Here is a 56,481-nt window from a genome sequence, read left to right as displayed (position 1 = left end):
TTGCAGCTCCTCGGCTGCGCGCTTGTTGGCGCCGGGATTGCCGGCGAGCTCGAGCGGGACGGCGACGTTCTCCAGCGCCGTCATGGTCGGGATCAGATGGAAGGACTGGAAGACGATGCCAATCTGGCGGCCGCGGAAGCGTGCCAGCGCATCCTCATCGAGGGCATTGAAAGGCGTGCCTGACACCACCACCTCTCCGCTATCAGGACGCTCCAGCCCCGCCATCACCATCAGCAGCGTGGATTTGCCCGAGCCTGACGGGCCGATCAGGCCGATCGTCTCCCCCGAGCCGATGCGCAAGCTGATATCCTTGAGAATGTGAACGCGTGCCGCTCCCGACCCCAATGAGAGATTGACGTTGGAGATGGCGATGGTGTCCGGCGCAGTACCGGCGAGCGAAGAGGGAGAGATGCGAGTGTCCATGGTCCGGTCATATGGCAACTCCGCACGCGCGGTCGAGAGGCGTTACGGGTTCTTCATGCACATAGCCGTGTTGATGCTCGCTTTGATGACACTTGCGACGACGTCGCCGGCACAAGCACAGCCGGCGGCCAAACCGATCAAGCTTGTCGTTCTCGGCGATTCCCTGAGCGCTGGTCTTGGCCTCCCGGCCCAGGATGCGTTTCCCGCAAAGCTTCAAAAAGCCTTGCAGGCCAAAGGCATAGCCGCTGACATGATCAACGCGGGGGTGTCGGGCGACACGTCGTCCGGCGGCCGCGACCGGCTCGACTGGTCGGTGCCCGATGGAACCGAGGGCGTCATCATCGAGCTCGGCGCCAACGACGCGATGCGCGGCATCGATCCCGACTTGACGCGGGCGGCACTGACCGACATCGTTCGGCGTCTCAAGGCGCGCAAGATCGCCGTGATGCTGTGTGGCATGCTGGCGCCGCCGAATTTCGGCGCCGACTATGGCGCGCGCTTCAATTCGATTTATCCGGATCTGGCAAAGCAGTTCGACGTGCCGCTCTATCCGTTCTTCCTCGACGGTGTCGCGGCGGATGCCAAGCTCAACCAGGCCGACGGCATTCACCCGACTGCTGAAGGCGTTGATATCATCGTCAACAACATGCTGCCCACGGTAGAGGCATTCCTGCGCACGATCGGCGAGCAACGCCGTTGAAATGCGGGCAATGCTAACCCTGACAACCAGGGTTTTCCCGGTGTCGCCTTGGACACTCTTCGCAGAGTCACACAACTGCGATAGGAATGAGAGTACAGATGATTCGTCGCCGGCTCTAAAATTTGGATATGATCCTTCCCAGGGATCATGCCCAAGCATCGGGAGTGCGAAACGATGCCGCGTTTGTTTACTGGTCTGGAAATCCCGGCCGAGGTCTGCCAAACGCTTTCCAATTTGCGGGGTGGCCTACCCGGCGCCCGGTGGATCGATCCCGAAAATTATCACGTCACTCTGCGTTTCATCGGCGATATCGACGGCATGTCCGCCAACGAGATCGCAGCGATGCTGTTTCGCGTCGATCGCAAACCGTTCGAGGTGAAAGTGCAGGGCTTGCAGAGCTTCGGCGGCCGCAAGCCGCGCGCGGTGGTCGCCACCATCGCACCGAGCAAGCCGCTGATGGACTTGCAGTCCGAGCTCGAACGCATGATGCAGCGGATCGGCCTCAATCCGGAAGGCCGCAAATTCATCCCACATGTCACGCTGGCCCGGCTGCATGACGCCACCGACCGTGACGTTGCCGACTATCTCTCGATCCGCGGCTACTTCCCGAGCAAGGCCTTCACGGCGGAGCGTTTTGTCCTGTTTTCGTCGCGCGCGTCCACGGGTGGTGGCCCGTATGTGGTCGAGGACGCCTACGAGCTTTGTGAGTGAGTTCTTTCTTTGCCTCGCCCCGCTTGCGGGGATAGGTCGGATCGCCTCGGCGATGCGAAGCATCGTCCGGTGCGATCCGGGTGAGGGGGTACAGGTCCCACGACAATCTCTCGTGTGGAGAGAAGCCCCTCACCCCACCCTCTCCCCGTAAGAACGGGGCGAGGGAGAAGAAAGCGCATACCCCGTCCACCAATTGACGGCTTGCAATTTCCGCCGGTCTCTGGCGGTAAAGAGAGATGCTCTCCACCCCAAATTCCTCCTTCAGCGAAGCGTATCAGACCCAGATCGCCTCCGGCGCGATCGAGCCTGACGCTGCGCAAGCCGACGTCGCCGAGGCCTATGCGGCGCTCGACCTGCGGCTTGCGAACTACAAGCCGCAGCGCAAGCAGGGGCTGCTCAGCCGGCTGTTCAACGGCGGCGACAAGGACGAGGCGCCGCGCGGGCTCTATGTCCACGGCGAGGTCGGCCGCGGCAAGACCATGCTGATGGATCTGTTTTTTCAGCACTCCACCGTCGAGCACAAGCGGCGCGCGCATTTCCACGAATTCATGGCGGACGTGCATGAGCGCATCTACGAGTATCGCCAGAGCATCGCGCGCGGCGAGACCGTCGATGGCGATGTCATCGCGCTGACCGCGCATGCGATCTTCGAGGAGAGCTGGCTGCTCTGCTTCGACGAATTCCACGTCACTGACATCGCCGATGCGATGATCCTCGGCCGCCTTTTCGCAAAGCTGTTCGAGCTCGGCACCGTCGTGGTCGCGACCTCCAACGTCGCGCCCGACGATCTCTACAAGGGCGGCTTGAACCGCGCGCTGTTCCTGCCCTTCATCAAGCAGATCACCGACCACATGGACGTGCGGCGGCTCGACGCGCGCACCGATTTCCGGCTGGAAAAACTTCAGGGCGTGCCGATGTGGCTGACGCCGGCGGACGGCGATGCCGACGCCGCGCTCGACCGCGCCTGGTCGAAGATGACCGGTAACGCCAAATGCAAGTCGCGCGACATTTCGATCAAGGGCCGCATCCTGCACGTGCCGTGCTCGGCCGATGGCGTGGCGCGCTTTGCGTTCGCCGATCTCTGCGAGAAACCGCTCGGTGCATCCGACTACCTCAGGCTGGCGCACGACTATCACACCATCCTGGTCGACCACATTCCAGTGATGGACCTCTCCCAGCGCAACGCCGCCAAGCGCTTCATCACGCTGATCGATACGCTCTATGACAATGCCGTGAAGCTGATGGCCTCGGCCGATGCCAATCCGATCTCGCTCTATCTCGCCCACGAAGGCAACGAGGCCATGGAGTTCAAGCGGACCTCGTCGCGCCTGATCGAGATGAGCTCGGAATCCTATCTGGCGCTGCCCCACGGCCACAAGGATTCCACCGCCAGCGGCTCCACCAAGGGCCTGGTCGAGACTTAAGTCCTATTTGCGAGCGCTGTCATTTCGGGCGCCCGCCGTCACGGGCGAGCTCGGAATCCGGTGCGTGACTTTCGGGTTAACGCCTGCGCGCGGGCGGGAATGACAGGGTTGCGCTTGTATACGCGGCAAGCCCGACAATTGGGCATCCACCGACTTGAACGGGGGAAGCGAAAGGGATAACCACCCACTCAGTTTTCCCCTCCTCATGTGTCTAAAGGACAGGTTCACATGGCGCGCGACAAGATTGCTTTGATTGGCTCCGGCCAGATCGGCGGAACGCTGGCTCACCTCATCGGCCTGAAAGAACTGGGCGACGTCGTGATGTTCGACATCGCCGAGGGCGTGCCGCAGGGCAAGGCGCTCGACATCGCACAGTCCTCGCCGGTCGACGGTTTTGACGCGCACTACACCGGCGCGAACTCCTACGAAGCGCTCGACAACGCCAAGGTCTGCATCGTCACCGCCGGCGTGCCGCGCAAGCCCGGCATGAGCCGCGACGACCTGCTCTCCATCAACCTCAAGGTCATGGAGCAGGTCGGAGCCGGCATCAAGAAGTACGCTCCCGACGCGTTCGTCATCTGCATCACCAACCCGCTCGACGCGATGGTCTGGGCGCTGCAGAAGGCCTCGGGCCTGCCGCACAAGAAGGTCGTCGGCATGGCCGGCGTGCTGGATTCCTCGCGCTTCCGCTACTTCCTGGCCGACGAGTTCAACGTCTCCGTCGAAGACGTCACCGCCTTCGTGCTCGGCGGCCACGGCGACACCATGGTTCCGCTGGTGAAGTACTCCACCGTCGCCGGCATTCCGCTGCCCGACCTCGTCAAGATGGGTTGGACCTCGCAGGCGCGCCTCGACGAGATCGTCGACCGCACCCGCAACGGCGGCGCCGAGATCGTCAACCTGCTCAAGACCGGTTCGGCTTTCTACGCCCCGGCGGCGTCGGCCATCGCGATGGCCGAGAGCTATCTGCGTGACAAGAAGCGCGTGCTGGCCTCAGCCGCGTACCTGAACGGCGAATACGGCGTGAAGGACATGTATGTCGGCGTGCCCGTCGTGATCGGCTCCAAGGGCGTCGAGCGCGTCGTCGAGATCGAGCTCGCCGGCAAGGATCGCGAAGCCTTCGACAAGTCGGTCGGCGCGGTGCAGGGCCTCGTCGATGCCTGCAAGAAGATCGCACCAGATCTTCTCGGCCGCTAAGGTCGAAACAATCCCCGCCGAAGATCGCAACCCGGTCTTCGGCGGTTTCACTTCCGGACCCGGCTGAACCACTTGTTGAAGGCTCGGCGGGATCCGGATCGGAAGTCCGGAGATCGATGTCAAAGAATCCGTGTTGCAGTTCCTGTGGTATATGGTATGCCAGCCACAAGACTGAGGTGGGCCCATGTGGTCACCGCCCGCGGGTTCAGGGAGCGACCATATGAATATCCATGAATATCAGGCCAAAGCGCTGCTGAACGATTTCGGCGTAGCGATCTCGAAGGGCGTTCCGGTGCTCAAGGCCGCCGACGCGGAAGCAGCCGCCAAAGCCCTTCCGGGCCCGGTCTGGGTCGTGAAGAGCCAGATCCATGCTGGCGGCCGCGGCAAGGGCAAGTTCAAGGAAGCCTCGGCCGGTGACAAGGGCGGCGTTCGCATTGCGAAGTCGGCCGCGGAAGTCACCGAATTCGCCAAGCAGATGCTGGGCGCCACGCTCGTGACCATCCAGACCGGCCCCGCCGGCAAGCAGGTCAACCGCCTCTACATCGAGGACGGCTCCGACATCGACAAGGAATTCTACCTCTCGATCCTGGTCGACCGCGAAACCTCGCGCGTCTCGTTCGTCGTGTCGACCGAGGGTGGCGTCAACATCGAGGACGTCGCGCACAATAATCCTGAGAAGATCGTGACCTTCTCGGTCGATCCCGCGACCGGCATCATGGGCCATCACGGCCGCACCGTCGCCAATGCGCTGAAGCTTTCCGGCGATCTCGCCAAGCAGGCCGAGAAGCTCACCACGCAGCTCTACACGGCCTTCGTCGCCAAGGACATGTCGATGCTGGAGATCAACCCGCTGGTCGTGACCAAGCAGGGCCAGCTCCGCGTGCTCGACGCCAAGGTGTCGTTCGACGACAACTCCCTGTTCCGCCACCCCGACATGCTCGCGCTGCGCGACGAGACCGAGGAAGACGCCAAGGAAATCGAGGCGTCGAAATATGATCTCAACTACGTCACTCTCGACGGCAATATCGGCTGCATGGTCAACGGCGCCGGTCTCGCCATGGCGACGATGGACATCATCAAGCTCTACGGCATGGCGCCGGCGAACTTCCTCGACGTCGGCGGCAGCGCCAGCAAGGAGAAGGTCGCGGCCGCGTTCAAGATCATCACCGCGGATCCCAACGTGAAGGGCATCCTGGTCAACATTTTCGGTGGTATCATGAAGTGCGACGTGATCGCCGAAGGCGTCACGGCCGCTGTCCGCGAAGTCGGCCTCAGCGTGCCGCTGGTGGTTCGCCTCGAGGGCACCAATGTCGAGCTCGGAAAGAAGATCATCCGTGAATCCGGCCTGAACGTGGTGCCCGCCGACAATCTCGACGACGCCGCGCAGAAGATCGTGAAGGCCGTCAAGGGAGGCTAAGGCCATGACCCAGGACCATCTCGCCGCATCATCCCCGTTGACCGAGCACACGCGCCTGTCGGCGTTCGCCGGCGAATGGAATGGCGAAGAGGTGGTCTTTCCGTCGCGCTGGACGGAGGGCGGGCCGGCGACCTCGCGCACCGTGGCGCGCATGGATCTCAATGGCTTCTATCTGATCCAGGACGCGGTCCAGATCCGCGACGGCAAGCAGAGCTTCGCCACTCACGGCATCTTCACCTGGGACCGCGACGACCGGACCTACAAATTGTTCTGGTACGATTCACTCGGCTACACGCCGCCCTCGCCCGCCTCCGGCGGGTGGGTCGGCAAGACCCTGACGCTGGTGCGCGGCTCGCTCCGCGGCAATGCGCGCCACGTCTACGAGATCATCGACGACAATTCCTATTCGTTGAAGATCCAGTTCTCGCCGGACGCGGAAGGCTGGGCTGACGTGCTCAACGGCGTCTACCGCCGCATCCACTGACCTCTCACTCGTTAGTTTCGCGAAAGCAGACCTCATGTCCATCCTGATCGACAAGAACACCAAGGTCATCTGCCAGGGCTTTACCGGCAAGAACGGCACCTTCCACTCCGAAGCCGCGATTGCCTATGGCACCAAGATGGTCGGCGGCACCTCGCCCGGCAAAGGCGGCGCGACCCATCTGAACCTGCCGGTGTTCGACACCGTCCGCGAGGCGCGTGAGAAGACTGGCGCGGATGCGTCGGTGATCTACGTTCCGCCGCCGGGTGCGGCCGATGCGATCTGCGAAGCCATCGACGCCGAGATCCCGCTGATCGTCTGCATCACCGAGGGCATTCCGGTCATCGACATGGTGCGCGTGAAGCGCTCGCTGGCCGCTTCCAAGTCGCGCCTGATCGGGCCGAACTGCCCGGGCGTCATGACCGCGGGCGAGTGCAAGATCGGCATCATGCCCGCCAACATCTTCAAAACCGGCTCCGTCGGCATCGTCTCCCGCTCGGGCACGCTGACCTATGAAGCCGTGTTCCAGACCTCCCAGGAAGGCCTCGGCCAGACCACGGCAGTCGGCATCGGCGGCGACCCGGTCAAGGGAACCGAGTTCATCGACGTGCTGGAAATGCTCCTCGCCGACCCCAAGACCGAGTCGATCATCATGATCGGCGAGATCGGCGGTTCCGCCGAGGAAGACGCCGCCCAGTTCCTCAAGGACGAAGCCAAGCGCGGCCGCAAGAAGCCGATGGTTGGCTTCATCGCCGGTGTCACCGCACCTCCCGGCCGCCGCATGGGCCACGCGGGCGCGATCATTTCGGGCGGCAAGGGCGACGCCGGTTCCAAGACCGACGCGATGAAATCCGCAGGGATTACAGTGTCGCCGTCTCCCGCTCGCCTCGGCCACACGCTTGCCGAAAAATTGAAGGGCTAATTCACTCCTTCGTACTTTTCCGGGCGAAGTTTCGCAGCAAATAGGGTAAATGGTGCCTGTCGCGTTGAGCCTCTGCCGGGGAGCTCGACGCCAGCGCCGTTTGTTATGCGCGAACCGAAATCGCCAGGAACTCAAGCATGTCTCGCCAGGACGCGAACGCAGCCTTTGCCCTCTCATCCTTTTTGCAGGGCACCAACGCCACCTATATCGACGAAATCTACGCCCGCTACGAGAATGACCCGTCCTCGGTCGACGCCGAGTGGCAGGAGTTCTTCAAGAGCCTGAAGGACCAGCCGGACGACGTCCGCCGCAACGCCCAGGGCCCGTCCTGGGAGCGCGCCAACTGGCCGCTGACACCCCAGGACGACCTGACATCCGCCCTCGACGGCAACTGGGCCGAAGTCGAGAAGGCCGTCGGCAGCAAGATCGCCGCCAAGGCGCAGGCCAAGGCTGGCGACAAAGGCGTCAGCATTTCCTCCGCCGAAGTGCTCCAGGCCACGCGCGACTCGGTCCGTGCGCTGATGCTGATCCGCTCCTACCGCATGCGCGGCCACTTCCACGCCAAGCTCGACCCGCTCGGGATCGAAGCCCCGCGCAATCGCGAAGAGCTCGACCCGCGCACCTACGGCTTCAGCGAAGCCGATTTCGACCGCAAGATCTTCCTCGATCACGTGCTCGGCCTCGAATACGCCAGCTTGCGCGAGATCACCGTGATCTGCGAGCGGACTTACTGCCAGACGCTCGGCGTCGAGTTCATGCACATCACCAATGCCGCGCAGAAGGCGTGGATCCAGGAGCGCATCGAGGGCCCGGACAAGGAGATCTCTTTCACCCGCGAAGGCCGTCGCGCCATCCTGATGAAGCTGGTCGAAGCTGAAGGCTTCGAAAAATTCTGCGACACCAAGTTCACGGGGACCAAGCGCTTCGGTCTCGACGGCGCCGAATCGTTGATCCCGGCGCTCGAACAGATCATCAAGCGCGGCGGCAATCTCGGCGTGAAGGAAGTCGTGGTCGGCATGCCGCATCGCGGCCGCCTCAACGTGCTGACGCAGGTGATGGGCAAGCCGCACCGCGCGCTGTTTCACGAATTCAAGGGCGGCTCGGCCAATCCAGACGCTGTCGAAGGCTCCGGCGACGTCAAGTACCACCTCGGTGCATCCTCGGACCGCGAGTTCGATGGCAACCGCATCCATCTGTCGCTGACCGCGAACCCGTCGCATCTCGAGATCGTCGATCCCGTGGTGCTCGGCAAGGTCCGCGCCAAGCAAGACCAGCATGGCGATCCGCCGGACCAGCGGATCTCGGTGATGCCGCTGCTGATGCACGGCGACGCGGCGTTCGCGGGCCAGGGCGTGGTCGCGGAATGCTTCGGTCTGTCCGACCTGAAGGGCTACCGCACCGGCGGCTCCGTGCACTTCATCGTCAACAACCAGATCGGTTTCACCACCTATCCGCGTTACTCGCGCTCCTCGCCCTATCCGTCGGATGTGGCGAAGATGATCGACGCGCCGATCTTCCACGTGAACGGCGACGATCCGGAGGCCGTGGTGTTCGCGGCCAAGGTTGCGACCGAGTTCCGGCAGAAATTCCACAAGCCCGTTGTCATCGACATGTTCTGCTACCGCAGGCATGGCCACAACGAGGGTGACGAGCCGGCTTTCACCCAGCCGGTGATGTACAAGAAGATCGCGGCTCATCCGACGACGCTGGAGCTCTATGCCCGCCGTCTGATCAGCGAAGGCGTGCTGACCGAGGGCGAGGTCGACAAGGCCAAGGCGGACTGGCGCGCGCGGCTCGATGCCGAGCTCGAAGCCGGCTCGGGTTACAAGCCCAACAAGGCCGATTGGCTCGACGGCAAATGGGCCGGCTTCAAGATCGCCGACCAGGAAGAAGATGCGCGCCGCGGCGTCACCGGCGTGGACATCGCCGAGCTGAAGGATATCGGCCGCAAGATCACCAAGGTTCCGGACGGCTTCCGTGCCCACCGCACCATCCAGCGTTTCCTCGAAAACCGCTCCAAGGCGATCGACGGCGGCACGGGTATCGACTGGGCGACCGGCGAGGCGCTGGCGTTCTGCACGCTGCTCAACGAGAACCATCACGTCCGTCTGTCCGGACAGGATTCGGAGCGCGGCACATTCTCGCAGCGCCATTCGGTCCTGATCGACCAGGAGGACGAGAGCCGCTACACGCCGTTCAACCATCTCGGCAACGACCAGGGCCATTACGAGGTCATCAACTCGCTGCTGTCGGAAGAGGCCGTGCTCGGCTTCGAATACGGCTACTCGCTTGCCGAGCCGAACACGCTGACGCTGTGGGAAGCCCAGTTCGGCGACTTCGCCAACGGTGCGCAGGTCGTGTTCGACCAGTTCATCTCCTCGGGCGAGCGCAAATGGCTGCGCATGTCCGGCCTCGTCTGCCTCCTGCCGCACGGCTATGAGGGTCAGGGACCGGAGCATTCCTCGGCGCGTCTGGAGCGTTATCTCCAGATGTGCGCGGAAGACAACATGCAGGTGGTCTATCCGACCACGCCGGCGAACTACTTCCACTCGCTGCGCCGCCAGCTTCATCGCGAGATTCGCAAGCCGCTGATCCTGATGACGCCGAAGTCGCTGCTGCGTCACAAGCGGGCGGTGTCGCGTCTCGAAGAGCTCGCGAAGGGCACGACCTTCCACCGCATCCTGTATGATGACGCCCAGATGCTGCCGAATGAGGCGATCAAGCTCGTTCCGGACGACAAGATCCGCCGCATCGTGCTCTGCACCGGCAAGGTCTATTACGACCTCTACGAGGAGCGCGAGAAGCGCGGCATCGACGACATCTACCTGATGCGCGTCGAGCAGCTCTATCCGGTGCCGCTGAAGGCGCTGGTGGCCGAGCTGTCCCGCTTCAAGAAGGCGGAAGTGATCTGGTGCCAGGAAGAGCCGCGCAACATGGGCGCGTGGCACTTCATCGAGCCTTATCTGGAATGGGTGCTGAACCAGGCGAACGGTGTGAGCCGGCGTCCGCGTTATGTCGGCCGCGCCGCTTCCGCCGCGACCGCCACTGGTCTGATGTCCAAGCATCAGGCGCAGTTGAAGGCGTTCCTGGACGAAGCACTGAGCTGAACTTTTTCGAACTGCGTCATGCCCCGCCCCCAGCGCGCTCTTGCGCACAAGGGCGGGGCATCCAGCAAGACATGACGTCCTCGTGCATGCGATGCGTCCCGGCTTGCTGGATGGCCTGCTTTTCCCCGGCCGTGGCTTCCGAATTCATGACCGCATTGGCGATCTCCTTAAGGAAAAGACCATGACTGAAATTCGTGTGCCGACGCTCGGCGAATCCGTCACCGAGGCCACCATCGGCCGCTGGTTCAAGAAGGCCGGCGACGCCGTCGCCGTCGACGAGCCCTTGGTGGAGCTCGAGACCGACAAAGTCACCATCGAGGTCCCGGCGCCGTCCGCCGGCACGTTGAGCGAGATCATCGCCGCCGACGGGACGACCGTTGCGGTCGGTGCGCTGCTCGGCCAGATCACCGAAGGCGCCGCCGGTGCCAAGCCGGCTGCTGCTCCCGCCAAGCCCGCCGCTGCTGCTGCCCCGGCTGCCGCTGCTGCCGCGCCGGCCCCGGCTGCGAAGGCGCCGCCGGCCGATGCGCCGCTCGCGCCGTCCGTGCGAAAACTCTCCGCCGAGACCGGCGTCGATGCCTCGACCGTTCCGGGCTCCGGCAAGGACGGCCGCGTCACCAAGGGCGACATGCTCGCGGCGATCGAGCGCGCGGCCTCCGCGCCGACCCCGGTCAACCAGCCCGCCGCTGCCGTGCAGGTGCGCAGCGCCTCGCCGGCCGATGACGCCGCCCGCGAAGAGCGCGTCAAGATGACCCGGCTGCGCCAGACCATCGCGCGCCGCCTCAAGGACGTGCAGAACACCGCCGCGATGCTGACGACCTTCAACGAGGTCGACATGACCAACGTCATGGCGCTGCGCGCGCACTACAAGGATGCGTTCGAGAAGAAGCACGGCTCGAAGCTCGGCTTCATGGGCTTCTTCACCAAGGCCGTCGTGCAGGGGCTGAAGGACATCCCGGCGGTCAACGCCGAGATCGATGGCACCGATTTGATCTACAAGAACTACTATCACATCGGCGTCGCCGTCGGCACCGACAAGGGTCTCGTCGTGCCCGTGGTGCGCGATTGCGACAACAAGTCGATCGCCGACATCGAGAAGGGCATCGCCGATTTCGGTCGCCGCGCCCGTGACGGCCAGCTCAAGATCGACGAGATGCAGGGCGGCACCTTCACCATCACCAATGGCGGCATCTACGGCTCGCTGATGTCGACCCCGATCCTGAACGCGCCGCAGTCCGGCATCCTCGGCATGCACAAGATCCAGGACCGTCCGATGGTCGTCGGCGGCAAGGTCGAGGTCCGCCCGATGATGTATCTGGCGCTGTCCTACGATCACCGCGTGATCGATGGCAAGGAAGCCGTCACTTTCCTGGTTCGCGTCAAGGAGAGCCTGGAAGATCCGGCGCGCCTGGTGCTCGATCTCTGATCTCTGATGTCTTGAAAGCGCCGTCGCCTCCATGGGCGGCGGCGTTTGTCGAAGGATGGAGAGGAACGTGACGGATAAAGTCGTTGTCATCACCGGCGGCAGCCGCGGCATCGGGCGGGCGACCGCGCTGGCCGCAGCCGCGCGCGGGTTCCGCGTCGTGGTCGGCTACGCCACCAACAAGACGGCCGCCGACGAGGTCGTCGCCGAGATCGCGGCCAGCAACGGCAAGGCCATCGCGGTGAAGTGCGATGTCGCCGAGGAAAGCGATATCGTCGCGCTGTTCAAGGAAGCCGACAAGTTCGGCGCGCTTGGCGCGCTCGTCAACAATGGCGGCATTGTCGGCAAGAGCGGCGTACGCGTCGACGAGATGTCGGCCGAGCGCATCCAGCGCGTGATGGCGGTCAACGTTACCGGCTCCATTCTTTGCGCGCGCGAAGCCGTCAAGCGGATGTCGACCAAGCACGGCGGCCAGGGCGGCGTCATCGTCAATCTGTCATCGGTTGCTGCCAAGCTCGGCGCGCCCAACACCTATGTCGACTATGCCGCGTCCAAGGGCGCGATCGATTCCTTCACCATCGGCCTCGGTTACGAGGTCGCAAGCGAAGGCATTCGCGTCGCGGGTATTCGCCCCGGCCTGATCGATACGGAGATTCACGCCTCCGGCGGTGAACCCGACCGGCACCATCGTCTGGCCCACATGGTACCGATGAAGCGCGTCGGCACCGCGGATGAAATTGCCAATGCCATCGTCTGGCTGATGTCGGACGAGGCCTCCTACGTTACCGCAGCAACTCTCGATGTGTCCGGCGGACGCTGACGCGCCGCGCGGACGCTGACACATCTTTCCACGCTAAACTTACGGGACCTCTCTCATGGCTACCTACGATCTCGTCGTCATCGGCACCGGACCCGGCGGTTATGTCTGCGCGGTGCGCGCAAGCCAGCTCGGCATGAAAGTCGCCGTGGTCGAAAAGAACGCCACGCTCGGCGGCACCTGCCTCAATGTCGGCTGCATGCCGTCGAAGGCGCTGCTGCACGCCTCCGAAATGTTCGAGGAAGCCGGGCATTCCTTTGCCAAGATGGGCGTCAGCATTTCAGCGCCGAAGCTCGAATTGCCGGCGATGATGAACTTCAAGCAGCAGGGCATCGACGGCAACGTCAAGGGCGTCGAGTTCCTGATGAAGAAGAACAAGGTCGACGTGCTCAAGGGCACCGGCAAGATTTTGGGCACCGGGAAGGTGCAAGTCTCCGCCGACGGCAAGTCGCAGGTGATCGAGACCAGGAACATCGTGATCGCCACCGGCTCGGACATCGCGCGTCTCAAGGGCATCGAGATTGACGAGAAACGCATCGTGTCATCGACCGGCGCGCTGTCGCTGGACAAAGTCCCCGGCAAGCTGCTGATCGTCGGCGCCGGCGTGATCGGCCTCGAACTCGGCTCGGTCTGGCATCGTCTCGGCGCCGAAGTCGTCGTCGTCGAATTTTTGGATCGCATCCTGCCCGGCATGGACGGCGAGATCGCCAAGCAGTTCCAGCGCATCCTCGAGAAGCAGGGCTTTGCGTTCAAGCTCGGCGCCAAGGTCACCGCGGTCGACACCTCCGGCAAGACGCTGAAGGCGACAATAGAGCCCGCTGCCGGCGGCGCTGCCGAGACGTTAGAGGCCGACGTCGTGCTCGTCTGCATCGGCCGCGTGCCCTACACCGACGGGCTCGGCCTGAAGGAAGCCGGCGTTGCGCTCGACCCCCGCGGTCGCGTGCAAATCGATCCGCATTTCGCCACCAGCCTGAAGGGCGTCTATGCCATCGGCGACGTCGTCGCCGGTCCCATGCTCGCGCACAAGGCCGAGGATGAAGGCGTTGCCGTTGCGGAAATCATTGCAGGGCAAGCCGGTCACGTGAACTACGACGTTATCCCAGGCGTTGTGTATACCACTCCGGAAGTGTCCTCCGTCGGCAAGACCGAGGAAGAGCTGAAGCATGCCGGCGTGGCTTATACGGTCGGGAAGTTTCCCTTTACCGCCAACGGCCGCTCCAAGGTCAATCAGACCACCGACGGCTTCGTAAAGATTCTCGCAGATGCGAAGACCGATCGCGTGCTCGGCGTGCACATTATCGGCATTGAGGCCGGCGAAATGATCCATGAGGCCTGCGTTCTCATGGAGTTTGGTGGCAGTGCGGAAGATCTCGCCCGCACCTGCCATGCGCATCCGACCCGCTCGGAGGCCATCAAGGAGGCCGCGCTTGCAGTCGGCAAGCGGGCCATCCATATGTAGCGACGCGCCCAGGGCTGAATCGGGCGGGAAACACATGCTGCGCCGCTTTCTTCAACCTGTCTGGGTCCTGCTGGCGATCATCTTCCTGATCGAAGCCTGGCTGTGGGACCATTGCGAACCGATCGTCGCGCGGGTTGTCGCACTCATTCCGCTTGCGCGGTTCAAGCAATGGCTGTCGGAGCGCGTCGACGCACTATCCCCGGCGATGACGTTGATCGTCTTTGCCGTCCCGATCATCCCGCTGTTTCCGCTCAAGCTGGTCGGCCTGTGGCTGCTCGCGCATGAATACTGGACCAGCGCGGTCTTCACGATCCTGTTCGCAAAGATGGTCGGCGTCGGCGTCACCGCCTTCGTGTTCGACGTTACGCGCGACAAGCTCCTGGAGATGCACTGGTTCGAGCAGCTCTATGAGCTGGTACTGAGGCTGCGCGCCAAGGCCACCGAATTGGTCGAACCGATCAAGGGGCGCATCCGCGAGCTGGTCAAGGGCAACGGCGAAGGCTGGTCCGCGCGCACGCTTCGCCTGATCCAGCGTTTTCGCAAGAGCGTGCACGAGGCGCGGTGAGCCTCGCCACGTGACGGTCGCGTAGCCCGGATGGAGCGTAGCGCATCCGGGACTGTCGACCCCGCATTCCGCTGCGCTCCATGCGGGCTACAAGTGCCGCATTACCTCACCCGTGCAGATGCAACAGGTGCGGCGCCCATGCGCCGAGCACGGTCATGGCAAGTCCGGCGAGCGTCAGCAGGCCGGCGACCCCGGCGAGGGGAAGCATGCCGGTGATGATCGTGGCGGATGCCAGCACGATGCCGATCTGGAAGGCGGCGGACGCCAGCTCGAAGTGATGATATTTCGCGGTCGCCTCGTCGCGCAGGTGCTCGGCTTCCTTGGCCTTCTCGGCGAGCTGCTCGGTGCCTTCGCCGGTTTCGGGCTCCGAGCGGTAGCGCGCCGCGGTCTTCTGCCAGTCGTCGATCTGCTTCTGCACCGCGGCCTTCATGGCGTCGTCGGTGGCGGTGCCCAGTGTCAGCTTGCCCTGGTCGGCGGCAGTCTGCACGACGGTGCGGCGGATGCTCTTGGCCTGGAAGAACGCCCAGAGATTTGAGGCCTCGACGTTCTTGCTGATCGACTCGGTCTGGGCGCCCTTGCCGAGCGTTTCGGAGATCGCCAGGAACAGCGCCAGCACTGCGATCAGAAGGGCGATCTTCTTGTTCTCGCCGGATGCGTGCTCGGCATGCTCGGCGTGCTCCATGCTCTCGTGTGCACTCATATTCCCCTCCTGCCTCGGTTCCGCAACGATTGACCGAACCGCGGGCGCTGCGCAAGAGGCATGCTTGCGATGACAGCTTGATGTCAGGAAACAGTCGTTTCTTCAGCGTCGCGGATGCGCGCTCGCATAGACCTCCAGCAGCCGCTCGGAATCGATGCCGGTATAGATCTGCGTGGTCGAGAGCGAGGAATGGCCGAGCAATTCCTGAATCGCGCGCAGATCGCCGCCGCGCGAGAGCAGATGCGTGGCGAAGGAGTGCCGCAGCGCGTGCGGCGTGGCGCTGTCGGGCAGGCCGAGCGCGCCGCGCAGCCGCTCCATCGCGAGCTGGATGATGCGTGGGCTCAACGGACCGCCGCGCGCGCCGACGAAAATTGGCCCCTCCGGCGGCAGCGTATGCGGGCACATCCCGACATATTCGTCGATCAGCGCAAGCACGTTTTGCAGCACCGGCACCATACGCGTCTTGTTGCCTTTGCCGGTGACGATCAGCACATCGCCTTCGCCGGGCCGCGGCACCTCGCGGCGTTTCAGGCCGAGCGCCTCAGAGATGCGCAGGCCTGATCCATAGAGCAGCGCCATCACGGCGGCGTCGCGTACCAGAATCCAGGTCTCGCGGTCCTCGCCGGCGCGCTCGTCGGCGTCGACGAGACGCTTCGCCGATGCCATCGGCAGCGGCTTTGGCAAGGTTTTTGCGACTTTCGGTGCGCGGATGGCGGAGAGTGCGCCGACCTTGCCCTTGCCCTCGCGCTCCAGGAAACGGCCAAACGAGCGCAGGCCGGCGAGCGCGCGCATCAGCGAGCGGCCGGCAATATCGTCGGCGCGGCGCATCGCCATGAAGGCGCGGATGTCGGTGGCTTCGAGCGACGCAAAGCGGGCGAGCGTCACGCGTTCGCCCCAATGGCTGCACAGGAAATCCAGGCACTGTCTGAGGTCGCGGGCGTAGGCCTCCAGCGTCTTCGGCGACAGCCGCCGCTCGGCGCCGAGATGCGCCAGCCAGCGCGTCATCTCCTGCGCGATCGAGGGATCGGCGCTGGCGAGCTCGATGGGTGGGGCGGCCGCTTTGCTCATGCGCTCTGGACGTAATGATTCCGCACAGTATATCGCATCACACCCGTTTACTGTTCGCTAAGGCGGCGCCACGGCGCTAGCCTCAAGGCCCCCAGGTTCCGATTCTCCCTCCATGGATCATTCGTCGCGCAGCAACACCGCCCCCGCCAACGCGACCCGCATGGTCGACGTGCTGGTGCCGGTCGCGCTCGACCAGACCTATTCCTACAAGGTGCCGCGCGGCATGGAGCTGAAGGCGGGCGATCTCGTCGGCGTGCCGCTCGGCGCGCGCGAGGTGCTCGGCGTGGTCTGGGCCGAAAACGCCAATCCCGATCCGCGCCTGCACAACCGCCTCAAGGAGGTCAACGCGAAGCTCGATATCCCGCCGCTCAAGCCCGAGCTGCGCGCGGTCGTCGACTGGGTCGCCAATTACACGCTGAGCCCGCGCGGCATGGTGCTGCGCATGTGCCTTCGCATGGGCGAGAACCTCGGGCCCGAGCGGGTTCGCGCGGGCGTACGCCTGGTCGGCGATCTCCCGAAACGGCTGACACCGGCGCGCCAGCGCGTCATCGAGGTGTTGTCAGACCGGCTGCTGCACGCCAAATCCGAGGCCGCCAAGGAAGCCGGCGTCTCGGCCGGCGTCATCGATGGCCTGGTCGACGAAGGCACGCTCACGGTCGAGCCGATGCCGCCCCCGCCACCGCCGCCGGCCCCCGATCCGGATTTCGGCCGGCCGGATTTTTCGCCGCTGCAGCGTGCCGGCGTGGATGCGATGCGCGCGCTCGCGGCCAACGGAACCTTCCACGTGGCGCTGCTCGACGGCGTCACCGGCTCCGGCAAGACCGAGGTCTATTTCGAGGCGATCGCGGAAACGATACGACGCGGAAAGCAGACGCTGATCCTGATGCCGGAGATCGCGCTCACCGGCCAGTTCCTCGACCGTTTCGCGCAACGTTTTGGCGTGCGGCCGCTGGAATGGCATTCGGAGTTGACGCCGCGCACCCGCGCGCGCAATTGGGCGGCGATTTCGGAAGGCACAGCGCCGGTCGTGGTCGGCGCGCGCTCAGCGCTGTTTCTGCCTTACGCCAATCTCGGCCTGATCGTGGTCGATGAAGAGCACGACCAGGCCTACAAGCAGGACGAGGGCGTGCATTATCACGCCCGCGACATGGCGGTGGTGCGCGCGCATATCGCAAAGATTCCGATCGTGCTGGCCTCCGCCACGCCGTCGGTCGAGTCCGAGGTCAATGCGCGCAAGAGCCGCTATCAGCGCATCGCGCTGCCGTCGCGCTTCGGCGGTCAGCACATGCCGCATATCGAGGCAATCGACATGCGCCGCGAGCCGCCGGCGCGCGGCCGCTTCATCTCGCCGCGGTTGGCAGGCGAGATCACAAAAGCGATCGAAAAGCGCGAGCAGGCGCTGCTATTCCTCAATCGCCGCGGCTATGCGCCGCTGACGCTGTGCAGGGCGTGCGGCCATCGCTTCGCCTGCACCATCTGCGATGCCTGGCTGGTCGATCATCGCTTCCGCCAGCGCCTCGTCTGTCATCATTGCGGCTTCTCGATGCCGCGCCCGCAAACCTGCCCGCACTGCGCGGCGGAGGAATCGCTGGTCGCGGTCGGCCCCGGAGTCGAGCGCTTGCAGGAAGAGGCGGCCGCGCTGTTTCCGGACGCGCGCACGATGGTGCTGTCGAGCGATCTCATCACCTCGATCGAGACGATGCGCATCGAGCTTGCCGAAATCGCGGAGGGCCGCGTCGATATCATCATCGGGACGCAGCTCGTCGCCAAGGGCCACAATTTCCCGCGGCTCAATCTGGTCGGCGTGGTCGATGCGGATCTCGGCCTTAGCAATGGCGATCCGCGTGCCTCGGAACGCACCTGGCAATTGCTCAACCAGGTGATCGGCCGCGCCGGCCGCGAGCAGGGCCGCGGCGTCGGTTATCTCCAGACCCACCAGCCGGATCATCCCGTCATGAAGGCGCTGATCGCCTGCGATCGCGAAGCCTTCTACGACAGCGAGATTGATCTGCGCGAGCGCACGCTCTATCCGCCGTTCGGCCGGCTCGCGAGCCTGATCATTTCGGCGGGCGATCGTCCCAGCGCGGAAGGTCTGGGCCGCAAGCTCGTCGCGCTTGCGCCGCGCGACGAGCGCGTGGTCGTGCTTGGACCGGCCGAGGCCCCGCTCGCCGTGATCAAGGGGCGCTACCGCTTCCGCATCCTGGTGAAGTCGGCGCGCGGTTTTGATCTGTCGGATTATCTGCGGAACTGGCTGGCGGTCTGTCCGAAGCCGAAGGGCAATCAGAAGCTCGAGGTGGACGTCGACCCGCAGAGTTTTTTGTAGGGGCCAGGCACACTCTCTCCCCGTCATTGCGAGCGAAGCGAAGCAATCCAGAGTCCCTCCGCGGAGGCAGTCTGGATTGGTTCGTCGCTGCGCTCCTCGCAATGACGGGGCAAACAAAAAAGCCCGCCGTCCCCCAAGACAGCGGGCCTTATTTCACTCACGCAGCATGTCGCTCACGTGGCATTGCTGCGCTTGAAGCGCCAAGCGCCGTTACGAAACCACTTCCGCGGTGACGCGGCCGACGCCGGCACCGGTGAGGCCGATGGCGCGGGCAGCGCCGGTGGAGAGGTCGAGCACGCGGCCGCGCACGAACGGGCCACGGTCATTGATGGTGACGATGACGCTCGAGCCGCCATGGGTGACGCGCAGCTTGGTGCCGAACGGCAGCGAACGGTGCGCCGCGGTCATGGCGTTCTGGTTGAAGCGCTGGCCCGACGCCGTGCGGCTGCCGGACTCGTTGCCGTAATAGGAGGCCATGCCGGAGAAGCTGCGGCCCGTGCCCGACGACGGCATCATCGATGCATTGGCGTTGCGCCAAGCGGAGGTCGCGCTGGAATCGTCCTGGGCGTGGTGGCGGTGATGGTGAGAATAGCGGTGGTGATGCCTGGATTTGGCGGAAGCTTCGGTGGCAGTTCCCCCAACGAGGAGAGTTGCAGCGACGAAAGCGATCGCCGTACGCGGCCGGGTCGCAGTGCCCAGCGTCTTCAAAGAGAGCATTTAGTGGTCCCTACGCTAGTATTGCCACACGTGTGGCTAATGGAGCCCCCATCATTTTGTGAGCGGGTTGGCGTTTCGATTCCTAATGAGGCGTGAATTGGGCAGTAAATCCGTTCTGTGTCGTCATGAAACATCTTGTGACCGGAATCGATATTCAGCCGATGTCGCTCAATATTTCGATTTAACGATTTGTTAGCGCATTTATTACTTACAAATACTGTAGATCGAAGTCATCGCTATCAGCGTTTAGAATTGGGTAAGTATTCGGAGGGCGCGGTTAGGGTGGATCGAGTCACGCCTCAGCGAGCCGTGTTCATGGCGGCTATGCGCTGGGGGCAGGAACGAATCGGCGACTTGCCGCCGTAACGGTCGCGGCAATTCCGTGGCGTGGCAGGTCCTCATCTCGATCGCCGTGACCGCATCGCGAGCTGCGACGAACTGGCGAAAGAACCTCGTGCCTTTAATTTGGCGTCATGTTGCACGTGCGCGCCTGCTATGTTAGCAAAGCCGCGATTTTAACGGACCCGGCACGTCCCGTGTCGGCCGAGAATCAAAGTCCCGCTTGAATTCCAAGGGCTTGGATCGCTAGGCGCCGCTTTGTGGCGATGGTTTTTCCCTTGCGAATTTGACAGCTAAAAGAGCACGTCTGTGGCTGCAGAAGATACGTCCGTTTCAGGTGTGTCGGGCCGTTATGCAACGGCCTTGTTTGAACTGGCCCGCGACCAGAAAGTGGTCGACGAGGTCAAAGCCGATCTCGGCAAGTTCGAGGGTCTGCTGAACGAAAGCGCCGATCTGAAGCGCCTCGTCCTCAGTCCGGTGTTTGCGGCCGATACCCAGTCCAAGGCCCTCTCGGCCGTTCTGGACAAGGTCGGCATTGCCGGCATCTCCGCCAATTTCCTCAAAGTGCTGACCGCCAACCGCCGCCTGTTCGCGGTGGCCGACGTCATCCGCGCCTATCGCGCTCTCGTCGCCCGGTTCAAGGGCGAGGCGACCGCGGACGTCACGGTGGCGGAAGCGCTCTCGGACAAGAATCTCGACGCCCTCAAGGTTGCCCTGAAGTCGGTGACCGGCAAGGACGTCGCGCTCAACGTGAATGTCGATCCCTCGATTATCGGTGGCCTCGTCGTGAAGCTTGGCAGCCGCATGATCGATAGTTCGCTTCGCACCAAACTCAATTCGATCAAGCACGCGATGAAAGAGGCAGGCTGATGGACATCCGCGCCGCGGAAATTTCCGCGATCCTCAAGGACCAGATCAAGAATTTCGGCCAGGAAGCTGAAGTCTCCGAAGTCGGACAGGTGCTGTCCGTCGGCGACGGTATCGCTCGCGTCTACGGTCTGGACAACGTCCAGGCCGGCGAAATGGTCGAGTTCGAGAACGGCACCCGCGGCATGGCGCTGAACCTCGAAACCGACAACGTCGGTGTCGTTATTTTCGGCGGCGACCGTGAGATCAAGGAAGGCCAGACCGTCAAGCGCACCCGCGCCATCGTGGACGCGCCGGTCGGCAAGGGCCTGCTCGGCCGCGTCGTCGACGGACTCGGTAACCCGATCGACGGCAAGGGTCCGATCCAGGCCGACAAGCGCATGCGTGTCGACGTCAAGGCGCCCGGCATCATTCCGCGCAAATCGGTGAACGAGCCGATGGCGACCGGCCTCAAGGCGATCGACGCCCTGATCCCGATCGGCCGCGGCCAGCGCGAGCTGATCATCGGCGACCGTCAGACCGGCAAGACCGCGATCGCGCTCGATACCATCCTGAACCAGAAGCCGCTCAACGCGCAGCCCGACGAGAACATCAAGCTGTACTGCGTCTACGTCGCAGTCGGCCAGAAGCGTTCGACGGTTGCCCAGTTCGTGAAGGTGCTGGAAGAGCAGGGCGCGCTCGAGTACTCGATCATCGTCGCCGCCACCGCTTCGGATCCGGCGCCGATGCAGTACATCGCGCCGTTCACCGGCTGCACCATGGGCGAATATTTCCGCGACAACGGCATGCACGCGGTCATCATCTATGACGATCTGTCCAAGCAGGCCGTCGCCTACCGCCAGATGTCGCTGCTGCTGCGCCGTCCGCCGGGTCGCGAAGCTTATCCCGGCGACGTGTTCTATCTGCACTCCCGCCTGCTCGAGCGCGCGGCGAAGCTGAACAAGGACCAGGGCTCGGGTTCGCTGACGGCGCTGCCGGTCATTGAAACCCAGGCCAACGACGTGTCGGCCTACATTCCGACCAACGTCATCTCGATCACGGACGGTCAGATCTTCCTCGAAACCGACCTGTTCTTCCAGGGCATTCGTCCCGCGGTGAACGTCGGTCTGTCGGTGTCGCGCGTCGGCTCCTCGGCACAGACCAAGGCCACCAAGAAGGTCGCCGGCAAGATCAAGGGCGAGCTCGCGCAGTACCGCGAAATGGCGGCGTTTGCGCAGTTCGGCTCCGATCTCGACGCCTCGACCCAGCGCTTGCTGAATCGCGGCTCGCGCCTGACCGAGCTCCTGAAGCAGCCGCAGTTCGCGCCGCTGAAGATGGAAGAGCAGGTCTGCGTGATCTGGGCCGGCACCAACGGCTATCTCGATCCGCTCCCGGTCAACAAGGTGCGCGCGTTCGAGGACGGTCTGTTGTCGCTGCTGCGCGGCAAGAACGTCGAGATCCTCAATTCGATCCGCGACACCCGCGACCTCACGGACGACACCGCCGCGAAGCTGAAGTCGGTGGTCGAGGCTTTCGCGAAGAGCTTCGCGTAAGAAGCCGTCATGGCCGGGCGAAAGTGCGAAGCACGTCTTCGCATTTGATGTCCCGGTCATCCACGCGGTACTGCGTGGAGACGAAGACGTGGATGCCCGGGACGAGCCCGGGCACGACGACAAGACAGGGTCGCGGTCCAGCCACAGGCTGATCGCCGGGGTGAACGAAGAATGGCGTCACTTAAAGACATGCGCGTCCGCATCGCCTCCACCAAGGCGACGCAAAAGATCACCAAGGCCATGCAGATGGTCGCGGCGTCCAGATTGCGCCGCGCCCAGCAGGCGGCGGAAGCTGCACGCCCCTATGCCGACAAGATGAGCGCGGTGATCTCCAATATCGCCAGCGCTGCCGCAGGTTCGCCCGGTGCGCCGGCGCTGCTCGCCGGCACCGGCAAGGATCAGGTTCACCTGCTGCTCGTCTGCACCGGCGAGCGCGGTCTGTCCGGCGCTTTCAACTCCTCGATCGTGCGCCTCGCGCGCGAGCGCGCCCAGGCGCTGATGGCCCAGGGCAAGGACGTGAAATTCTTCTGCGTCGGTCGCAAGGGCTATGAGCAGCTCCGTCGCCTGTTCGACAAGCAGATCGTCGAGCATCTCGACCTGCGCGGCGTTCGTCAGCTCGGCTTCGTCAACGCCGAGGACATCGCCAAGAAGGTGCTGGCCCGTTTCGACAACGGCGAGTTCGACGTCTGCACGCTGTTCTACGCGCAGTTCAAGTCGGTGATTGCCCAGATCCCGACCGCGCAGCAGATCATTCCGCTGGTCGTGGAAGAAAAGGCGGCGAACGCGCCGTCGACGTCCTACGAATATGAGCCGGAGGAGGACGAACTCCTCTCGGGCCTGTTACCGCGCAACATCGCTGTCCAGATCTTCCGCGCGCTGCTCGAGAACAACGCCTCGTTCTACGGCGCGCAGATGAGTTCGATGGACAACGCCACCCGTAACGCCGGCGAAATGATCCGCAAGCAAACCCAGATCTACAACCGAACCCGTCAAGCCCAGATCACCAAGGAGCTGATCGAGATCATCTCCGGCGCCGAGGCGGTCTGACGCACGAACCAAACGACGGTCGTTCAAGTACAGAATTTCGAAGGAGAGCTTCATGGCTACAGCAGCTAACCCGGTCGGTCGCGTCACCCAGGTCATGGGCGCCGTCGTCGACGTTCAGTTCGAAGGCCACCTGCCGGCCATTCTCAATTCGCTCGAAACCAAGAACGGCAATATCCGCCTCGTGCTGGAAGTTGCGCAGCATCTCGGTGAGTCCACCGTGCGCACGATCGCGATGGACGTGACCGAGGGTCTGGTGCGCGGCCAGGAAGTAACCGACACCGGTTCGCCGATCCGCGTTCCGGTCGGCGAAGGCACGCTCGGCCGCATCATCAACGTCATCGGCGAGCCGATCGACGAAGCCGGCCCGGTCAAGTCGGAAGGCCTGCGCGCCATCCATCAGGAAGCGCCGAGCTACACCGACCAGTCGACTGAAGCTGAAATTCTCGTCACCGGCATCAAGGTCGTCGATCTTCTTGCTCCGTATGCGAAGGGCGGCAAGATCGGCCTGTTCGGCGGCGCCGGCGTCGGCAAGACCGTGCTGATTCAGGAGCTGATCAACAACGTCGCGAAGGCGCACGGCGGCTACTCCGTGTTCGCCGGCGTCGGCGAGCGTACCCGCGAGGGTAACGATCTCTATCACGAGTTCATCGAATCCAAGGTCAACGCCGATCCCAAGAATCCGGATCCGAGCGTGAAGTCGAAGTGCGCGCTGGTGTTCGGCCAGATGAACGAGCCCCCGGGCGCCCGCGCCCGCGTCGCGCTCACCGGCCTGACCATCGCGGAAGATTTCCGCGACAAGGGCCAGGACGTGCTGTTCTTCGTCGACAATATCTTCCGCTTCACCCAGGCCGGTTCCGAAGTGTCGGCGCTGCTCGGCCGTATTCCTTCGGCCGTGGGTTATCAGCCGACGCTCGCGACCGACATGGGCGCGCTGCAGGAGCGCATCACCACCACGCAGAAGGGTTCGATCACCTCGGTGCAGGCCATCTACGTTCCGGCCGACGATTTGACCGACCCGGCGCCCGCGACCTCGTTCGCGCATCTTGATGCGACCACCACGCTGTCGCGCTCGATCGCCGAAAAGGGCATCTATCCGGCGGTGGATCCGCTCGACTCGACCTCGCGCATGCTCTCCCCGCTGGTCGTCGGCGAGGAGCACTACGCAGTCGCCCGTCAGGTCCAGCAGGTGCTGCAGCGCTACAAGGCGCTGCAGGACATCATCGCCATTCTCGGCATGGACGAGCTTTCGGAAGAGGACAAGCTGACGGTGGCCCGGGCCCGCAAGGTCGAGCGCTTCATGTCGCAGCCGTTCTTCGTCGCCGAAATCTTCACGGGTTCGCCGGGCAAGTTCGTCGATCTCGCCGACACCATCAAGGGCTTCAAGGGCCTGGTGGAAGGCAAGTACGACCACCTGCCGGAAGCCGCCTTCTACATGGTCGGTACCATTGAAGAGGCGGTCGAGAAGGGCAAGAAGCTGGCGGCGGAAGCTGCCTAAGAGGCGAATGGCGAATAGGGAGTAGCGAAGTCCGCTCTCCCGACCGCCACTCGCTATTCGCCACTCGCTATTTGCAAGGGCATCTCAATGGCCACCTTCCACTTCGATCTCGTCTCTCCGGAAAAGCTCGCGTTCTCGGGCGAAGTCGACCAGGTCGATATTCCCGGCGTCGAAGGTGACTTCGGCGTGCTGGCGGGGCATGCGCCGGTCGTGGCTGCGATCCGCCCCGGCATCCTCACCGTCACCACCGGCGGCAAGCACGAGAAGGTCATCGTGCTCGGCGGTCTCGCCGAAGTCTCTGAAAAGGGTCTGACGGTTCTGGCCGATGTCGCGACGTCGCTGGCCGATCTCGATCGCGCCCAGTTCGCCGAGACCATCTCCGGGATGGAAGAAGGGCTGAAGGAGCACGAAGGCAGCGAGCTCGATCAGGCCATCGAGCGACTCGATCACTTCAAGAGCATCCAGCAGCAGCTCAACTCCACGGCTATGCACTAAGCCCCGGCGCACTGCTCCGGGGCTCAAACTCGAATTTCTGAACAGGATCAGCGCTCGTCACGGAAGTGGCGGGCGCTGAAACTTTGTTGCACCGCGACGCCGATAACGGCATTCTGCGCCGCGACAGAGGTTCCAGGGCTGGTGCAGATGAAGCGCAAGATCGCGGCGATTTTCGCGGCCGATATTGCCGGCTATTCGAGGCTCGTTGCGGAAGACGAGGAAGAGACGCTGCGGCGTCTGGCGTCCTATCGCGAAGTCATTGACGATTTCATCGCCAAGGCGAACGGGCGCATCTTCAACACCGCCGGCGATGCCGTGCTCGCGGAATTCCCGAGCGCGGTCGACGCGGTGCGCTGCGCGATCGACATCCAGGAGAGCCTGCGGACGCGCAACATGGCCTATCCGCCGAGCCGGCAGATGTCGTTCCGCATCGGCATCACCATCGGCGACGTGGTCGAGCGCGACGGCGATCTTCTCGGCGACGGCGTCAACATCGCGGCACGGCTCGAAGGCCTCGCCGAGGTCGGCGGCATCTGCGTCTCCCGCGCCGTGCACGAGCAGGTTGCGAACAAGCTGTCGGTGCAATTCGCCGATATTGGCGCCCAGGAAGTGAAGAACATTCCGACGCCGGTGCACGCCTACATGGTGGCGATGCGGCGCGAGGACGGGACTTATACGACGCCGCAGGTGAAGAAGGTCGCCAAGGCAGCGCCCGCGCCGAACTGGATGTGGCCGCTGGTGGTCGGTGTGGTCTCCGTCGTCGCGATCGGCGTCGGCGGCTTCCTCTATTTCACCAAGCTCGAGACCATCCAGATGTCGTCGACCGCGGCCGCGCCCACGCCGAGCCCCGTTGCTGCACCATCATCCAGTGCGACGCCCACGATCGCGACCAAGGCGCCTGAGCCCTCGCCGACGCCGACCCAAAGTGCGGCGGCTGCCACGTCGCCGACGCCGTCGCCACCAGCCGGGTCGGGCGGAAAAATCGTCGTGGACGCGGTGCCTTTCCTTGGCGAGCGCCAGCGCGCCTATCTCGGCAGCGAATATTCCACCGCCGGCGATTACAAGGCCTTCGCCCTGAACATCGGCGGTTTCAACGGGTTCTCGGTCAATCAGCCGAACGAGGAGGCCGCGCGCAATATGGCGCTCGACCAGTGCCAGAAGCGCGCTGACGCCGCGCAATCACCGCGACGCTGCGAGCTCTATGCGGTGGGCAACAAGGTGGTCTACAGCCATGGTAGTCCGCCCATGCCGCCGCAGCCCTGGGTGCGGCACGATCCGAAGACCGAGCGCCCCTTCGTGTCGAAAGACTTTCCGATGCTGCGCAATCAGGCCAGGACTCGCGTCGAGAACATCTACGCGCCGGCGGCAAAATCACGCTCGGTCGCGCTCGGCCCGAATGGACAATATTTCATGGTGCTGGGCGCATCGTCGGTTGATGAGGCGACGCGGCGTTCGCTGGAGTCCTGCGGTGGCATCGCCGGCGTGGCCTGCATGATCGTGGCGGTCGACGATGTCTTCGTGGTGCCGATCCCGACCCTGCTCAAGGCCAGCGGCTTCTTCCACGCGGCGACCAATGCCTCGATCGTGGCCGATGCGCGCGACGACGTGGTGCGCAAGCTCGGCGACGGCATGGGCTGGAATGCGGTTGCCGTCGGCACCGCGGGCCGCCCCGGTCTCGGCTTGAATGCTGCCGACGAACAAACCGCCGTCAACGGCGCGCTCGCCGACTGCGTCAAGCACGACAGCGACTGCCATGTGATCGCGATCGGCCCGTTTACGGTCGGGCCGACGAATTAGACTAGCGCGCGAAGGGCGCAAACCGCTCGGCCACCGCGCGGTAGACGTCGCGGCGGAACGGCACCACGATATCGGCGACACGGTCGAGGCGCTCCCAGCGCCATGCATCGAATTCGGCGGGCTGGTCGTTGCGCGGCGTCAGCGGATCGATCTCGTCGTCCTTGCCGGTGAAGCGCAGCGCGAACCATTTCTGGCGCTGGCCCCGAAACTTCGCGAGCCGATGCGTCTGCGGTCCGTCATAGGGCGGGAACTCGTAACTCAGCCAGTCGGTCTCGCCGAGATAGGCTGCGCTCTTGACGCTGGTCTCCTCCCAGAGCTCGCGCATGGCGGCATCGCGCAAGACCTCGCCCTCGTCGACGCCGCCTTGCGGCATCTGCCAGTCGAGGCCGGGCAAAATGATCTCAGGCCCGTCGCCCTTGAAACGGTGCCCGATCAGCACACGGCCATCGGCATTGAACAGCGCGATACCGACATTGGGACGGTAGGGTTTTTCGTTCGTCACGCGTGGATCTCTCGTTGTCAGTCCGGGCGATGCCTTAGCATCAAAGCCGGGTGACAATTTGATTTAGTCATCCGCCAGTGCGGAAAATTCCTTCACCACGCGCTCGTAGACCGGGCGCTTGAACGGAATGATCAGCTCGGTCAGGTTTTTCATCGGCTCCCAGCGCCAGCTGATGAATTCGGCCTTGTGGCCGCCGCCGCCGGGTTTCTCGACGTTGATCTCGCTGTCCTTGCCGGTGAAGCGTACCGCGAACCATTTCTGACGCTGGCCGCGGTAGCGGCCCTTCCAGGCGCGGCCCGCGACCGTGCGTGGGATGTCGTAGATCAGCCAGTCCGGCACCTCGCCCAGCCGCTCGATCGAGCGCACGCTGGTCTCTTCATAGAGCTCGCGTTTCGCGGCGTCCCAATTGTCCTCGCCGGGATCGACGCCGCCCTGCGGCATCTGCCAGACATGGCCGTCATCGACATGCTCAATACCGCCGGCACGACGACCGATGAACACCAGGCCCTTCGTGTTGATCAGCATCACTCCGACGCAGGTTCGGTAGGGCAGATCCTCATAACGCGCCATTCCGCCAAACCCCTCGCATACGGCCGGCAGGCCCGTTGAGCCATGCCGCACCAATTCTTTGATTTAGCTGGATTTTGATTTCAGCATCGCGGTTGTCAATGGCACCAAAAGGATACCCCGGTCGCTCAAAGTCTTGATCCAGGCGCCGACCCGCTCGATGGAGACGGGCAGCGCGGAGGCGGTGCCGACGGCGACGCCACGCTCGCGGGCCATGGATTCCAGCTTGTTCAGGGCGCGGTCGATCTCGGTCGGGGTCGGCACCGCGTCGATGGCGATATCCCCCTTGCCGAACGGCACGGCGAGGCTTCCTGCGGCTTGCGGCGCGATACTGCGGGGGGAGGAACCGTCGTCGAAGAAGCCGAGCCCGCGCTTGGAGGCCTCGCGGATGATCGGCTGCATCGCCGCCTCGGTCGCCACGAAGCGGGCGCCCATGAAATTGGCGATGCCGGCATAGCCCTGCATCCGGCTGAGGTGCCAGTACAGGCGATCGGTGTTCTGGTCGGCTGTGAGCGATGTCAGCAGCGTCTGCGGCCCCGGATCGTTGTCCGGAAAGTCGTAGGGCTCCATCGGGATCTGGAGGAAGATCTCGTGGCGCTGGGCCCGCGCCCGCTCGGCAAGCTTTCCGGGATCAGACCCATAAGGCGTGAAGGCCAGGGTGACCGCGCCCGGCAGCTTCATGATTGCATCTGTGGTCTTGGCGGCGCCGACGCCGAGGCCGCCGATCACGATCGCCACGACAGGCATTTTCGCGGCCTTGGCGCGGTCGGCCTCGGCGGCGTAGACGTTGAACGGCTTGAGATCGCCTGAGATCGCCGGGATCATGCCGTAGCGGGATTTCTCCAGCAGTTTTGGGTCGATCCCGGCCATGACGGCGGGTGCCGCGGAAGCCGCCTCGCTTTTGTCGGCGGCGTCGCCCGCGCCGATCACCACGTCGTGGCGCGCGCCGGTCGAGCCGTCGATCATGGTGACGGTCTTGTGGTCGCCGGGGGCCGCCTCTTTCGGTGCCTCCTTGGCTGCGTGCTTGCTCTCTTGGGCGTCGCCGTGACCGGCGGCCGGCTTCTCATCTGTGCCCTTGGAATCGCGGATCGCGATCCGCGTCAGCGGCTCGCCGCCGAGCGGGTCCTTGTTGAAGATGGCGAAGCCGGCAAAGGCGACCAGGAACAGGCCGAGCATCACGGCCAGCGCCTGCATGGCCGTGAACGGCAGCCGTAGCCGCCGTTTCCGGCGCGGCTTGTCCTGTCCGAGCGGGGCGCTCAGATCATCGGCCGTTTCAGTCATGTGAGATCCCGAATCACTCCACCGACGATACCACGCCGAGGTCAAGCGGCGGCAGGCCGGGATAGGCCGGGGGACGTCAGAAGCTCCAAGCAAAAAGGGCGGCTCCTGGAGCCGCCCTTTTCGTCAGATTGGATGAAGCGCTTGGCTCGCGAGCCTAGTTCGCCGCCTTGGGCTTGTCCGTGGGCGTGCCCTTGTTGTCGGCGCCCGGCGCCGGCGCCGCGGAGGCGCTGTTCTTGATGCCGTGGAGCAGATCGTCGGCGAGCTTGAGCGCCTTGTCGTCCTTGGCATCCGGCGGAACGTAGGACTGCGAGCCGGTCTTCTCGTCGCCGTCGTTCTTGAGATGGCCGCGCAGCGAAGCCTCGCCCTTGGTGTCGGTGCGGGACTTCAGCTCGTCCGGCACGTCCTGGAGCACTTCGATGTCGGGCACGATGCCCTTGGCCTGGATCGACTTGCCCGACGGCGTGTAGTAGCGCGCGGTGGTGAGGCGCAGCGCACCGTTGCCCGAGCCGAGCGGGATGATGGTCTGCACCGAGCCCTTGCCGAACGAGCGCGTGCCGACGATGGTCGCGCGCTTGTGGTCCTGCAGCGCGCCGGCGACAATTTCCGACGCCGAGGCCGAGCCGCCGTTGACCAGCACGATGACCGGCTTGCCCTTGGTGAGGTCGCCCGCATGCGCGGTGCGCCGCTGGGTCTCCTCGGCATTGCGGCCGCGGGTCGACACGATCTCGCCCTTCTCCAGGAACGAGTCGGAGACAGTGACGGCCTCCTCGAGCAGGCCGCCCGGATTGTTGCGGAGGTCGATGACGTAGCCCTTGAGCTTGTCGCCGATCTGGGTCGAGAGGTTGGCGACCTCCTTCTTCAGGCCTTCGGTGGTCTGCTCGTTGAACGTGGTGATGCGGATATAAGCGATGTCGTCGGCCTCGACGCGTGCGCGCACCGAGCGGACCCGGATGTTGTCGCGTACCAGCGTGACGTCGATCGGATTGTCCTGGCCCTTGCGAACGATCTTGAGCTTGATCTTGGTGTTGACGGGGCCGCGCATCTTCTCGACCGCCTGGTTCAGGGTCAGGCCCTGCACCGCTTCATCGTCGAGATTGGTGATGATGTCGTTGGCCATGACGCCGGCGCGCGAGGCGGGCGTATCGTCGATCGGCGAGACCACCTTGATCAGGCCGTCTTCCATGGTGACCTCGATGCCGAGGCCGCCGAACTCGCCGCGGGTCTGCACCTGCATGTCGCGGAAGCTCTTGGCGTCCATGTAGCTCGAATGCGGATCGAGGCCGGTGAGCATGCCGCTGATGGCGGATTCGATCAGCTTGGTGTCGTCGGGCTTCTCGACATAGTCGGAGCGCACGCGCTCGAAGACGTCGCCGAACAAATTGAGCTGGCGATAGGTGTCCGCGGTCGCGGCTCGCGCGCTGGAGCCCATGAACACCGCGCGCGGCTGCGTCACGAACAGCGTCAGCGCCGCACCGGTGGCCGCGCTGAGGAGGATAACTGAAGTCTTGCGCATCATCCGCGAACCTTCTCGCCTTCATTTGCGGCCCACCATGGGCCTGGATCGATTGGAGTGCCGTCCTTGCGGAACTCGACATACAACACAGGTTGACTCGCGTTGGTGGCGAGAATGGAGGCGACTTGAGATGTCGACCCCATGGTCGCGACCGGCTCCCCCGTGAGCACAAACTGTCCGATGTTTACCGAAATGCGCTCCATCCCGGCGATCAGGACATGATACCCGCCCCCGGCATTGAGGATCAAGAGTTGTCCATAGCTGCGGAACGGGCCGGCATAGACCACCCAGCCGTCGCACGGCGTTGTGACCTGCGAACCGGGCTTGGTGGCCAGCGAAATGCCCTTCTGGACCCCGCTGACCCCATCGGAACCGCCAAAGTCCCTGATCTTGTTACCGTTAACCGGCAACGGCAGGAGCCCCTTGGCCGAGGCAAACAAGATGGCCGGGGTGGTCCGGGAGCGATCCTTGAACGCGGCCGGGTCGGGCTTGGCGTTTGCCGCTGCCTTGGCCTCGGCCTGCTTTGCGGCCTCGGCCGCCTTCTCAGCCGCTTTGGCGGCGCTTTGCAGGTCCTGCTCCATCTTGGCGATCAAACCCTGGAGATCGCCGACCTGCCTTGACAGCGTGATCGCGCGCGAATTCTCGGCGTCGAGGTCCTTTTCGCGCGAGGACTGCTGGCGCTGCCGCTCGTCGACCAGGGCGGCGAGTCGGGTCTGGTCGTTGCGGACCTTGTCGCGGTTGGAGGCGAGCTGGTCGCGCTCGGCGGCGATGCTCTTGCGCAAGGTCACGAGCTCGCCGAGTTCACCCGCGATCTTTTCCGCACGGCTGCGGAGCTCAGGCACAACCGCGCCGAGCAGCATCGCGGTGCGCAGGGATTGTAGCGCATCTTCCGGCCGCACTAGTAGCGCCGGCGGTGTGCGCCGGCCGGCGCGCTGCAGGGCCGCCAGCACTTCGACGATGTCGGCGCGGCGCGAATCGAGCGAGGCGCGCGCCTCCTGCTCGCGGCCGTTCAGATTCTTCAGCCGCGCTTCGGCCTCGTCGATCTTGGTCTCGACGGTGCGGACATTGGCGGCGGTGTCGATCAATTGCTGGTTGAGCTGGGTGCGGTCCTGGCCGAGCGAGGAGATCTCGGCCCTCAGCGTGGCCTGCGCTTCCGCCGCGCTCTTCTGGCTGGCGCGCGCAGCTTCCAGCTCCTGCTCGCGCTGCTTGATGGCCTCGGGCGAGATGGCCGCGGTCTGTGGCGCCGGCGCCGCCGTCTGAGCTTGCGCGAGGCTATCTTCGGCGAAGAGGCTTGCCCCGGCGCAGCTTGCAATCAGCAACAAATTGAGGATCGGCGCTCGCATCTGTTGGGCAAGTTTCTTGGGCAAGGTGCTCGTTGTGGCGCGAATCACGCGCGATGATAGGGGTGGCCGGCCAGAATGGTGGCGGCCCGATAGAGCTGTTCCAGAAGCATGACGCGGACCATTTGATGCGGCCAGGTCGCAGAGCCGAACGCGATCGCGAGCTTGGCCTTACGGCGCAATTCAGGCGAAAGTCCGTCCGCCCCTCCGATGACGAAGATAGTATGACCCGCGCCCTCGTCGCGCCAGCGGCCGAGATGCCGTGCGAATACGGTCGAATCGAGATTCTGGCCGCGCTCGTCCAGCGCCACCAATATCGATTTTTCCGGAATATGCGCGGAGATCGCCGCGGCCTCCTCAGTCATCCGCGTCGCGGTGTCGCGCGCACGGCTCTCGGGGATTTCGTGGATCGTGAGCTCGCGGAATCCGAGCTTCCGACCGGTCTCGTCGAACCGCTCGAAATAGCGGTCCGCAAGCTCCCGTTCCGGCCCTTGCTTCAGCCGGCCCACCGCAATGACAGCAACACGCATGATATCTTCAGAGTCGTGTTTCAGGACCGCGCGCATCCTGCGCGCGCACGACGCTAGCATGCGCGTCAGCCGATTCGAAATCGGCTCAGTGAGCCTAGATCGCTTTCGCCGCCCCTGGGCCCTGCGTGTACAATCTCTCGAGATTGTAGAACTCACGGACCTCGGGTCTGAACACGTGCACGACCACATCGCCGGAATCGATCAGCACCCAGTCGCAATTGGGCAAGCCCTCGACGTGGATGTTCTTGATGCCGTTTTCCTTGAGGCCCTTGGCAACGTTCTCCGCGATCGCGCCAACGTGCCGGTTCACGCGGCCGGTGGTGACGATCATGTAGTCGGAGTATGCCGATTTGCCGCGAAGGTCGATGGTGACCGTCTCTTCCGCCTTCATGTCGTCGAGGCGGGAGAGGATCAGGCTCAGCGTCTTGTCGGCGTCGGGTTGCGCCTTCAAGGCCGCAGCTTTGGTCGATGTTTTACGCGTCGGTTTCGTAGCCTTGGGTAAAACAGACTTCGTCGAAGCTGACTTGGACAATACAGACGTGGCCAGGGACCATTCCTTTCACTGTATCGCGAGGGTCGAATCCGTCCCTCACGGGTTACACTACATCATGTGGGGTTAAGGGTTTCAATATGCCAGAGAGCCCTCAATCCACGCACTCTGTCTCACTTCGTACCTATCCAGCTCCCGTCCGGGTTCCGTAACCGGGTCGAGGAGAGATTGAGCTTCAATCCGGTCAGAAAAACCCAGGCCGGCGCGGGCTGATCCGCAAGCAGGGCTGCCTTATTCTCGGGCAAGCGATAGCGCGCGAGAGCCTGGGCAGCGGGCGAGGCGAGGGCACGAAAGCTCTGCGGCGGCCGATCGATAACCGCCATCGGCACCTGGTCGGCGATGCGCCGCCAGTGCTGCCAACGATGGAATTGAGCGAGGTTGTCGGCGCCCATAATCCAGACAAAGCGCAAGCCACTGAGACGGCGGCGCAAGGTGTTGATCGTGTCGATAGTATAGCGGGTACGAATGACGGATTCGAGACAGCTCACCTCGATCCTGGAATCGTTGGCGACGTCGCGCGCCGCCTGCATGCGCTCGCCGAGCTCATGCAGATTGCCGTTCTCCTTCAGCGGATTGCCCGGCGTGACCAACCACCAGACGCGATCGAGCTGAAGGCGCTTCAGCGCGAACTGGCTGATCGCGCGATGGGCCTCGTGCGGCGGATTGAACGAGCCCCCGAGCAGGCCGATGCGCATGCCTTCGGTGTAGGGCGGTATAGCCTGCGCGAAGAATCGTGGCGCGACGAAATTATTACTCAATGCCCCGCGCCTCGCGCCATGCTTTACGGCCGCGTCTGCCCTGTGCCGTGGACGCGATACTTGAAGCTGGTCAGCTGCTCGGCACCGACCGGACCGCGAGCATGGAAACGGCCGGTGGCGATGCCGATCTCGGCGCCGAAGCCGAACTCGCCGCCGTCGGCGAACTGCGTCGAGGCGTTGTGCAGCACGATCGCGGAATCGACCTCGCTCAGGAATTTCTTCGCAGCCAATTCATTCTCGCTCACGATCGCATCGGTGTGGTGCGAGCCGTGGTCCTGGATGTGCGCAATCGCGCCGTCGACGCCGTCGACCACTTTCGCCGCGATGATGGCGTCGAGATATTCGGTGTCCCAATCGTCTTCGCTGGCAGGCTTTACGCGCGAATCCGTCTTCTGCACGACATCGTCACCGCGCACTTCGCAGCCGGCCTCGATCAGCATCTCGACCAGCGGCTTCAGATTCCTGCCGGCAGCGGCGCGATCGACCAGCAGCGTCTCGGCCGCGCCGCAGACGCCGGTGCGACGCATCTTGGCGTTGAGCACGATCGACTTCGCCATGGCGAGGTCGGCGCTGCCGTCGATATAGACGTGGTTGACGCCTTCGAGATGCGCAAACACCGGCACGCGCGCTTCCTGCTCGACGCGCGCGACGAGACTCTTGCCGCCGCGCGGCACGATAACGTCGACGGCGCCGTTGAGGCCGGACAGCATCATGCCGACCGCCGCACGGTCGCGCGTTGGCACCAGCATGATTGCGGCTTCGGGCAGGCCCGCTTCGCGCAGGCCCTGCACCAGGCATTCATGGATCGCGCGGCACGACCTAAAACTATCCGAGCCGCCGCGCAGGATCACGGCATTTCCGGACTTCAAACAGAGTACGCCGGCGTCCGCTGCAACGTTTGGCCGGCTCTCAAAGATCACGCCGACGACGCCGAGCGGCACGCGCACGCGCTCGATGGTCATGCCGTTCGGCCGCTGCCAGCTCTCGGTGACGATGCCGATGGGATCTGCGATGCCGCGTACGATCGCGATGCCCTCGGCCATGCCTTCGACACGTGCCGGCGTCAGCGTCAGGCGGTCGATGAAGGAAGAGGTGGCATTGCCGGAGGCGCGAGCCTCCGCGACGTCCTCGGCATTGGCGGCGAGGATCGCCGCGGCATTGCCGCGGATCGCCCGCTCCATGGCTTCCAGCGCCCGGTTCTTCTGCTCCGGCGGCGCCAACGCCAGCACGCGCGCGGCAGCGCGGGCACGGGTACCGAGATCGGACATCAGCGCCTGGAGATCGGCATTGCCGTCAACGGCTTTGAGGGGGGCAGCCATGGGAGTTCAACCTTCTGCTAAGGCGGTGTCGTAGCACGGAAATCCCGCTTCTGCGAAGGGCGGGCAGGGTATGGCAGGTACCCCCGGTTGCGCCTCGGCTGGGTCGCTGGCCCAGCAAAAGGGCCGCGGCGGCCCTTACCCGCCCACCACCAGATCGTCGCGGTGGATCATCTCCGACCTTCCGCTGATGCCGAGGATGGTCATCACGTCCGGGGAGGAGCGGCCCTTGATCCGTTCGGCGACCTCGGCGTCATAGGCGATCAGGCCGCGGCCGACCTCGCTGGTGTCGGGGCCGCGGACGATCACGGCGTCGCCGCGGGCGAACTGGCCCTCAACCTTGATCACGCCGGCCGGCAACAGGCTGGCGCCGGCACGCAGCGCCGTCACCGCACCGGCGTCGATGGTTAGTGTGCCCTTCGGCTCCAGCGTGCCCGCGATCCAGCGCTTGCGCGAGGTGATGGGATTGGCCGGGGTCAGGAACCAGGTGCAGCGGCCGCCATTGGCGATCGCCCGCAGCGGATGCTCGATCTTGCCCGACGCAATCAGCATGTGCGTGCCGCCGGTGGTGGCGATCTTCGCCGCCTCGACCTTGGTGCGCATGCCGCCGCGCGACAGTTCGGACTCGGCATCTCCCGCCACCGCCTCGATCTCCGAGGATATGCTCTCGACCACCGGGATCAGTTTGGCGTCGGGATTGTTCTTCGGCGGCGCGTCGTAGAGCCCGTCGATGTCGGAGAGCAGCACCAGCAAATCGGCGCTCGCCATGGTGGCAACGCGCGCAGCGAGACGGTCATTGTCACCATAGCGGATCTCGTTGGTGGCGACCGTGTCGTTCTCGTTGATGACAGGGATCGCACGCCATTCCAGCAGCTTGCCGATGGTGGAGCGCGCATTGAGATAGCGGCGGCGCTCCTCGGTATCCTGGAGCGTCACCAAAATCTGCCCGGCGCCGATGCCGTGAGCGCCAAGCACCTCCGACCAGATCCGCGCCAGCGCGATCTGGCCGACCGCGGCGGCAGCCTGGCTCTCCTCGAGCTTCAGCGGTCCACGCGGCAGCTTGAGCCGGCTGCGGCCGAGCGCGATCGAGCCCGAGGAGACGATGAGGACGTCGCGCCCTTCCTTGTGCAGCCTGGCCATATCGTCCGCGAGCGCGGCGAGCCAGGAGGCGCGCACCTCACCCTTGTCGGAATCCACCAGCAGCGCGGAGCCGACCTTGACGACGATGCGGCGGAATTGACTGAGTTCGGGGCTGGCCATGTGCGTATGTGTTGGCGCGTGTGACGAATGCTCTGGAAACGGCGGAGCGATGGGCGGCGCCGATGTGCCCTGCTTTTGCAGCAGGACGATGGCCGGCGCAAGGCAGCCAGGATGGTAAACGGCGAAGGTCGGCCTTGTCTTGCCGGCCAGCCCGGTTCTAATGCCGCCAATCGATAACGGGCTGAAAGAGGAAACGATGGATCGCCGCAAATTCATGGCCGGATGTCTGGGCCTGCCGCTACTGGCGGAGGCGAGTGAGGCGCAAGCACAGGCTGCGCTGAGCAAGATCATCTTTCCGTTCGCGGCGGGGGCGGGCGGCGACACGCTGTGCCGGCTGATCGCGCAGGAGATGGCACCGGTGCTGCAACGGACCCTCGTGGTCGAGAACCGCACAGGCGGCGACGGCCTGATCGGCATCAAGGCGGTGAAAGGTGCAAGCCCCGACGGCAGCATGGTGCTGGTGACGACCGGGCCGACCATGTACCTGCTGCCGATGGTGGAGACGACGCCGAGCTTCGACACGGCCAGGGATTTCATGCCGGTGTCGCTGCTCGCACGCTTCGAATTCGCGCTCGTGATCGGACCGGTGGTCGATGCCGCTGACTTCAAGGCGTTCGTGGCGTGGCTGAAGGCGCATCCCGACAAGACGTCGTTCGGCGTGCCGAGCAATGGCACCATTCCGCACTTCATGGGTTCAAAGCTCGAGAAGGATCTCGGCATCCCGCTGACCCGCGTGCCCTATCGCGGCAGCGCGCCGATCCTCAACGACATCATCGGCGGCCACATTTCTTTTGGAATCACCACGCTGGCGGATGCGCTGCCGCAGCATCGCGCCAAGGGCGTGAAGATCATTGCGGTCTCGAGCGCCGAACGATCGCCCTTCGCGCCAGATGTCCCGACGTTGAAGGAAAGCGGCATCGATCTCGTCGCAGACGCCTGGTACGGCATGTGGCTCCCCTCCGGCAGCCCGCCGGAGTTTGCGAGCAAGCTCGGTGCGGCCGCAAGCGCCGCGCTCGCCCGGCCCGATGTGAAGGAGAAGCTCACCGCGATCGGTCTGATTCCGGTCGGGAGTGATGCGAAAGGGCTGACGAATGAGCTCGCCGCGAACACGGCGTTCTGGCGGCCGATCGTGAAGGCGACGGGATACAAGATCGAGAATTAGAGCCTCTCGCTCAATTCTATCCCCTCATCCTGAGGAGCGCGCTCTACGCGCGCGTCTCGAAGGATGAAAGGCCGAGCTGCTGCAGCGGGGGCCTGCATGGTTCGAGACGGCGCTGTCGCGCCTCCTCACCATGAGGGTCTACATCTTCGCGCGCTGGGCGATGCCATCCTTGATCGACGCCAACTCCGCTTCGTCCCAGACGCCGATCAGAATCCCGCCCTTCACCTGGAGCTGGTTATCCGCGTAGTTCGCGATCCTCTCCCGGGGCGTGGTGATGTGATCGTTCGGATGCAGTGCCCAGTCGAACAGCTCGGCCTGCAATCGCGCGATGATGCCCGCGCATTCGGGATCGTCGCCGCGATCCAAAAACTCGTCCGGATCGGTCTCGAGATCGTACAGCATCGGGCGGAAACCGGAGGCGTGGATGTATTTCCAGCGGCCGTCGAACACCATGAACAGGCGGCACCGCTCGATCGGCTGGTTCAGCTTCAGCCGCACGTCCTGCATCGCGTAATCGTATTCGGAGAACGCCACCTTGCGCCAATCGCGCGGCGTCGGGCCGCGGAGCAGCGGCAGCAGCGAACGTCCTTCGAGGACATGACCGGGCACCTTGCCGCCGAAATAATCGACGAAGGTCGGCGCGAGATCGATGCCTTCCACCAGCGCGTCGCTGCGCGTGCCGCGCGTGGCGTCGGCTTCCTTCGAGGGATCGATGACGATCAGCGGAATCTTCGCCGACTGTTCGTGGAACAAATCCTTCTCGCCCATCCAGTGATCGCCGAGATAATCGCCGTGATCGGAAGTGAACACGACCATGGTGGTTTCCAGCAAGCCGCGCTCCTCCAGGAATTTCATCAGCACGCCCATCTGGTCGTCGATCTGGGTGATCAGGCCCATATAGGTCGGGATCACCTTCTCGCGGGCATCGTCGCGCGCCATGTTGCGGGAGTAGCGCATGTCCATATAGGCACCGAACACCGGATGCGGATTTTGCCGCTCGCGCTCGGAGCGGATCACCGGGATCATGTCTTCGGTCGAATACATGCTCGCATAGGGTTCTGGCGCGATATAGGGCCAGTGCGGCTTGATGTAGGACAGGTGCAGGCACCACGGCCTGCCGTCGGTCTCGGCTTCGCCGATGAAGTCCATCGCGCGCCGCGTCATGTAGGGCGTCTCGGAATGCTCATCCGGCACGCGCGCGGCCTTGTCGGAGTGCACGAGCAGCCAGCCGTTCTGCAACGAGCCGTCGTCCGCAGCGCCTGAATTGGCCCAATGCTCCCACGGGTTCGTCGCTTCAAACCCTTGCTGGCGCAGATACTCGTCGTATCTCGGCCGCGGTCGTCCCGTCGGATGCAGGCCGTCGTCGCGTTCGTACGGCTCGAATCCGCATTCGGCGACATGCACGCCGATCATCGATTCCGGCGGGATGCCGAGCGCCTTCATGCCTTCGAGATCGGGCGCCATGTGAGTCTTGCCGACCAGCACGTTGCGCACGCCGATTGTCTTGAGATGATCGCCGAGCGTGGGCTCGCCGACGCGCAGCGGCCAGCCGTTCCAGTGCGAACCGTGCGAGCGCATGTAGCGTCCCGTGTAGAACGACATGCGCGACGGGCCGCAGATCGGCGATTGCACGTAAGCCTTCGAGAACAGCACGCCACGCTTCGCCATGGCGTCGATGTTCGGCGTCTTCAGCGTGGGATGGCCGGTGCAGCCGAGATAATCATAGCGAAGCTGGTCGCACATGATCCAGAGAACGTTCTTCGCGCGCGCCATGCGTCATCCCTGCCGTGTCTTGATTGCGGGATGCTGCGCTATCGAGGGCGCGAAGACAAGCGCGACGGGATCAGGCCGACCAGATCACACCGACCAGGGCTCCGCTTCGGCCGCGCTCTTTGCCTTGGCCGAGACCGGGGCCTCACCGATCACATCGACGAGCGCGCGGAGCGCTTCCTTGACGCCATCGCCGGTGATGCCGGAGAGCAGCAGCGGCGTCTTCTTCGCGGCGCGTTTCAGCCGGTCCTTCTGCTTCTTCAACGCGTCCGGCTCGACCGCGTCGATCTTGTTCAGCGCGACGATCTCGATCTTGTCGGTCAAGAGCCCGCCATAGGCGTCGAGCTCGTTGCGCACCGTCTTGTAGGCCTTGCCGGCGTGCTCGCAGGTCGCGTCGATCAGATGCAGCAGCACGCGACAGCGCTCGACATGGGCGAGGAAGCGGTCGCCGAGACCCACGCCTTCATGCGCGCCTTCGATCAGGCCGGGAATGTCGGCGAGGACGAACTCGCGGCCGTCGGCATTCACGACGCCGAGCTGCGGATGCAGCGTGGTGAAGGGATAATCGGCGATCTTGGGCCGTGCCGCGCTGACCTTGGAGAGGAAGGTCGATTTGCCGGCATTGGGCAGGCCGACGAGACCGGCGTCCGCAATCAGCTTCAGCCGCAGCCAGATCCAGCGCTCCTCACCGGTCTGGCCGGGATTGGCGTTGCGCGGCGCGCGGTTGGTCGACGTCTTGAAATGCGCGTTGCCGAAGCCGCCATTGCCGCCTTCGGCCAGCACGAATTTTTCGCCGACATCGGTGAAATCGTGGATCATCGTCTCGCGATCTTCGTCGAAGATCTGCGTGCCCAGGGGGACCTTCAGCACGATGTTCTTGCCGTTGGCGCCATGGCGGTCCGAGCCCGAGCCGTTCTCGCCCTTCTGGGCCTTGAAGTGCTGCTGGTAGCGGTAGTCGATCAGCGTGTTGAGGCCGTCGGCGACCTCGATGATCACGTTGCCACCGCGGCCGCCATTGCCGCCGGAGGGACCGCCGAATTCGATGAACTTCTCGCGGCGGAACGCCACGCAGCCGTTCCCGCCGTCACCGGAGCGGATATAGACCTTTGCTTCGTCGAGGAATTTCATCGGCCATAGGTAGGCCAGCCGGTCCCGCGCGGCAACCCGGACTTACCCGCAAATCGGCCGATTTTCGGCGAATTTGGGCCCTTGCTTAACCAGTCGGCCGGCGGCGGATCAGGAATTTCTGTAGGCCTTCCAGCACCAGCTCCTTGCGCTGGTTGAACACGGTGCTTTTGAGCGTCACAGCGCCGGTGGTTCGTCCCGGCGCGAGCTCGGTCACTTCGAGCGCCGGATAGATCGTGTCGTCGGCGAACACCGGTTTGAGGAACCGGCTCGACTGCTCCAGGAAGCCGACCAGGGATTCCTCGACCATGAAGGGAAACAGGCCCGCGCCGGGCGCGGTGTGGATCAGCGTCTGGAAACCGTGCGCGAGCAGATGCGGCATGCTGCGGCTGCGGCAATACTCCACATCGTAGTGCACGGGATGGGTGTCGCCGCTCGCGGTCTGGAACGCCGCGAACACCGCTGTGGTCTGGGTGCGGCTCGGCAGCACGAAGCGTTCGCCGACGACGAAATCCTCAAACCAGCGTTGCGCCGTGATCATGCGATGCCGGGCCGGGTCGAAGTCGGTCATGTCTTGGCTCTTTCCTGGCTCTCTGTTCGTACGCAGCTTATCGCTACCGCGGCGCGAAGAGTGCGACAATCCGTTCAATTCGGCTTGCCCGGGCTTGTCGCGGGCGCCTGCTTCATTAAAACGGCGCTCGATGCCCCTGTTCAAGAATCTCTCCGCCTATGACGACCGCTCGGCACGGCTGGCCGGCATTGCACTCATGGTGCTGTCGATCTTCATGTTCTCGTTCGGCGACGCCATGGGCAAGTTCCTGGTCGGGACGTATTCGGTGGGGCAGCTGCTGTTCCTGCGCGCCTGCGCGGCGCTGCTGCTGCTGTCGCCGCTGATCTGGCGACAGCGTCATCAGTTCCTGCATCTGGAGCGGCCACGCCTGCAGCTGTTTCGCGTCGTGCTGTCGACGCTCGAGGTGGCTGCCTTCTTTCTTGCAACCGTCTATCTGCCGCTCGCCGACGTCATCACCTATTATCTCGCCGGTCCCATCTTCGTCACCGCGATGTCCGCCGTCTTTCTGGGCGAGAAGGTCGGCTGGCGGCGCTGGACCGCGATTCTGGTCGGCTTCTGCGGCGTGCTGATCGCGCTGCGGCCGTCGGCGCAGACGATCAGCCTGCCGGCGCTGATCGCGCTCGGCGGCAGTCTCTCATTCGCAACGCTGATGCTGATCACCCGCAGCCTGCGCAAGACGCCCGATATCGTGATGGCGTCCTCGCAATTCATCGGGACGTTCTCGCTGGGCGCTGTGTTGTCCGCGTATCACTGGGTGCCGCCGACACCGGGCAGCCTCGTGTTTTTCGCGCTGGCCGGATGCATCTCGGTCACCGCACTGTTCTGCGTCAACCGGTCGCTGAAGCTCGCGCCGGCGAGCGTGGTGGTGCCCTATCAATATTCGATGATCGTCTGGGCCGTGATCTTCGGCTTCGTCGTGTTCGGCGACGTGCCGCAGGTCGCCACCATCGTCGGCGCCGTGATCATCATCGGCGCCGGCTTCTACATTTACGTGCGCGAGCGCGATCTAGGGGCCCGAGCGAAGAGGTGAACCCGCCGGCGTAGCGCCTACCTCACCCGCCGCGCGCTGCTCCAGCTCTTCAGCGACGACCACACCCCGCGCGAGAGGCGGAAGCAGTCGACCGGCGTGGACGAGCCCAGCGCCAGGAAGCGATGCAGTTGCACGCCGCTCCACTGGAAGCCGCACTTCTCCAGCACGTTGCGCGAGGACGGATTGGTGACGCGCGCACCGGCATGGAGATGGTCGTCCTCGAACTCCTCGAAGAAGAAGTCGATCGCGCCGCGCGCGGCCTCGGTGGCAAAGCCCCGGCCCCAATGCTCGACGCCGAGCCAATAGCCGAGCTCGGCATTGTCAGGCGTGGCGCAGTCGATGCCGACCATGCCGACCGGCCCATTGTCGTGCTCGATCAGGAACACGGTTTCGCTGCCGAGCGCGGCAGTGCCGCGGACGAACGCGACGGCGTCGTCCTGCGAATAGGGATGGGGGAGGCGTCGGGTGTTTTCCGCGACGCGGCGATCATTGGCGAGGCGGGCGATGGTTTTGACGTCGGCGAGGGTCGGCCGCCGCAAGGTCAGCCGCTCGGTGGCGACGACGCTTGGTCTCGCCTCCCGCAAGGTCACGCTCGAGAAATCCTGCAACATGTCCGGCTCCGTCAAAGTCACCAAGTGAAAAGTGAACTCGTCAAACGAAAGGGGAGGCCGGTTTCCCTGCCTCCCCTGGAGCCCGATCTTTTGATCTCTGGACTCCGCCGGTTCGGTCAAGGACCCGGCGGACTCCAAATGTGATCCACCGTCTATTCAGCAGCCTCTGCGAGCGGGAGTACCGCTACAAAGGTGCGGCCGTTGGCTTTGGCCTGGAATTCAACGTGACCCTCGATCTTCGCGAACAAAGTGTGGTCCGTGCCCATGCCGACATTAAGGCCGGGATGCCAGGTGGTGCCGCGCTGACGCGCGATGATGTTGCCGGGAATCACGCGCTCCCCGCCGAACACCTTGACGCCAAGGCGCTTACCCTTTGAATCGCGACCGTTGCGCGATGAACCGCCTGCTTTTTTGTGAGCCATGGCTCGTCTCCGAAATCCTGCGTATGTCTAGGTCAATTCCTTGACGGAATCATTTCAAAATGTCTCACGCATCAATTCGTGAATTGGCGTGATCGATTTTATGCGGCGTCGGCTTCCTTGTCGGCTTCCTTCGCCACCTTTTCCCGCTTCGGACGCGGGCCCTTGGTGGGCTTGGCGTTGTCCGTCAGGATCTCGGAGATACGGAGAACCGTGATCTCGTCGCGGTAGCCGCGCTTGCGGCGCGAATTCTTGCGGCGGCGCTTCTTGAACGCGATGACCTTCGGCCCGCGCTTGTGGTCGAGCACCTCGACGGCCACCGACGCACCGGCAACCGTGGGCAGACCCAGGATCGGCGTGTCGCCACCGACCACCAGAACTTCATTCAGCTGCACGATCGTGCCGACTTCGCCTTCGATCTTGCCAACTTCCAGGACATCATCCGGAACGACGCGGTACTGCCGGCCGCCGGTTTTGATGACTGCGAACATCGTTGTTTTCCTTCGTGTTCAATCCCAGCCTCGGGACGAGAAACGTCCGGGCCGGCTTTTTGTCAGTCGCTATGGGTTTACTGAGTTTTGTGCGGGCGGGAGTTATCCCTTTGAAAACCCACGCAAAAACAAGCCGCGCGAGAAACGCCCCGCGCCGGTTGCGGGACTTATAGTCGCCGCCTGCGAAGAGTCAAGGAAAACTGCGGAAAAGGGCCCGGATTTGAAGGATTTGGGCCATTTCCTCACCCGCCATTGAATCCTGGCCCCGCGCTGCAACCAACGGGTTCCCGCGCCGTTGTCCCCGCGAATTGGCATTCGGGCAAGGGCTTTTCATGGCAACGGATGAGTTGGTCAAGACGACGGGCATCGCCGATCACGGCGGCGCGCGGCTGCCGTCGGTCGACGTCGACAGCTTCAACATCGAGATGAAGGACGAGGACGGCTTTCTCGGCGACCGCGCCAGCAAGGGCGCCTTCCGCGAGATCCTCGAGCGCTGGCGCAAGCCGCTGCGCAAATCGGGCGAGGACCCCTTTGGCAAGGAGCCCTCGGAGAACATCAGCAAGAAGACGCTGGATGCGATCCTCGTCAGCGACGATGTCGAGGCCTCCGCGGTGGTGCACAGCGCCATCGAGGATTTCGCCCAGGAGCTTGCCTACGTCACGCGTCGTTTCCTCAAGTCGAAAGCCTGGGCCAAGACCGAGCGCATCGTGGTCGGCGGCGGCTTTCGCGATTCACGGCTCGGCGAGCTCGCGATCGCGCGCACCGACATCATTCTGAAAGCCGAGGATTTCAAGATCGATCTGGTGCCGATCCGGCATCATCCTGATGAAGCCGGCCTGATCGGTACGCTGCATCTGGCGCCATCGTGGATTTTCGAGGCCTATGACAGCATTCTCGCGGTCGATATCGGCGGCACCAACATCCGCTGCGGCCTCGTGGAAACCGGCTGGAAAAAGGCGAAAGACCTGTCGAAGGCCAAGGTCGTGAAATCCGAGCTGTGGCGTCATGCCGACGACGAGCCGACGCGCGAAGGCGCGGTGAAGCGGCTCACGAAAATGCTGAAGGGGCTGATCACCGAGGCCGAGAAAGACGGCTTCAAGCTCGCGCCCTTCATCGGCATCGCCTGTCCCGGCGTGATCAACGCGGACGGGTCGATTGAAAAAGGCGCGCAGAACCTGCCGGGCAATTGGGAGAGCAGCAAATTCAACCTGCCGGCGAGTTTGATCGAGGGCATCCCTGTCATCGGCGAGCACGACACCGCGATCCTGATGCACAATGACGGCGTGGTTCAGGGCCTCTCGGAGGTGCCGTTCATGCAGGATGTCGATCGCTGGGGCGTGCTCACCATCGGCACCGGCCTCGGCAATGCCCGCTTCACCAACCGCCACAAGGACGGCGGCAACGGCAAGGACCATGACTCCCCGGAGAACGGGAAGAAGAAGGCCAAAGACAGCGACAAGGCAAACAACAAGAACGGCAAGAAGGGCGGCTAGCTGGCGTTTTCAAGCGAAGTGGACACCGGTTCGCGTCGAGAAAACGCGTAGAAACTTGAATCTGGAGTCCGGTACCGATTTCATCGGTGCCGGGCTCCAGAGTAACCTTGACTGGTTAGGTTAAGGACCGGATTGCGTTGCGGCGCACCAGCTGCACGCTAGGGTCGAATGGTCGGCTCAAGCCGGCCGGCGAAGCCGCCCTTCCTGGCCGGCATTTTCGATGAGCGGCACGGGACCGCCAGTATTTACCGCGTCTGGCGGTCCCACCCGTTCTCTCAATGCCCCTGACATCTGATATCTCGCTGCAAAACGCGACCTCATCCTGAGGGCCCGCCGCAGGCGGGCGTCTCGAAGGATGGCGGCGGGCGCGCATCTCGCCACGTTTGTATTCACATCCGATAGCCCTACCTCTTGCGGGGAGGGCTTATCCCATATGACGTCCTGGCCGGGGCCTCAGCAAGCGCCTCGTCCTTCGAGACGTCCGCTTCGCGGTCTCCTCAGGATGAGGCTAAGCGGCATCTTTGCCCGTGGGAATTGCTGACGCGCACTCCGTCCTCATCCTGAGGGCCCGCCGCAGGCGGGCGTCTCGAAGGATGGGCCGCAGGCAACCTTCTCGCCACGCTTTTCCCGCGACTTAACTCCAGCCAATACGCTGAAAGAACGCCGCGATCTCCGTCGCCGCGCGGTCCGGATCCTCGCGATGCGGGAAGTGTCCGACGCCGGGAAACATTGCCAGGTCGAGCTCGCTGAACGTCTCTGCCAGCCGGTCAGTCCAGGCATAGGGAAACAACGGATCGTGCTCGGCCCAGCGCACGCAGGTCGGCACATGGATCGGCGCAAGCCGCGGTGCTTCGTCCGTCATCATCGTGACGCGCGCTGAATGCGACGCGCGATAATGCGCAAAGCCGCCGGCAAGATTGCCCCCTTTGAAGAAATTGTCGCCGAAGAGATCGAGCACGTCATCGAACGCGTCCTTGCGATGCGCCCAGCCCTTCAGGAAGTGCGCAATATAGAGCCGGCAGTTCTCGCGGCTCGCACCGACGAGCCGGGGCGCCATCTCCATCTGGTGGAAAGATTGGTACCAGATGTGGTTGAGCCGATCAGGCGCCGCCATCCGCGGCCCGATGCCGGGATAGACGAAATCGAAGAAGAACAGCCCGGCGAGCCGCTCGGGCGCCTGGCGGCCGAGCTGTTGCATCACCGCGCCGCCGACATCATGGCCGACGACCCCGAATCGGTCGATGCCGAGTCCGTCCATCAGCGCCAGCATGTCGGCCGCATGGCCGTCCGGCCGTAAGCCCCGTCCGGCTTGTCGCTGTCGCCAAAGCCGCGCAGATCGGGCGCAACCAGTGTGAAACGGTCCGAAAGCCCTGATATCACCGGCTCCCAGGTCAGCCAGAATTCCGGCCACCCATGCAGCAAAAGCAGCGGTTTGCCGCGGCCGGCGCGAACCAGATGGAATTTGGCGCCGTTGGCCTCGATCGTCAGGTGCTCCATGGCAGTTCCTCTCGAAGGCGAAAGCGTTTTCGAGCGGAGTGGACCCCGGTTCGCGTCAAGAAAACGCGTCAAAAAGAGAATCTATAGGCCCGTTCCGGTTCATCGGAGCGGGCCTATAGAGGGGGTGGGGTGAACGAGGCAGCGGATTTTCCCCTTTCGCGCCTTGTCTGTCCCGCCATCCTCGCCTAGAACACGCCCAACCACGGGGGCCCGCCCCCGATCTTGGCGCCTTGGAGAGGTGGCAGAGTGGTTGATTGTACCGCACTCGAAATGCGGCATAGGTGCAAGCCTATCGGGGGTTCGAATCCCCCCCTCTCCGCCATAACATTCTACCTTCCAACTCTTTCCACCTGCCCGTTATCGCAGTCGTTGCTCCGACATAGGTCGCGGTATCATCGCCAGCTTTCGACGAAAGTTGGCCCGCCTCCCTAGGGCCTTGCTTGTTGTAGTCCAAGTACAACTCCACTAGCGTAAAGCGGTGTGAATGCAGCCTGAAAGGGGGGAAGGCTGTGCCGGATTCAATTGTTTTTGAAATTGCTCTGCTTGGAATGAGCGTGGCGACTGTTCTGAGTACCACGGCTTGTTTCTATCTTTACCGGTGGCGCCAAATAATCACCGCGGAGCGAGCCCTTTTTGTTCCCGAAGAATTAGTAGCTCGATTTCGAGCGTTGACGGCTGAATTTGCTCGACAGGAACGGCTAGTCTCGACCAGCGGAGAGGGGACTGCGGCGCTAATTCGTCTTCTCGAGAAGAAAGTTGACGTTGCGACGGTAGCAACCTCCGACCTAGCTAAGGCGTCCAGGACTTGGCAAGACGCTCTTGATGATCGCGACACTGAGATTCGTCGACTCAAGGAAGGCTATGACTTCGAAGTAATGCGACGCTTTGTAGGTCGATTTGCGCGGGCCAAATCTGCGGCAGATGACTTTTACCAAGAGAGTGATTTCAGCGCGAAGGCCTTCGATCATGTGCGGCGATTGCTTGCAGATGCACTAGAGGAATGCGGCGTTGAGGAGTTCGCGCCAAAGGTGGGGGACGATTTCCGCAATGTCGAGGGAGTTGAAGACAATCCCCGAACGATCGCGACAGGCGATCCAGCCGAAGCATTTCGGATAATCGAAGTTATGGCCCGCGGCTATAGGTTCACTCGGAACGGTCAGGGCGCAGTTATTCTCGCGAAGAAATGCAGAGGATGAACGTTCGGATAGAGCGAGACCTACGCAAATATATGGAGGGCGCGCTCGACGCGAAGATTAGTGAATTCAAGCAGAATCTTCTGCTTTGGATAATTGCCCGGAACCTTGCCAAGCTTGGTCGACTGACTTCCGAAGTTCAAGCTCGAATAGGCGCTGAATTAGGGAGCGAGACCACACGAAAGCTGAGTTCGTTTCTGCGGGAACTCTCTAAGCAGGAGGCTGAAGCCGTTACCCTTGAGAAATTGAGGGATGCGCGAGAGCAGCTTGAAAGCTTGATCCCACGGAAGTTCGCTCACGAAGTGGAAGTACTGCAAGCGCTTGCTGACAGAATAACGTTCGACGGAGATGCATCGTAGACATCGTGCAAGCTTATCTATCCGGGGGCGGAATACATTTCATCGTACGAAATAATCGGAAGCTTCCGCGATCAGGCCTTCCTGTCGCTAGGATGGGCTGGGACAGGGGAGCGCAACCGGCACGAGCCCGCGCTACCGCTGCAGACGCCCGGGGGCCGACGATAATGTGCGTCAGGCGCATCGCAATGATGACATCGTGCTCCTGTTTTGCCCGACGTGTCAAACGACGCGTGTGATCATCCGAAACCGCCGGCGCTACGATCGTCGCTTGTCCCATCGACCGCCGAAAACGCAAACGGCAGTCAGGCAGCACTGTCGGCACTAACGCGCTCCATTGCCGATTCAGACCCATCTCCACCCAGCGAGCGCCGCTCTCCAAGTTTCACCCATCCCATCAAATGCTTCGTCGGACCCAGCGGGCGTCGCCCCAACCGCCGCCGTCTACTGTGCATGGGGTTGTTTTCGAGATTTTTGTTGCCCGATCGCGGAAAGCAGCCGCAGAACGATGCTAGATTGACGTTGGCATCTCAAAAAGTGGGACGGATATGCAATCTGCGGGCAGCGGCTGGGGCAATGGGCTTCTCGGCGTCATCATCTTCAGCGGGTCGTTGCCGGCGACGCGGGTGGCGGTCGGCGGTTTCTCGGCGCTGTTCCTGACCTCCGCGCGCGCGGTCATCGCGGCGCTGATCGGTGCGGCCGTGCTCGGCCTGCTCCGTCAGGCCTGGCCGCGGCGCAAGGATCTCGTCTCGCTCACCATCGTCTCCATCGGCGTCGTGGTCGGCTTTCCGCTGCTGACCGCGCTGGCGCTCCAGCACATCACCTCGGCGCATTCGATCGTCTTCATCGGCCTGCTGCCGCTGTCGACCGCGGTGTTCGCCGTGCTGCGCGGCGGCGAACGGCCGCAGCCGCTGTTCTGGCTGTTCGCGGTGCTCGGCAGCGCGACCGTTGCGGGCTTCGCTCTGTCGAATGGCGGCACGGCGTCGGTCACGGGCGACCTGCTGATGGTGGCCGCGATCGTGCTGTGCGGGCTCGGCTATGCCGAGGGTGCCGCGCTGTCGCGCCGTATCGGCGGCTGGCAGGTCATCTCCTGGGCGTTGCTGCTGGCACTGCCCTTGATGCTGCCGCTCGTGATCTGGACCTGGCCGTCGACATGGAGCGGCGTCAGCGCGCCTGCCTGGATCGGGCTCGCTTACGTCTCGATCTTCAGCATGTTCGTCGGTTTCATCTTCTGGTATCGCGGGCTCGCGATCGGCGGCATCGCGCGCATCGGCCAGTTGCAACAGCTGCAGCCATTCTTCGGCCTCGCACTGGCCGGCTTCCTGCTGCACGAGCCGGTCGCATGGAGCATGATCGCCGCGACCGCGCTCGTCGTCGTCTGCGTCTTCTTCGCGCGGCGGTATGCGTGAGGGCTGCGCGCCTCACCCCCGTTCCATCACCGTCCGCGTCAGTGCGCTTCGCACAAACTTCTTCAACGGCATCGGCTTGCCGAACAGATAGCCCTGCACGCGGTCGACACCGAGCTCGTTGACGGCCATCAAATCGGCGCGGCTCTCGATGCCCTCGGCGACGGTGCGCGCGCCGTAGCCTTGGGCGAGCTCGACGATGTGACGGCACACCGTCCGCTTCAGCCGGTCATTGCTGCAGCCGGTGACGAATTGCCGGTCGGCCTTCAATTCGATGAAGGGGATCTTGTCCAGCTCCATCAGCGCCGGCCAGTTGGCGCCGAGATTGTCGATCGATAGCCCGATGTTGTGGAAACGCATTTCGCGCGCGATCTCGGTCAGGAATGCGAGGTCGTGGATCGCCTCTTCGCTGGCGATCTCGATCGTCAGCCCGCCGAAGGCCGGATGCGCCGGCACCCGGCGGCAGAGATCGCGCACGGCCTGCGGGTCCCGGAGGTAGGGCGCGGGCAGGTTGATCGACAGATCAACCGCGCTCTGCCGCTCCAAAAGATAGTGCCAATCCTGCAAGGCGCGCTCGATCACGAACTCCGACAGGTCGCGGAAATGCGGATCATGTGCGTCGGGAATGAAATAGGCCGGCGGCACCACGCCCCAGGTCGGGTGCCGCATCCGCACCAGCGCCTCGGCGCCGCGGCGAACCAGTGAACGAGCGTCGATTTTCGACTGGTACCAGAGCTCCAGCCAGCCCGCATGCAGGGCCTCGCCGACATGCACGGCCGGGCTCGGCGCCGGCTCCTCCGGCAGCAGCATCGCGACGCGCTCGCGCAGCGTCTCGGCGGCAAAGGGCGTGGTCAGCGGCGGCAGCATCGCAAGTCCGTATTCGTCGCCGACCTGCTGCACGGCCTTGACGATGATGGACTCGCGGGCGCCGACGGCCAAAACCTTGCCGTCGAAGGCCTCGCGGACCAGCGTCTCCAGGAATTGGCCGGGCTCGATGCCGTCGGCGGCGATGCCGAGCAGGATCAGGTCCGGCAGGTCGGTGGCGAGCATGGTCTGCAGCTCGCTCGCACTGCTGCATTCGCTGGTGACGAAGCCGAGATCCTCGAGCACCTCACTCATGAAGGCGCGCAGATGGCGCTTGCTGTCGGCCACGCAAGCGCGCGGCATCATCTTCCGCCGTCCGAAGGTTTTTAGCCTTCGTCCGGCGAGCTCACCAATCCCATCGTTCATCGCAAACCACTCCCGTTCCGCAGCCGGTGTTAGCGACGGGAGCAGTTTCAAATAAGGAGGGCTTCAGTCGATTGTTGAATTATCTGGGTAACGTTAAAGCCCCCATCATTCCTAAAATTGTTCGGATTTCCTTCGAGAAGCTTTTACGTCTGCCCGCGCCTTGCGTGCGCGCGTCCGACAATCATGCAGGATTTTCGCAATGTGCAGTTCGGCGGCGAGCGCGGCCGTGTCCTGTAATTGGACGAGGCGGCGCGTGCTTCGCCCAATTGAATAATGGACGCCTCAATTGGCTGCGGCTTTGTCGTGCTCGGCCATGAAGATCGCATGCGAGGCATCGGAGAATAGGAGCGACGGGTCAGGTCCAAGAACTCATTTCGCGCGCTGCGCGCATGTTTAGACGTCGCGCGCGACAGTTATGCGACGACTCGCCCCCTCTGCCGAACAGACGAGTGTGAAGTACCTCACATGCGTATTGCTGCGCTTGCGCTATTGGTGCGCGTAGCCGGTGGTGGGCTGTCAGGGATTACAGCTATGACAACGCGGCGGATGATCTATTGGTGGTTCAGGTTCGTGATGTCAGGGCGATTTCTCAATCGCTTCCTGTGCCTGCCGCACGCGCCCGAATAGCGCGCAGGGGAATTAAGTCGCCCCGATCAATTTGCGAAACGCCGCCGCGCCGTCCTGCACCGCGTCGCGGCCCTTCCAGGCCAGATAGCTCAGCTTGCCACCCAGCGTGTCCTGGCTGCGCAGCCGTCGTGATCCCAGGATGTGACCGACATTGGCGGGGAAGCGGCTGACTTCGGCGGACACCAGCGCCGCGATCGCGTCCATCAAGTACTGAAGCCGGACACCCCATTCGCTCTGCTCGATGCCGTCGATGCGGAGCTTGAGCGCATGTTCGGCATCGTAGATTTCGGTGAGCAGGTCGCGTGCGACGAGGAAACGGTTGTGGCGGAGTGCGATCCGCAGGGCAAGGCGCTTGTCGTCGAGCCGGTCGAGCACCATGGGAACGACGCAAGCATAGGGCGCCGCTGCAACCTCGGCAGCGCTCTTGCTCGCGGCCGCCTTGGTCGCAAGGTATGCGAGCTGCCAGAATGTCTTCAGGCGCCTGGCCACCAGCGCCAGCGCAAAGGGCAGCGCATCGGGATGTGCCTTCTTGAAAGCGTCGAGCCGCGCGGTGATCTGGGCGATCTGGGCGTCGTCGAATTTCGAGATCGTCTCGGGCAGCTTCTCGTTGAACTTCGGCAGCACGTTGCCGACGCGCAGAACTTGCTGCATCTTCTTCACGTCCTCGAAGGCGGTCGGTGAGGCCGTGTATTGCGCGAGCTTGCCGCGCGCGAACTCGGTGCTCTCCGCCGAGGCGAGAGTGTTCTCGAGCACCTTGACGACCTTGACCTGAAAGGTCGTCGCGATCTTCAGCACTTCCGTGGGATTGTTGGCGGTGACCTGGTCGTTGATCGCCTTGACGTAGTCGCGCGCCATGGTCGGCAGCAGGTCACGGCAGATCCATTCCCAGATCGGGGTGAGCGTGTTGCGCGAGATCCGCCCAGCATTGGCGTGCTCGGGCGCGCCGTCGATCAGCAGCAGCTCGAGCGGTGCGAAGAAGTAGCGCGAAGGATTGGTGGCGCGCGCGTGGGTCGATCCGTCCTTGCGGAACTCGGCGCGCAGTTTGGCCTGGACGCCGGAGGAGCCCGGCATGTCGATGCCGCACAGTTCGAGCCGTTCGAGTTCGCTGAGCAGACAGCTGCGCGACAACGGCGTCAGCTTCTGCAGAAACTCCGATAGCTGGTCGATCTCGTCCATGGCACGCAATCTCTCGCAATGATTCCAGCAGGCCTTTCGGCCCAATGCATGGAGGCATTTGCGCGCTCTCAATTGTGACAAAGAGAAGCAGGCCGCCGTTAATTTATTCGTAAAATCCGGGGGGCGCCGCGGGCGAGCAGAGTATCGTTAAGAAGGCCTTCGGCGCTCTGCTTATGATTTAGGCAGATTTATCAACCCTGACATAGTCAACGACATGGAGATGCAAGCACAAATTGTGCCTGCGTCGCTGTTTCAGCACAAAACTGCCAAAATAACCGTAGTCTTAGGGAGCAAAAAGTTAACATAGATCACGATGGGTTCCGTTAAACGGGTCACATGGGGTCACAGAACGATACGGTTGCTGATTCGCGGCCGTCGGAATGGTTCGAAAGCAGCACTTCTGCACCTGAAGAGCTCGATTTCGCCCGGTTGAACGCCGCCCGCGTCAAAGCGGCTGACGAGACGGCCGCGGCCATCGCCCGGGAACTCAATGGCCCCCTGACCGCACTCCTGCTCTACATGGGCGAAATCAAGCACCACAGCGATCAGCTTGCGCCCGTCTCGGCTGACCGCGCTTACTTGCAGCAGGTGGTAGAGAACGCGCTGGCGCAGACTGAGCGCGTCTGCGGCCTGGTGAAGCAACTCGCCGGCTCCCACAAGGGCGCGCTGTCCGCGCCGTCCACGACCGAGGATGCCGAGTTGAGGGCCGGCCGCGCGCTGCCGGCGCCGCGCCAGACGGTCTCCGAATTCCCGAACCTGTCGGGCAAGCGGCTGACCAAGCGCGAGCGTGAAGTGCTGCGGCTGATCAGCGAGGGGTTTTCGAACAAGCAGGGGGCGCTGCGGATGCAGATCAGCCCGCGCACCTTCGAGAGCCATCGGGCCGAAGCGATGCGCAAGCTCGGCGCGCGCAACACCGCGGACCTCGTCCGCGCGGCGCTGCTGCATTCGATCGATTGAGGCCGTCGTCTGACGCCGCCTTGGTGGCGTCGCGGTCTGGCCTGGAGCATGATCCGGAAAAGTGCGTCGCGGTCTTCCGAAAAGATCAGGCTCAAACAATAGACTAAAGCGCGATGACTCTCATCGCGCCTCAGAAATAATCTTCGGCAAAGGGGCGCACGCGCGAATTGGGCCGCAGCGCCTTCGGCTCTTCTTTCGGCGCATTCGGGATGATGGTGATGATCCAGCGCGGCGGGAGCGTCGAATCCTGCTCCAGCACCGAGCGGACAAAGCCCGTCACCGTGGACTCGCCCGCCTTCACCGTGGCCATCCGGCCGTTGAACTGTGCGATGCGGAAGCGACGGACCTCTTTCTGGTCCTCAGTCTCATAGGTGAACATGGAAACCCTCCTGGTTTCCGGCGACTATCGCTACCTATGATTAGTCATCTGTGAAAATTGCCAACCGTATAAGTACGGCGGACGCCGGCGGGGATGGTCAGCCCTGCGGCTCCTGCGCCTTCGCGGCGGCGAAGGCCGCGTCCATCTGCGGCAGTAGATCGCTGAATTCGGCGTCGTCGAGGGTGTCGGCGGTGTTCTCCAGCCGCAGCGCCAGCGCCGCGAGCCTGAGATAGCCGAACGTCCTGGCCGTGCTCTTCAGCGAATGCGCCTCGCGGGCGATCCGGCCACGATGCTGGCCGAGCGCGAGCGTGTGAAGCAGCTTGAGCCGCGCGCTCGTATCGCTCCAGAACACCGCGCGCACTTCACAGGCGCCGTCCTCGCCTATCTCGCGTACGAGCGCGTCGTACGCGCTCGCCTCTCGCAGCGGTTCAGATTCGAGTGCGCTCGGCGCCGGCGCGAAAGTGGCTTCAAACATGGCTCTGTCCCGATCCCAATCGTGCGCGTCGCAGTCCCCTGAGGCACGAGGCATCCAGATGTCTAGGCCATTCTGATTTCACTTCCGGTGGTGAGACGCACGGTGTTTGAGGGCCGCCGTAAGCGGTTGGTTTACCACGCGCCGCTCGGCGTACGCCGTCACGGCCCGAGCAGCCGGTCGTACTGGGCCTTGACCGTGGCGTAGCATTCGCACGCCGTCTGGCGCAGCCCTTCCAGATTGAGGATCTGGATGTGTCCGCGGCTGTAGTGGATGAAATTGGCCTGCTGCAGGGTGTTGGCGACCAGTGACACGCTGTTGCGCCGTGCCCCGATCATCTGCGCCATGGACTCCTGGGTCAGCAGCAGCCGGTAGTCGCCCGACAGATCATGGATGTGCAGCAGGCAGCGCGACAGCCGTGACTCCACCGGATGAGCCGCGTTGCAGCCCGCGGTCTGCTGCACCTGCGCGTAGACCGCGAGCCCGTGGCGCGTCAGCAGCGTTCGCAGGGCAGAGCTCTGTTCGGCCGCGATGCGCAGCCGGTCGAGGTCCATCACCGACGCGACGCCGGGAACCAGCACGACGGCCGTGTTCAGCGCCAAGGCATCGCCCATGGTCGAGAGTGTCCCGAGCAAGCTGTCGCGGCCGATCATGGCGACCTGCACATGCTCGCCCTTGGCGAGTTTCACAACCAGCGAGATCACGCCGCGGTGCGGGAAATAGGCGCGCTCGAGCGTCTCGCCGGTCTCGACCAGCACGGCGTCATGCTGCAGATCGATTGTGCGCAGATGGGGGCGGATCAATTCATAATCGTCTGCCGACAGCGCCGACAGGAAGCCGTTGAATGGGCGCACCATCGTTTCCAAAGCTGCCTCCCGTCTGGTCAGCCGAGAAATCTCAGTTCCATCTTGTTACCAGGGGGATAAGTTGGCAATTGCGGACATTACAGATCGCGTGGATTTTTCGTATGAGCGCCGGCGTCAAGGCCGGACTTCCAGGAGTCGCGCCGCGCCCGCTTTCACCCAAGACAGTCTCTCTGACCAATTCAATCGCGATGAGATGAGGACGCAACAGATCGAAAGTCTGCAGCTTGGCGCATTTGCAGCAATCGGTTGGGCGGTGGGCCGCTCGCATCATGCAGGATCAATCCTGCGTTCCATTGCTTCGCGCCATTGCGTGGTCTGGCCGCAGACCTCGCGTTCGTGCCGTTCGCAGGCTGCACGCGGCCGACCACGCGCGCGGTCATCATCACCATTTCAATGCAAGCGAGAGGAGAAAGGCGTCGCCACGGTTCAATTATTGAATCGCCGAAGCGGGAAGTTCAAACCACGATAGAAAGTCCGCACCGCCGCGCGGCTGGGCTAGCGCGTTATTGTTCGCGACGCTCGTGAGGTAAGAGTCCGTTTACCGCGAGCGCAGTCCTCGCGGATTTCAGCACGACATCGACAGCCGGTCACACAGGCGATTCCGATCGCGCGTGATTTGAGTCAATTCGCGCGGGCCGTGCACATCTCCCGATTTTGACGGAATTTTTTTGCGCATGTCGTAGCGTCGTTATCCGCGCGTTTACCTGTTGCACCTTCGATCGGATGCAGCGTGCCGGATCTGTCGAAAACCGCAGCCCCGCGCGGTTGAATAGCAAACTTCGCTTCAATATCCGTATTAGCACGGAGGATGAAATTAACGGGACCGTGAAATGGGTTGTCTAACGATCTAGGAGCGGACTTCCGCCCGTTCCAGATGCGGCGCAGGCGTCGAGGTCCAGCTCAGTAAGGCGTAGCTCATGGATGATCTGTTGCGGGAGTTTCTGACGGAGACCAGCGAGAGCCTGGACACCGTGGACAATCAGTTGGTGAAGTTCGAGCAGGAGCCGAAC

The 56,481-nt window shown here is 63.6% G+C and carries 49 protein-coding genes, 1 tRNA gene and 2 pseudogenes (1 of these 52 only partly in view); 26 read left to right on the top strand and 26 right to left on the bottom strand.

What is annotated here, in order from left to right; translation table 11 throughout:
* Nucleotides 1-423, bottom strand: partial view of an ABC transporter ATP-binding protein gene (locus ABIA96_RS21380; RefSeq protein WP_354139031.1) — the 5' portion only. Its footprint begins 300 nt before the window's first position; only the first 423 of its 723 coding nucleotides appear in the window; it begins with the start codon at nucleotides 421-423; its stop codon lies beyond the left edge, outside the window.
* 55 nt (nucleotides 424-478) lie between these two features.
* Between ABIA96_RS21380 and ABIA96_RS21375 the strand changes: the two genes are divergently transcribed.
* The 12 genes from ABIA96_RS21375 to ABIA96_RS21320 all read left to right on the top strand — a co-directional run bounded on the left by ABIA96_RS21375 (nucleotide 479) and on the right by ABIA96_RS21320 (nucleotide 14,643).
* Entirely contained in the window at nucleotides 479-1,123 is a 645-nt protein-coding gene (locus ABIA96_RS21375; protein ID WP_354139287.1) for an arylesterase, read from the top strand.
* 174 nt (nucleotides 1,124-1,297) lie between these two features.
* Complete coding sequence (gene thpR / locus ABIA96_RS21370; RefSeq protein WP_354139030.1) at nucleotides 1,298-1,834, top strand: RNA 2',3'-cyclic phosphodiesterase; 537 nt, start codon at nucleotides 1,298-1,300, stop codon at nucleotides 1,832-1,834.
* 236 nt (nucleotides 1,835-2,070) lie between these two features.
* On the top strand, nucleotides 2,071-3,258 hold the full coding sequence (gene zapE, locus ABIA96_RS21365; RefSeq protein ID WP_354139029.1) for a cell division protein ZapE: 1,188 nt from the start codon (nucleotides 2,071-2,073) through the stop codon (nucleotides 3,256-3,258).
* Between the two features lie 228 nt (nucleotides 3,259-3,486).
* Complete coding sequence (mdh, locus tag ABIA96_RS21360) at nucleotides 3,487-4,455, top strand: malate dehydrogenase (protein WP_027533317.1); 969 nt, start codon at nucleotides 3,487-3,489, stop codon at nucleotides 4,453-4,455.
* A 220-nt stretch (nucleotides 4,456-4,675) separates the two neighbouring features.
* Nucleotides 4,676-5,872 (top strand): ADP-forming succinate--CoA ligase subunit beta, encoded by a 1,197-nt coding sequence (gene sucC / locus ABIA96_RS21355; RefSeq protein WP_354139028.1) that lies wholly within the window; start codon nucleotides 4,676-4,678, stop codon nucleotides 5,870-5,872.
* A gap of 4 nt (nucleotides 5,873-5,876) precedes the next feature.
* Nucleotides 5,877-6,356, top strand: a complete 480-nt coding sequence (locus tag ABIA96_RS21350; RefSeq protein WP_354139027.1) for a DUF1579 family protein — start codon at nucleotides 5,877-5,879, stop codon at nucleotides 6,354-6,356.
* Nucleotides 6,357-6,390: 34 nt separating this feature from the next.
* On the top strand, nucleotides 6,391-7,275 hold the full coding sequence (gene sucD, locus ABIA96_RS21345) for a succinate--CoA ligase subunit alpha (RefSeq protein ID WP_354139026.1): 885 nt from the start codon (nucleotides 6,391-6,393) through the stop codon (nucleotides 7,273-7,275).
* A gap of 137 nt (nucleotides 7,276-7,412) precedes the next feature.
* Complete coding sequence (locus ABIA96_RS21340; RefSeq protein ID WP_354139025.1) at nucleotides 7,413-10,382, top strand: 2-oxoglutarate dehydrogenase E1 component; 2,970 nt, start codon at nucleotides 7,413-7,415, stop codon at nucleotides 10,380-10,382.
* Nucleotides 10,383-10,563: 181 nt separating this feature from the next.
* Nucleotides 10,564-11,805, top strand: a complete 1,242-nt coding sequence (gene odhB, locus ABIA96_RS21335; RefSeq protein ID WP_354139024.1) for a 2-oxoglutarate dehydrogenase complex dihydrolipoyllysine-residue succinyltransferase — start codon at nucleotides 10,564-10,566, stop codon at nucleotides 11,803-11,805.
* 55 nt (nucleotides 11,806-11,860) lie between these two features.
* Complete coding sequence (locus tag ABIA96_RS21330) at nucleotides 11,861-12,622, top strand: SDR family oxidoreductase (protein ID WP_502918843.1); 762 nt, start codon at nucleotides 11,861-11,863, stop codon at nucleotides 12,620-12,622.
* Nucleotides 12,623-12,677: 55 nt separating this feature from the next.
* Entirely contained in the window at nucleotides 12,678-14,078 is a 1,401-nt protein-coding gene (lpdA, locus tag ABIA96_RS21325) for a dihydrolipoyl dehydrogenase (RefSeq protein WP_354139022.1), read from the top strand.
* Nucleotides 14,079-14,112: 34 nt separating this feature from the next.
* Nucleotides 14,113-14,643, top strand: a complete 531-nt coding sequence (locus ABIA96_RS21320) for a hypothetical protein (protein WP_354139021.1) — start codon at nucleotides 14,113-14,115, stop codon at nucleotides 14,641-14,643.
* Nucleotides 14,644-14,749: 106 nt separating this feature from the next.
* Here ABIA96_RS21320 and ABIA96_RS21315 read toward each other — a convergent pair whose 3' ends face one another.
* On the bottom strand, nucleotides 14,750-15,343 hold the full coding sequence (locus tag ABIA96_RS21315) for a DUF4337 domain-containing protein (protein ID WP_354139020.1): 594 nt from the start codon (nucleotides 15,341-15,343) through the stop codon (nucleotides 14,750-14,752).
* A 102-nt stretch (nucleotides 15,344-15,445) separates the two neighbouring features.
* Complete coding sequence (locus ABIA96_RS21310; protein WP_354139019.1) at nucleotides 15,446-16,411, bottom strand: tyrosine recombinase XerC; 966 nt, start codon at nucleotides 16,409-16,411, stop codon at nucleotides 15,446-15,448.
* 112 nt (nucleotides 16,412-16,523) lie between these two features.
* Here ABIA96_RS21310 and ABIA96_RS21305 point away from each other — a divergent pair, with 112 nt between their 5' ends.
* Nucleotides 16,524-18,734, top strand: coding sequence for a primosomal protein N' (locus ABIA96_RS21305; RefSeq protein ID WP_354139018.1), 2,211 nt, complete (start codon nucleotides 16,524-16,526; stop codon nucleotides 18,732-18,734).
* A 210-nt stretch (nucleotides 18,735-18,944) separates the two neighbouring features.
* Here the strand turns inward: ABIA96_RS21305 and ABIA96_RS21300 are convergent, their stop codons facing one another.
* On the bottom strand, nucleotides 18,945-19,451 hold the full coding sequence (locus ABIA96_RS21300) for a septal ring lytic transglycosylase RlpA family protein (protein WP_354139017.1): 507 nt from the start codon (nucleotides 19,449-19,451) through the stop codon (nucleotides 18,945-18,947).
* Nucleotides 19,452-20,099: 648 nt separating this feature from the next.
* On the opposite strand from ABIA96_RS21300, the gene ABIA96_RS21295 reads away from it, so the two are divergent.
* The 6 genes from ABIA96_RS21295 to ABIA96_RS21270 all read left to right on the top strand — a co-directional run bounded on the left by ABIA96_RS21295 (nucleotide 20,100) and on the right by ABIA96_RS21270 (nucleotide 27,023).
* Nucleotides 20,100-20,660: a F0F1 ATP synthase subunit delta gene (locus ABIA96_RS21295; RefSeq protein ID WP_354139016.1), complete on the top strand. Its 561-nt coding sequence runs from the start codon at nucleotides 20,100-20,102 to the stop codon at nucleotides 20,658-20,660.
* Nucleotides 20,660-22,189, top strand: coding sequence for a F0F1 ATP synthase subunit alpha (gene atpA, locus ABIA96_RS21290; protein WP_354139015.1), 1,530 nt, complete (start codon nucleotides 20,660-20,662; stop codon nucleotides 22,187-22,189). Before ABIA96_RS21295 ends, atpA begins: the two co-directional genes overlap by 1 nt.
* Before the next feature lie 171 nt (nucleotides 22,190-22,360).
* On the top strand, nucleotides 22,361-23,236 hold the full coding sequence (locus ABIA96_RS21285) for a F0F1 ATP synthase subunit gamma (protein ID WP_354139014.1): 876 nt from the start codon (nucleotides 22,361-22,363) through the stop codon (nucleotides 23,234-23,236).
* A gap of 52 nt (nucleotides 23,237-23,288) precedes the next feature.
* Complete coding sequence (gene atpD / locus ABIA96_RS21280; RefSeq protein ID WP_354139013.1) at nucleotides 23,289-24,731, top strand: F0F1 ATP synthase subunit beta; 1,443 nt, start codon at nucleotides 23,289-23,291, stop codon at nucleotides 24,729-24,731.
* Nucleotides 24,732-24,818: 87 nt separating this feature from the next.
* Nucleotides 24,819-25,226 (top strand): F0F1 ATP synthase subunit epsilon, encoded by a 408-nt coding sequence (locus tag ABIA96_RS21275; protein ID WP_354139012.1) that lies wholly within the window; start codon nucleotides 24,819-24,821, stop codon nucleotides 25,224-25,226.
* 147 nt (nucleotides 25,227-25,373) lie between these two features.
* Nucleotides 25,374-27,023 (top strand): adenylate/guanylate cyclase domain-containing protein, encoded by a 1,650-nt coding sequence (locus tag ABIA96_RS21270; RefSeq protein ID WP_354139011.1) that lies wholly within the window; start codon nucleotides 25,374-25,376, stop codon nucleotides 27,021-27,023.
* A 1-nt stretch (nucleotide 27,024) separates the two neighbouring features.
* On the opposite strand, the gene ABIA96_RS21265 is transcribed toward ABIA96_RS21270, so the two are convergent.
* The 10 genes from ABIA96_RS21265 to proB form a co-directional block, all read right to left on the bottom strand.
* Nucleotides 27,025-27,525, bottom strand: coding sequence for an RNA pyrophosphohydrolase (locus ABIA96_RS21265; protein ID WP_354139010.1), 501 nt, complete (start codon nucleotides 27,523-27,525; stop codon nucleotides 27,025-27,027).
* Between the two features lie 63 nt (nucleotides 27,526-27,588).
* Entirely contained in the window at nucleotides 27,589-28,095 is a 507-nt protein-coding gene (locus ABIA96_RS21260; RefSeq protein ID WP_354139009.1) for an RNA pyrophosphohydrolase, read from the bottom strand.
* 63 nt (nucleotides 28,096-28,158) lie between these two features.
* Nucleotides 28,159-29,373 carry a divergent polysaccharide deacetylase family protein gene (locus ABIA96_RS21255; protein ID WP_354139008.1) on the bottom strand — a complete coding sequence of 405 codons (1,215 nt, stop codon included), beginning with the start codon at nucleotides 29,371-29,373 and terminating at the stop codon, nucleotides 28,159-28,161.
* A 154-nt stretch (nucleotides 29,374-29,527) separates the two neighbouring features.
* Nucleotides 29,528-30,889: a S41 family peptidase gene (locus ABIA96_RS21250; protein WP_354139007.1), complete on the bottom strand. Its 1,362-nt coding sequence runs from the start codon at nucleotides 30,887-30,889 to the stop codon at nucleotides 29,528-29,530.
* Nucleotides 30,886-32,229 (bottom strand): murein hydrolase activator EnvC family protein, encoded by a 1,344-nt coding sequence (locus tag ABIA96_RS21245; RefSeq protein WP_354139006.1) that lies wholly within the window; start codon nucleotides 32,227-32,229, stop codon nucleotides 30,886-30,888. Before ABIA96_RS21245 ends, ABIA96_RS21250 begins: the two co-directional genes overlap by 4 nt.
* Nucleotides 32,230-32,273: 44 nt before the next feature.
* The gene (rlmH, locus tag ABIA96_RS21240) at nucleotides 32,274-32,756 is read right to left on the bottom strand and encodes a 23S rRNA (pseudouridine(1915)-N(3))-methyltransferase RlmH (protein WP_354139005.1); all 483 of its coding nucleotides are present in this window, start codon (nucleotides 32,754-32,756) and stop codon (nucleotides 32,274-32,276) included.
* A gap of 94 nt (nucleotides 32,757-32,850) precedes the next feature.
* On the bottom strand, nucleotides 32,851-33,207 hold the full coding sequence (gene rsfS, locus ABIA96_RS21235) for a ribosome silencing factor (protein WP_354139004.1): 357 nt from the start codon (nucleotides 33,205-33,207) through the stop codon (nucleotides 32,851-32,853).
* A gap of 212 nt (nucleotides 33,208-33,419) precedes the next feature.
* A complete protein-coding gene (locus ABIA96_RS21230) occupies nucleotides 33,420-34,064 on the bottom strand; it encodes a nicotinate-nucleotide adenylyltransferase (protein WP_354139003.1) in 645 nt (214 codons plus the stop codon).
* Nucleotides 34,065-34,087: 23 nt separating this feature from the next.
* Nucleotides 34,088-35,383, bottom strand: a complete 1,296-nt coding sequence (locus tag ABIA96_RS21225; protein ID WP_354139002.1) for a glutamate-5-semialdehyde dehydrogenase — start codon at nucleotides 35,381-35,383, stop codon at nucleotides 34,088-34,090.
* Between the two features lie 135 nt (nucleotides 35,384-35,518).
* Nucleotides 35,519-36,640, bottom strand: a complete 1,122-nt coding sequence (gene proB / locus ABIA96_RS21220) for a glutamate 5-kinase (RefSeq protein WP_354139001.1) — start codon at nucleotides 36,638-36,640, stop codon at nucleotides 35,519-35,521.
* Between the two features lie 196 nt (nucleotides 36,641-36,836).
* Between proB and ABIA96_RS21215 the strand changes: the two genes are divergently transcribed.
* Entirely contained in the window at nucleotides 36,837-37,802 is a 966-nt protein-coding gene (locus ABIA96_RS21215; RefSeq protein ID WP_354139000.1) for a Bug family tripartite tricarboxylate transporter substrate binding protein, read from the top strand.
* Between the two features lie 138 nt (nucleotides 37,803-37,940).
* Here ABIA96_RS21215 and ABIA96_RS21210 read toward each other — a convergent pair whose 3' ends face one another.
* From ABIA96_RS21210 to ABIA96_RS21200, 3 genes are all read right to left on the bottom strand, one after another.
* Nucleotides 37,941-39,575: an alkaline phosphatase family protein gene (locus ABIA96_RS21210; RefSeq protein ID WP_354138999.1), complete on the bottom strand. Its 1,635-nt coding sequence runs from the start codon at nucleotides 39,573-39,575 to the stop codon at nucleotides 37,941-37,943.
* 84 nt (nucleotides 39,576-39,659) lie between these two features.
* Nucleotides 39,660-40,700 carry a GTPase ObgE gene (obgE, locus tag ABIA96_RS21205; protein ID WP_354138998.1) on the bottom strand — a complete coding sequence of 347 codons (1,041 nt, stop codon included), beginning with the start codon at nucleotides 40,698-40,700 and terminating at the stop codon, nucleotides 39,660-39,662.
* 85 nt (nucleotides 40,701-40,785) lie between these two features.
* Entirely contained in the window at nucleotides 40,786-41,268 is a 483-nt protein-coding gene (locus tag ABIA96_RS21200) for a MaoC family dehydratase (RefSeq protein WP_354138997.1), read from the bottom strand.
* Between the two features lie 130 nt (nucleotides 41,269-41,398).
* Between ABIA96_RS21200 and ABIA96_RS21195 the strand changes: the two are divergent.
* Nucleotides 41,399-42,312: pseudogene (locus ABIA96_RS21195) on the top strand (DMT family transporter).
* A 3-nt stretch (nucleotides 42,313-42,315) separates the two neighbouring features.
* Here the strand turns inward: ABIA96_RS21195 and ABIA96_RS21190 are convergent.
* From ABIA96_RS21190 to rplU, 3 genes are all read right to left on the bottom strand, one after another.
* Nucleotides 42,316-42,909: a GNAT family N-acetyltransferase gene (locus ABIA96_RS21190; protein ID WP_354138996.1), complete on the bottom strand. Its 594-nt coding sequence runs from the start codon at nucleotides 42,907-42,909 to the stop codon at nucleotides 42,316-42,318.
* Nucleotides 42,910-43,061: 152 nt separating this feature from the next.
* Complete coding sequence (rpmA, locus tag ABIA96_RS21185) at nucleotides 43,062-43,331, bottom strand: 50S ribosomal protein L27 (protein ID WP_148778423.1); 270 nt, start codon at nucleotides 43,329-43,331, stop codon at nucleotides 43,062-43,064.
* A gap of 98 nt (nucleotides 43,332-43,429) precedes the next feature.
* Nucleotides 43,430-43,819 carry a 50S ribosomal protein L21 gene (gene rplU / locus ABIA96_RS21180; RefSeq protein ID WP_354138995.1) on the bottom strand — a complete coding sequence of 130 codons (390 nt, stop codon included), beginning with the start codon at nucleotides 43,817-43,819 and terminating at the stop codon, nucleotides 43,430-43,432.
* 332 nt (nucleotides 43,820-44,151) lie between these two features.
* On the opposite strand from rplU, the gene ABIA96_RS21175 reads away from it, so the two are divergent.
* Complete coding sequence (locus ABIA96_RS21175; protein ID WP_354138994.1) at nucleotides 44,152-45,312, top strand: ROK family protein; 1,161 nt, start codon at nucleotides 44,152-44,154, stop codon at nucleotides 45,310-45,312.
* A 634-nt stretch (nucleotides 45,313-45,946) separates the two neighbouring features.
* Here the strand turns inward: ABIA96_RS21175 and ABIA96_RS21170 are convergent.
* Nucleotides 45,947-46,809, bottom strand: a pseudogene (locus tag ABIA96_RS21170) (alpha/beta fold hydrolase).
* A 232-nt stretch (nucleotides 46,810-47,041) separates the two neighbouring features.
* Between ABIA96_RS21170 and ABIA96_RS21165 the strand changes: the two are divergent.
* The 3 genes from ABIA96_RS21165 (at nucleotide 47,042) to ABIA96_RS21155 (ending at nucleotide 49,767) form a co-directional block, all read left to right on the top strand.
* Nucleotides 47,042-47,131 (top strand) — tRNA-Ser (locus tag ABIA96_RS21165).
* Nucleotides 47,132-47,318: 187 nt separating this feature from the next.
* Nucleotides 47,319-48,005 (top strand): hypothetical protein, encoded by a 687-nt coding sequence (locus ABIA96_RS21160; RefSeq protein ID WP_354138993.1) that lies wholly within the window; start codon nucleotides 47,319-47,321, stop codon nucleotides 48,003-48,005.
* Between the two features lie 901 nt (nucleotides 48,006-48,906).
* A complete protein-coding gene (locus ABIA96_RS21155; RefSeq protein WP_354138992.1) occupies nucleotides 48,907-49,767 on the top strand; it encodes a DMT family transporter in 861 nt (286 codons plus the stop codon).
* A gap of 12 nt (nucleotides 49,768-49,779) precedes the next feature.
* Here the strand turns inward: ABIA96_RS21155 and ABIA96_RS21150 are convergent, their stop codons facing one another.
* Together ABIA96_RS21150 and ABIA96_RS21145 are read right to left on the bottom strand one after the other, a co-directional pair.
* Nucleotides 49,780-50,994 (bottom strand): EAL domain-containing response regulator, encoded by a 1,215-nt coding sequence (locus ABIA96_RS21150; RefSeq protein ID WP_354138991.1) that lies wholly within the window; start codon nucleotides 50,992-50,994, stop codon nucleotides 49,780-49,782.
* Between the two features lie 639 nt (nucleotides 50,995-51,633).
* A complete protein-coding gene (locus ABIA96_RS21145) occupies nucleotides 51,634-52,797 on the bottom strand; it encodes a hypothetical protein (protein WP_354138990.1) in 1,164 nt (387 codons plus the stop codon).
* Nucleotides 52,798-53,133: 336 nt separating this feature from the next.
* On the opposite strand from ABIA96_RS21145, the gene ABIA96_RS21140 reads away from it, so the two are divergent.
* On the top strand, nucleotides 53,134-53,754 hold the full coding sequence (locus tag ABIA96_RS21140; protein WP_354138989.1) for a LuxR C-terminal-related transcriptional regulator: 621 nt from the start codon (nucleotides 53,134-53,136) through the stop codon (nucleotides 53,752-53,754).
* A 130-nt stretch (nucleotides 53,755-53,884) separates the two neighbouring features.
* On the opposite strand, the gene ABIA96_RS21135 is transcribed toward ABIA96_RS21140, so the two are convergent.
* From ABIA96_RS21135 to ABIA96_RS21125, 3 genes are all read right to left on the bottom strand, one after another.
* Entirely contained in the window at nucleotides 53,885-54,133 is a 249-nt protein-coding gene (locus ABIA96_RS21135; RefSeq protein WP_354138988.1) for a hypothetical protein, read from the bottom strand.
* A 97-nt stretch (nucleotides 54,134-54,230) separates the two neighbouring features.
* Complete coding sequence (locus tag ABIA96_RS21130) at nucleotides 54,231-54,608, bottom strand: Hpt domain-containing protein (protein ID WP_354138987.1); 378 nt, start codon at nucleotides 54,606-54,608, stop codon at nucleotides 54,231-54,233.
* Between the two features lie 158 nt (nucleotides 54,609-54,766).
* Nucleotides 54,767-55,462: a Crp/Fnr family transcriptional regulator gene (locus ABIA96_RS21125; RefSeq protein WP_354138986.1), complete on the bottom strand. Its 696-nt coding sequence runs from the start codon at nucleotides 55,460-55,462 to the stop codon at nucleotides 54,767-54,769.
* Nucleotides 55,463-56,481: the final 1,019 nt, after the last annotated feature.

The organism is Bradyrhizobium sp. LB11.1, assembly GCF_040549385.1.
Classification (GTDB): Bacteria; Pseudomonadota; Alphaproteobacteria; order Rhizobiales; family Xanthobacteraceae; genus Bradyrhizobium.
This window is presented reverse-complemented; position numbering and strand designations above follow the sequence as displayed.

Bases quoted from the DNA above. Each gene is read 5' to 3' on its own strand.
- ABIA96_RS21375 (WP_354139287.1), top strand. From the start codon at position 479: ATGCACATAGCCGTGTTGATGCTCGCTTTGATGACACTTGCGACGACG.
- thpR (WP_354139030.1), top strand. From the start codon at position 1,298: ATGCCGCGTTTGTTTACTGGTCTGGAAATCCCGGCCGAGGTCTGCCAA.
- zapE (WP_354139029.1), top strand. From the start codon at position 2,071: ATGCTCTCCACCCCAAATTCCTCCTTCAGCGAAGCGTATCAGACCCAG.
- mdh (WP_027533317.1), top strand. From the start codon at position 3,487: ATGGCGCGCGACAAGATTGCTTTGATTGGCTCCGGCCAGATCGGCGGA.
- sucC (WP_354139028.1), top strand. From the start codon at position 4,676: ATGAATATCCATGAATATCAGGCCAAAGCGCTGCTGAACGATTTCGGC.
- ABIA96_RS21350 (WP_354139027.1), top strand. From the start codon at position 5,877: ATGACCCAGGACCATCTCGCCGCATCATCCCCGTTGACCGAGCACACG.
- sucD (WP_354139026.1), top strand. From the start codon at position 6,391: ATGTCCATCCTGATCGACAAGAACACCAAGGTCATCTGCCAGGGCTTT.
- ABIA96_RS21340 (WP_354139025.1), top strand. From the start codon at position 7,413: ATGTCTCGCCAGGACGCGAACGCAGCCTTTGCCCTCTCATCCTTTTTG.
- odhB (WP_354139024.1), top strand. From the start codon at position 10,564: ATGACTGAAATTCGTGTGCCGACGCTCGGCGAATCCGTCACCGAGGCC.
- ABIA96_RS21330 (WP_502918843.1), top strand. From the start codon at position 11,861: ATGGAGAGGAACGTGACGGATAAAGTCGTTGTCATCACCGGCGGCAGC.
- lpdA (WP_354139022.1), top strand. From the start codon at position 12,678: ATGGCTACCTACGATCTCGTCGTCATCGGCACCGGACCCGGCGGTTAT.
- ABIA96_RS21320 (WP_354139021.1), top strand. From the start codon at position 14,113: ATGCTGCGCCGCTTTCTTCAACCTGTCTGGGTCCTGCTGGCGATCATC.
- ABIA96_RS21315 (WP_354139020.1), bottom strand. From the start codon at position 15,343: ATGAGTGCACACGAGAGCATGGAGCACGCCGAGCATGCCGAGCACGCA.
- ABIA96_RS21310 (WP_354139019.1), bottom strand. From the start codon at position 16,411: ATGAGCAAAGCGGCCGCCCCACCCATCGAGCTCGCCAGCGCCGATCCC.
- ABIA96_RS21305 (WP_354139018.1), top strand. From the start codon at position 16,524: ATGGATCATTCGTCGCGCAGCAACACCGCCCCCGCCAACGCGACCCGC.
- ABIA96_RS21300 (WP_354139017.1), bottom strand. From the start codon at position 19,451: ATGCTCTCTTTGAAGACGCTGGGCACTGCGACCCGGCCGCGTACGGCG.
- atpA (WP_354139015.1), top strand. From the start codon at position 20,660: ATGGACATCCGCGCCGCGGAAATTTCCGCGATCCTCAAGGACCAGATC.
- ABIA96_RS21285 (WP_354139014.1), top strand. From the start codon at position 22,361: ATGGCGTCACTTAAAGACATGCGCGTCCGCATCGCCTCCACCAAGGCG.
- atpD (WP_354139013.1), top strand. From the start codon at position 23,289: ATGGCTACAGCAGCTAACCCGGTCGGTCGCGTCACCCAGGTCATGGGC.
- ABIA96_RS21275 (WP_354139012.1), top strand. From the start codon at position 24,819: ATGGCCACCTTCCACTTCGATCTCGTCTCTCCGGAAAAGCTCGCGTTC.
- ABIA96_RS21270 (WP_354139011.1), top strand. From the start codon at position 25,374: ATGAAGCGCAAGATCGCGGCGATTTTCGCGGCCGATATTGCCGGCTAT.
- ABIA96_RS21260 (WP_354139009.1), bottom strand. From the start codon at position 28,095: ATGGCGCGTTATGAGGATCTGCCCTACCGAACCTGCGTCGGAGTGATG.
- ABIA96_RS21255 (WP_354139008.1), bottom strand. From the start codon at position 29,373: ATGACTGAAACGGCCGATGATCTGAGCGCCCCGCTCGGACAGGACAAG.
- ABIA96_RS21250 (WP_354139007.1), bottom strand. From the start codon at position 30,889: ATGATGCGCAAGACTTCAGTTATCCTCCTCAGCGCGGCCACCGGTGCG.
- ABIA96_RS21245 (WP_354139006.1), bottom strand. From the start codon at position 32,229: ATGCGAGCGCCGATCCTCAATTTGTTGCTGATTGCAAGCTGCGCCGGG.
- rlmH (WP_354139005.1), bottom strand. From the start codon at position 32,756: ATGCGTGTTGCTGTCATTGCGGTGGGCCGGCTGAAGCAAGGGCCGGAA.
- ABIA96_RS21225 (WP_354139002.1), bottom strand. From the start codon at position 35,383: ATGGCTGCCCCCCTCAAAGCCGTTGACGGCAATGCCGATCTCCAGGCG.
- proB (WP_354139001.1), bottom strand. From the start codon at position 36,640: ATGGCCAGCCCCGAACTCAGTCAATTCCGCCGCATCGTCGTCAAGGTC.
- ABIA96_RS21215 (WP_354139000.1), top strand. From the start codon at position 36,837: ATGGATCGCCGCAAATTCATGGCCGGATGTCTGGGCCTGCCGCTACTG.
- ABIA96_RS21210 (WP_354138999.1), bottom strand. From the start codon at position 39,575: ATGGCGCGCGCGAAGAACGTTCTCTGGATCATGTGCGACCAGCTTCGC.
- obgE (WP_354138998.1), bottom strand. From the start codon at position 40,700: ATGAAATTCCTCGACGAAGCAAAGGTCTATATCCGCTCCGGTGACGGC.
- ABIA96_RS21200 (WP_354138997.1), bottom strand. From the start codon at position 41,268: ATGACCGACTTCGACCCGGCCCGGCATCGCATGATCACGGCGCAACGC.
- ABIA96_RS21190 (WP_354138996.1), bottom strand. From the start codon at position 42,909: ATGTTGCAGGATTTCTCGAGCGTGACCTTGCGGGAGGCGAGACCAAGC.
- rpmA (WP_148778423.1), bottom strand. From the start codon at position 43,331: ATGGCTCACAAAAAAGCAGGCGGTTCATCGCGCAACGGTCGCGATTCA.
- rplU (WP_354138995.1), bottom strand. From the start codon at position 43,819: ATGTTCGCAGTCATCAAAACCGGCGGCCGGCAGTACCGCGTCGTTCCG.
- ABIA96_RS21175 (WP_354138994.1), top strand. From the start codon at position 44,152: ATGGCAACGGATGAGTTGGTCAAGACGACGGGCATCGCCGATCACGGC.
- ABIA96_RS21155 (WP_354138992.1), top strand. From the start codon at position 48,907: ATGCAATCTGCGGGCAGCGGCTGGGGCAATGGGCTTCTCGGCGTCATC.
- ABIA96_RS21150 (WP_354138991.1), bottom strand. From the start codon at position 50,994: ATGAACGATGGGATTGGTGAGCTCGCCGGACGAAGGCTAAAAACCTTC.
- ABIA96_RS21145 (WP_354138990.1), bottom strand. From the start codon at position 52,797: ATGGACGAGATCGACCAGCTATCGGAGTTTCTGCAGAAGCTGACGCCG.
- ABIA96_RS21140 (WP_354138989.1), top strand. From the start codon at position 53,134: ATGGGGTCACAGAACGATACGGTTGCTGATTCGCGGCCGTCGGAATGG.
- ABIA96_RS21135 (WP_354138988.1), bottom strand. From the start codon at position 54,133: ATGTTCACCTATGAGACTGAGGACCAGAAAGAGGTCCGTCGCTTCCGC.
- ABIA96_RS21130 (WP_354138987.1), bottom strand. From the start codon at position 54,608: ATGTTTGAAGCCACTTTCGCGCCGGCGCCGAGCGCACTCGAATCTGAA.
- ABIA96_RS21125 (WP_354138986.1), bottom strand. From the start codon at position 55,462: ATGGTGCGCCCATTCAACGGCTTCCTGTCGGCGCTGTCGGCAGACGAT.